Genomic DNA, 56,357 nt, shown 5'->3' with positions numbered 1-56,357 from the left:
AATGTGCAGCGTGAAGTCGAGGATGTCGGCGTTTTCAGCGGCAATCGTCTCGGCGATCTCGCGCGTGGCAATGCGGCCGGAGGCGCAGGCCGGCGTGCCGGGGCAAGCGGCAATGCGCGTGCGCGGGTCGGTGGGGGCGGTGACGAAGCCGAGGGCGGTGGCGGTGTGTTGGAGGGGTTGGTTGGCTGCCGGTGGCTGACCGAGGAAGAGCAGGGCGCGGCCGGGGGCTAGGCGGATTTCGGTTGTGTTGAGGGAGAGGGCGTGTTGGGCGAGAGCGATTAGCTTGTCGGCCGGCATGCTGCCGTAGGGGAGGGCGATGCCGAGGGCGGTGGCGTGGCTTACATTGAAGAAGCCAATTGGCCGGCGAGAGTGCTCTACGGCGCCCCCCTCTGTCCTGCCGGACATCTCCCCCTCCAGGGGGGAGATTGCGCTTGGAGAGCCGCGTTCGCCAACTGTCGATGCTGCAAGAGGGGAGCCTGCGGTGAAGCTGCCAATCTCCCCCCTGGAGGGGGAGATGTCCGGCAGGACAGAGGGGGGCGCCGTAGAATGCCAGCCTGCGAGAGAAGCCAATTGTCTCTCCGACAGATCCCTTGCGTGGGCCTCACGGCCTTTTTCGGCAATCATTCTTAGAGCCGCGACGGCGATGTCGCGAGCCGCACCTTCATCAGCAAACGCTAGCGGCTTCGCATTCTGCCCGTCACCCGCGACAGACACCTGCCATTGGATTCTCGCACCACTGCGCGTTGCAGCAAGCCGAACATCGGCCGTCACCGAATCCAGCCCAAGTTGCCCACCGCCATCGACAATCACCGAAACCTTCGGCCCCAACCGTTGCGCAAGCCCAGCTTCTTCGATTGCAGCCCTGATCCGTTCAGCCAGTGGCCGGGGATCGGCAATCTCTTGCGGATCGATGCCAGCCAGCGGGCCGGTCTCGACTGGCACGCCGGTGCGCACCGCGATATCAAGCGCATCGACCTCCGCCGCCAGCAGCATCGCGCTGTCCGTCGTCAGCCCACGTATCTGCAGACTGCCGCGCGCGGTGACTTCCATGATGCCATTGCCATGCCGCAAGGCGGATTCGGCTAACCCGATCAAAAGCTTCGGCGACAATCCTCCAGAAGTCGGGCCTCCAGAAGTCGGACCTCCAGAAGACGGGCCTCCAGCAACCGGATTGAGCCGCACCAAAAGCCCGTCGCCGGTCTGCATCGGCGCCGACAAGGCCGGGCAGGCGCCGCGGCGTGAGAAGGCGTTCATGCCGCCACCCCAAGCGCTTCTGCTTCGGCAATCAGGGCGGTGAGATCGTCATCGACGGAGTTGCGCAGGGGATGCCAGAGGCCACGCCGGCGCGCCGACAGGAAGCGCTGGGCGATGACCTTGGCAGCGGCGGGGTTCTCGCGCAGGATGAAGGCGCGGACCATGGGATCGCCGAGATAGGCATCGTGCACTGCCTCGATCAGCGTGCCCGAAATGGCGTGCGTGGTTTCGGCGAAGCCGACCAGGCGGTCGACGGTTTCGGCAAATTCGGAGGCGCCACGCGGGCCGTGGCGCATCTGTCCCGATATGAAGCGAGGATTGACGGCACGGGCGCGCACCACCCGCGATACGGCCTCACTGAGCGAACGCGGCTTGGGCTTTTGCGGGTCCGTGGTGTCGAGCACGATGACGTCGGCATTCCTGCCGAGCGCCGCAAGGGCTGCGGAAAAGCCGCCGATGAAGGCGACGTCGGCGGAGCCTTCGAGGATGTCGCGGCCGGGGTCGTCGCCGGTGTGGACGAGAAGATCGGCCTCGGCGATGCGGGTTTCGAAGGCGCCGGGCACCGAGATGCCTTCGCCTTCTGCGCCGCCATAGGCGTGCGATGTGGCGTCGAGATAGGCGCGGCCGATTTCTTCGCGCGCCGCCCAGTTGCCGGAGGACAAGATATCCTCGACGCCGGCGCCGTACGTGCCGGGCGAGGTGCCGAAGATGCGCGGGCTGATCTTGCCGTCAGCGCGGGTTTTGGCCGCGAGCGGGTTTTCCGAATCCTCCTCGTCGCGGGCGGCAACCGCGTTGGCGGCGGCATCGATCAGCGCGATCTGGGTCGGGAACATATCGCGGAACAGGCCTGATATGCGCCAGGTGACATCGACGCGTGGCCTTCCGAGCGGCGCCGGCGGCAATACCTCGATGCCGGTGATGCGGCCGGTCGCCGAATCCCATTGCGGCCGGCAGCCCATCAGAGCCAGGCCTTGCGCGATTTCCTCGCCGCCGGTGCGCAGCGAAGCCGAGCCCCAGAGATCGATGACCAGCGAGCGCGGCCAGTCGCCGTGCGATTGCATGTAGCCGCGCACGACTTCCTCCGCCGCTGCCTTGCCCAGATCATAGGCGGTCGGCGTCGGCATGGTGCGCGGGTCCGAGGTGAACAGATTGCGGCCGGTGGGCAAGACGTCCGAGCGGCCACGCGCGGGCGCCCCGGCTGGACCGGCCTTGACGTGGCGGCCATCAAGCGCGGCGAGCAGCGCCGCTTTCTCGGCGTCAGCGCTTTGTCGCCGCATGGCGTCGGGCTCATCCTCAGGGGCGCGGCCATAGATATGCAGCCCATCCTTGATGGCAAAATCCTTGAGGTCGCAGAGCCAGGCGTCGATGCGGCGCAACGCTTCGTCGGGTGCGTCGGTCGTGGCGACGCCGGCTTCGGAGGCGAAACCGGTCTTTTGCGCGGTGTCGACGATCAGCTTCGCCAGACGATCTCGGCGGCGGCGGTCGAGCCCGTCGGCCTGGGCGTATTCATCGACCAGCCGCTCGAGCTTGTGTTGGTTTTCGTCGAGCCCGGCGCCGGTCAGCGGCGGTGGCAGATGACCAAGGGTGACGGCGGCGATGCGGCGCTTGGCTTGCGCCGCTTCGCCTGGGTTGGAGACGATGAAGGGATAGACGACGGGCAAGGCGCCGGTGACGATCTCGGGAAAGCAGTTCTCCGAAAGCGCAACGGTCTTGCCCGGCAGCCATTCCAGCGTGCCATGCGCGCCGACATGGACCAGCGCGTGGACGCCGAGCGACTTTCGCAGCCACAGGCCGAAGGCGATCAGCGCATGGCGCGGGGGCAGCGTCGGATCGTGGTAGTCGGCGCGGCGGTCGGCGGAGCGGCCGCGATCCGGGGCGAGGGCGATGGTGACGTTGCCGAAGGTGGTGGCGCGGAAGGGGAAACTTCGGCGCGAGGCGCCCCCCTCTGTCCTGCCGGACATCTCCCCCTCAAGGGGGGAGATTGGCAGTTTTGACGCTCCGCCCTCTCCTGCAACACTGGAGGTTGGCGAAACCGGTAATGACAGCGCAATCTCCCCCCTTGAGGGGGAGATGTCCGGCCGGACAGAGGGGGGCGCCTCGCGCAGACCCGTCTCATCTTCCACCTTCCCCCAAGCGGCTTCGACCGCAGCGATTGCCGCAGTCGGCAACTCCGTCGAGAAGGCAATGTAGTTATCTAAGGCCAATCCAGTATCGCTGGCTTCCAGCAAATCCAGCAACCCACGCGGCGTCTCCGGAATTCCCTCAACACCATAATCCTGTCCCTTCAGGTCATGCAGAATGGCCAGCACGCTGGACGGCACGTCGAGGCCGACGGCATAGCCGGTGCGGCCGGGGGCGCTGGGATAATCCGGCATCAGGATCGCCAGCTTGCGCTCGGCGCGGGGCGTCTCCTGCAGGCGGATAAAGGCCGCGACGCGGTCAGCCACTTGCGCCACGCGATCCGGTTCCGGCCGGTTGGCGAAAGCGCGGTGGCCAAGTGCTGGATCGATCTCGCTCTCGCCCTTGAAGGAAATGGCGCCGGCCAGGATGCGGCCGTCGAGCTCGGGCAGCACGACATGCATGGCAAGGTCGGCGGGCGCCAGGCCGCGCTGGTTGCTCTCCCAGATGTCGCGGCGGGTGGTGGCGACGATGACCTGGAAGACCGGCACGCCGGCGCGGTCGAACAAGGTCTCATTGCCCGGTTCGGCACCGGACGCGAAAGCGGTAGCGGTGACGATGGCGGCGGGTTTCAGTGAGGCGAGTGCTGTTTCCACGAAGGCCAGGGATGCCGGGTCCTTGAGGGTGGAGACGAAGATGGGGACCGGGTTGATGCCGCGCTGTCGCAGAGCTTCAAAAAGTGCGTCGATTGGCGCGACATCGGCGGCCAGCAGCATCGAGCGGTAGAACAGGATAGGCACGACCTTTCCCTCCCCCTCGAGGGGAGGGTGGCCCGCAGGGCCGGGTGGGGTCGGTACGACCGGACGCGGCGTTTCTTTGAGTCGGCGCGCCTCGGAGAGGACCCCACCCCCGGCCTGCGGCCGGACCCTCCCCTCGAGGGGGAGGGGGACGACGCCGCGGCCGGGTTCGTAGTAGCCAGCTTTGGGCACGGCGACCGGTTCGATGAAAGGCGCATCCTGTCCCGCCAGCCGTGCCAGCCTCCGCACCAGCGCGCTCATATTCGCCGGGCCGCCCTCGCGGAAATAGTCGAGCAGGCCGTCCAACTGCTCGCGCGGCAGCGTCGAGGCTTCGATCAGGCGCAGGTCCTCGTCGCGGCATTCGCCGGGCAGCAGCGCCAGTTTTATGCCGCGTTCGCGGGCAGTCGAGGCGAGCTGGTCGCAGCCGTAGCGCCACCAGTCGTAGCCGCCGAGGATGCGCACCAGGATGATCTTGGCGTGGCGGGCGACGCTGTCGACCCAGAGGTCGACGGACATCGGATGGCGCAGGTCACGCAGTGCGGCCAGCCGCATCGAGGGCAGGCGGCCGGCATCGGCCTTCCAGGCTGCCGCCAGTCCGGCGAGGTCGCTGTCGGTGAAGGACAGGGCCACGATATCCGCCGGCGTCTGCCGCAGATCGACCGGCTCGGCGAGGTCGTCGAGCGAGGCGGATGTCGTGGTGAGGATGTGCATCGCGACCCGTGTCCGAAATCAGCCGGCGAGTATACGCTCGATCGCCGGGCGGTTCAGCCCCTTCAGGCCGATGACGACGAGGCGCGAACGGCGGTCGTCCTGCGCGGTCCAGGCGCGGTCATAGTAATGATTGACGCGCGGCCCGACGGCCTGCAGCAAGAGCCGCATCGGCTTGCCGCCGACCTCGACGAAGCCTTTTACGCGCAGCACGTTCTCTTCTTCGGCGACGGTGGCGACGCGCTTCGCCAGTTCATCGGGATTGGCGATCGAGGCAATGTCGACAATGAAGGTGTCGAAGTCGTCATGCTCATGGTCGAACGCGCCGTCATGGTGGGACTTGCGGTTTTCGATGTCGTCCTCGACGGCCAGACCGAGCCCGAGCAGCACCGAGGGATCGACCTTGCCATGCGACGTCGGCACGATCTTCACCGCGCGGGCGGAGTGTTCGCCAATGATGGCGTTGGCGCGGGCGGTACCGGCGGCGTCCATCAGGTCGCTTTTCGACAGGATGATCAGGTCGGCACAGGCGATCTGGTCCTCGAACACTTCTTCCACCGGATCGTCATGGTCGAGCGTCTCGTCCCCGGCGCGCTGCGCCTGCAGGGCGTCCATGTCGTTGGCGACGCGGCCCTCGGCCAATGCCGGCCCGTCGACCACGGCGATGACGCCGTCGACTGTGACGCGGCTCTTCACGCTCGGCCATTGAAAGGCCTGGACCAGCGGCTTGGGCAGCGCCAGGCCCGATGTCTCGATCAGGATGTGGTCGACCCTCGGCGTCAGCGCGAGAATACGGTCGAGCGCCGGGACGAAATCGTCGGCGACGGTGCAGCAGATGCAGCCATTGGCCAGTTCGACGATATTTTCCTCCGGACAGGTGTCGATGCCGCAGCCCTTCAGGATCTCGCCGTCAATGCCGATGTCGCCGAATTCGTTGACGATGATGGCAATGCGCTTGCCGCCGGCGTTTTCCAGGAGATGGCGGACCAGCGTCGTCTTGCCGGCGCCGAGGAAGCCGGTGACGACGGTGCAGGGAACGCGGGAGAGGTTCGCAGGCGAATCTGGGGCAGTCATGGTCAGTCCTTCAGCATGTCGAGGGGAGGGATGCGGGCAACGAGGCCGCGCTTCAGGCTATCGGGACGGCCACGCCAGGGAATGAGACCGTCGGTCGAGGTGGCGAAAAGCTTGGCTCCGGTGACGAGGTCGGCGCCGCTGGTCTCGGTCAGGTCGCCAAAGACATAGCTCCAGCAGCCGTCGCGCAGGATGGCGGCGCTGAGGCGCCGCTTGCAATTGCCAAGGCATTCGACGCTGCGGATGCGGATGTCGTCGCCAGATGCGGCGCGGCGCGTATCCTCCGCCAGCAATTCGCCGGCGCGGGGATGGGCGTCGGAGCCGGTCTCATTGCGGCAGGAGGCGCAGACAATGATGGTGACGCCGGCCAAGGCATCATCATGGCCGGACGAAATATCCGCTGTGCCAGCCGAAAAACTGCTGTCGTGGTCCAAAGATCGGGCTCCTTGCCCGGAAACCCGCCGGGCGATCGGATTCTAAAGTCGCAGACGGCAGGTCTCCTGGCTCGCGGGTCATCGCCTTGGGTAGCCGCCTTCCCGGGAACTCCCAGTGGCTTTCGGCCTTGGCTCTTCGCTTACAGTTGCGGGGACAGCCGCGGATTTGGGATTTTGCCCCGCACCGCATTCCCTCTTAGCTCTTGCCGTTGCGGGCAAGAGACCATCTGAACCGGATTTAGGCTTTTGCGAGCGGCGGTGTCAACGCGAGCTTACGACATGGCGATGTCGGCCAGCGCCGGACCCAAATCGCCGGCCGGGGTCACTTCCATGCGTTCGAGCCCGAGCCAGCCCTGCATCTGCTTCAATTCCTCGAACAGTTCTGCAGCGGTTTCAGGTGACGCCTTGGGCTCGGCGTAGGCCGCATGGACCCGCAGCACGCTGGCCGGACGATCTGCCTTGAGGTCGACGCGTGCCACGATCCTGTCGCCGAGCAGGAACGGCAGGACATAGTAGCCGTATTGCCGCTTGTCGGCCGGCGTGTAGATCTCGATGCGGTAGTGGAAGTCGAACAGCCGCTCTGTGCGCGAGCGTTCGAAGACGACAGGATCGAACGGCGCCAGCAGGGCGCGGGCCTCGACTTTGCGCGGCAGGCGGGCATCCCGGTGAAGATAGGCCGGCTTGTCCCAGCCTTCGACGCGCATCGGCAGCAATTCGCCGGTTTCAACCAGTTCCTCCAACCGGCCTTTCATATCGGCCGGCGACAGGCGGAAATAATCGCGCAAATCGCCTGAAGTCGCCACGCCGTGGGCGCGGGCGGAAATGCGCAGCAATTCGCGGTGCGCGTCCTCAGGCGTGGGCACTGGGAGGTCGAGGACCGCCTGCGGCAGCACGCGCTCGGGCAGATCATAGAAGCGCTCGAACCCGCGACGGTGCGCCGTGGTGATGCGTCCGGCCCAGAACAGCCATTCGAAGGCATGCTTGGCGTGGCTCCAGCCCCACCAGCCGCCCGAGCCTTTCTGGCCTTCGAGCGCGGAAGCGGCAATCGGGCCGCGCTCGGCGACCTGGCGGTAAATCTCTTCGATATAGGCGGCGTGCTCGCGGCCCCATTTGGCGAGGCCCAGATACATTTCGTCGCCGCGCTCGGCGCGCTGCATGCGCCAGCGCATCAGCGGGTAGGTCTCGACCGGCAGGAAGGACGCCTCGTGCGCCCAGTATTCGAAAACCGTGCGCTTACGCGTCACGGCCGCGTTGTCGAGCAGCGAGAACGGGTAGGGACCAAGGCGCGAATAGAGCGGCATATAATGAGCGCGCACCACCGCGCTGACGGAATCGATCTGCAGCAGGCCGGTGCGGGAGAGGGTGCGGGCAAAATGCCGGCGGTCGGGCGTGCCGGTCGGGCGGGGATCGAGAAACCCCTGGGCGGCAAGCGCGATGCGACGGGCCGTGGGGAGCGAGATCTTTTCCTTCATGCAGGCATCACTTTGAAGTGTTTGACCGAGGGTCGAATGGCTGATTCCAACCCATGCTAGCAGGGTTTTGGCTGCATCCATGTCAGGAGAGAAAAGTGGAGTAAAAAGCGAAGGAAATCAAACAGGAGCGGATCGGACCAGTTTGCCGCGATATGCCGTCCAGGTCGGTGTTTTGAACAAGGTTTGACTTGCTTCGCTGGAAGTGCTGCGCTAACCCTCGCCGCGTTGCAGCATAGGCCCTTAAAACGGTTCAGCGGTTAAACTGTCACGCTTCCGCATTAGGGTCCGGTGCTGTAATCAAAGTGGATTGCGCCAACGGAAAGCCGAGCATGAACGCACTCTTGAGCTCATACCTGCCCATCGTCCTGTTCATAGGCGTGGCGCTGGTTGTCGGCCTGGCGCTGCTGGCCGCGCCCTTCCTGGTGGCCTACCGCAATCCCGATCCCGAAAAGCTTTCCGCCTACGAGTGCGGTTTCAACTCGTTCGACGACGCCCGCATGAAGTTCGACATCCGTTTCTACCTGGTGTCGATCCTGTTCATCATCTTCGACCTGGAAGTGGCCTTCCTGTTTCCGTGGGCGGTGTCGTTTTCGAAGATCGGCATGCTCGGTTTCTGGTCGATGATGGTGTTTTTGGCGGTGCTGACCATCGGCTTTGCCTATGAATGGAAAAAAGGAGCGCTGGAATGGGATTGAACGACAGTTCAGGCACCCTCGTCGCGCCGAAGCCCAAGGGTATTATCGATCCCAACACCGGCAGGCCGGTGGGGGAGGACGATCCCTTCTTCCTCGAGATCAACAACGAGTTGGCCGACAAGGGCTTTTTGGTCACTTCGACCGAGGCGCTCATCACCTGGGCGCGCAGCGGGTCGCTGATGTTCATGACCTTCGGCCTCGCCTGTTGCGCGGTCGAAATGATCCACACCTCGATGCCGCGCTATGATTCGGAGCGGTTCGGTGTCGCGCCGCGCGCGTCCCCGCGCCAGTCCGACATCATGATCGTCGCCGGCACGCTGACCAACAAGATGGCGCCGGCGCTGCGCAAGGTCTACGACCAGATGCCGGAACCGCGCTACGTCATCTCGATGGGCTCCTGCGCCAATGGCGGCGGCTACTACCACTACTCCTATTCGGTGGTGCGCGGCTGCGACCGCATCGTGCCCGTCGATATCTATGTGCCCGGCTGCCCGCCGAGCGCCGAAGCGCTGCTCTACGGCATTCTTCTCTTGCAGAAGAAGATCCGCCGCACCGGCACGATCGAACGGTAAATCCATGACCGCATCCCTGAGCGAACTGTCGAACTATCTCGGCGAGAAGCTGATCGGCCGCGTGAACGAGGCTGATATCGCCTATGGCGAACTCACCATCCATGTCGAGCCGCGCGATCTGGTCGAGGTGATGACCTTCCTGCGCGACGATGCGCGCTGCCAGTTCATCTCGATCATCGACGTCTGCGGCGCCGACTATCCGTCGCGGGCCAAGCGTTTCGACGTCGTCTATCATCTGTTGTCGCCGAAGCAGAATGTGCGCATCCGCGTCAAGGTGCAGGCCGACGAGGAAACCATGGTGCCGTCGATCACCGGCGTGTTCCCCGGCGCCGACTGGTTCGAGCGCGAGACCTATGATCTCTACGGCGTGCTGTTCTCGGGCCATCCCGATCTGCGCCGCCTGTTGACAGACTATGGTTTCGAAGGCCATCCGCTGCGCAAGGATTTCCCGCTGACCGGCTTCGTCGAGGTGCGCTACGACGATGAGGCCAAGCGCGTTATCTATGAGCCGGTCGAGCTCAAGCAGGAATTCCGCAATTTCGATTTTTTGTCCCCGTGGGAAGGTACGGATTACGTCCTGCCGGGTGACGAGAAGGCAAAGCAGTAAATGGCTGAAACCTCCGTCCGCAACTTCAACATCAATTTCGGCCCGCAACACCCTGCGGCGCACGGCGTTTTGCGCCTTGTGCTGGAGCTGGACGGCGAAGTCGTCGATCGCGTCGATCCGCATATCGGGCTCTTGCATCGCGGCACCGAAAAGCTGATCGAGGCCAAAACCTACCTGCAGGCGATTCCCTATCTCGACCGGCTCGACTATTGCGCGCCGATGAACCAGGAGCACGCCTTCGCGCTCGCCGCCGAGCGCCTGCTCGGCATCGAAGTGCCGAAGCGCGGCCAGCTGATCCGCGTTCTCTACTGCGAAATCGGCCGCATCATGTCGCACATCCTCAATGTGACGACGCAGGCGATGGACGTCGGCGCGCTGACGCCGCCGCTATGGGGCTTCGTCGAGCGCGAAAAGCTGATGGTGTTCTATGAGCGCGCCTCCGGTTCGCGCATGCATGCCGCCTATTTCCGTCCCGGCGGCGTCCACCAGGACCTGCCGCAGAAACTGGTCGAGGACATCGGCAAGTGGATCGACCCGTTCCTGAAGTCGATCGACGACCTCGATCAGCTGCTGACCGGCAACCGCATCTTCAAGCAGCGCAATGTCGACATCGGCATCGTCTCGCTGGCCGATGCCTGGGCCTGGGGTTTTTCGGGCGTGATGGTGCGCGGTTCGGGTGCTGCCTGGGACCTGCGCAAGTCGCAACCCTATGAATGCTATTCGGAAATGGATTTCGACATTCCGATCGGCAAGAACGGCGACTGCTTCGACCGGTACCTCGTGCGCATGGAAGAAATGCGCCAGTCTGCGAAGATCATGCGCCAGTGCGTCGATCTCCTGCTCGGCAAGGAAAGCACCGGGCCGGTGTCGAACCTCGACGGCAAGGTGGTGCCGCCCAAGCGCCAGGCGATGAAGCGCTCGATGGAAGCGCTGATCCATCACTTCAAGCTCTACACCGAGGGTTATCGCGTGCCGGCCGGCGAGGTTTACGCCGCGGTCGAGGCGCCGAAGGGCGAATTCGGCGTCTATCTCGTTTCCGACGGCTCCAACAAGCCCTACCGCTGCAAGCTGCGCGCGCCGGGTTTCGCGCATCTGCAGGCGATGGATTTCCTCTGCCGCGGCCACATGCTGGCCGACGTCACCGCCGTTCTCGGCTCCCTCGACATCGTGTTTGGTGAGGTCGATCGCTAAATGTCAGTCCGCCGTCTCGCAGAAGCCAGCGTCCAGCCAGCATCCTTCGCCTTCAACCGGGCGAACGCGGCTGCGGCGAAGCAATGGATCAAGAAGTACCCGAAGGGCCGTGAGCAGTCGGCCATCATTCCCTTGCTGATGATAGCGCAGGAGCAGGAAGGCTGGGTGACGAAGGCGGCCATCGAGACGATTTCCGACATGCTCGGCATGCCGCGTATCCGCGGGCTCGAAGTCGCGACCTTCTACACGCAGTACCAGTTGAATCCGGTCGGCACGCGTGCGCATATCCAGGTCTGCGGCACCACGCCCTGCATGCTGCGCGGTTCGGAAGCGCTGATGGATGTGTGCCGCTCCAAAATCCATCACGACCAGTTCCACGCCAACGACAAGGGCACCTTGTCCTGGGAAGAGGTCGAATGCCTTGGCGCCTGCGTCAACGCGCCGATGGTCATGATCTTCAAGGACACGTTCGAGGATCTGACGCCGGAACGCCTGGCTGAAATCATTGATCTCTATGACGCCGGCAAGGGTGCTTCGGTGGAACCGGGGCCGCAGAACGGCCGCACCGGCTCCGAGCCGGCCTCCGGCCTCACCACGCTGAAGAGCGAAAAGGCGATCCTCAAGTCGACCCGCGAAAGGGAGGCCAGGGAGGCCGCCAAGGCCGCCAGGGCGGCGCCCGACGCGATCATCGCGGCGCCTGTGCCGGGGCCGGCCGCGGCCCCTGTCGCACCGTCCAACACCAGCAAGCCGAAGACCGACGCCCCTGAAACCAGCCCGGCATTGAAGACGCCTTCAAAAACCAAGGTCGCGCCGGCGGTTGAAAAGGCGGCGAGCGTTGCCGCGCCGCTGCATTCGGCCGCCAACGCCAACAAGGCGGACTCCAAGGTCGAGCAGGTTTCCAAGCAGCGCAGCGGTCCGATAACCAAGGCCGAGCCGGCATCCGCCTTCAAGGCGCCGGAGGTCAAGGTGCCGGCGGCCAAGCCGGCCAAACCGTCGCTCGGGGACAAAAACCGTCCGGCCGGAATCGATAAACCGGCACAGGTCGACGACCTCAAGCTGATCTCCGGCGTCGGCCCCAAGATCGAGGGCATCCTGCATACGCTCGGCATTTTCACCTTCGCGCAGGTCGCGTCGTGGAAGAAGGCCGAACGCGAGTGGGTGGATGGCTATCTCTCTTTCCAGGGCCGCATCGATCGCGACGACTGGGTCAAGCAGGCCAAGGCGCTCGCCAAGGGTGGCGTCGCCGAATACATCCGCGTCTTCGGCAAGAAGCCGGTCTGAGGGACGAAAAATGCTTCAGGACAAAGACCGCATCTTCACCAATATTTACGGCCTGTTCGACAAGTCGCTGGCCGGCGCGATGGCGCGCGGCGCCTGGGACAACACGCCCGGCATCGTTGCCAAGGGGCGCGAATGGATCGTCAACGAGATGAAGGCGTCGGGCCTGCGCGGCCGCGGCGGCGCCGGCTTCCCGACCGGTCTCAAATGGTCGTTCATGCCCAAGCAGAGCGATGGCCGGCCGAGCTATCTCGTCATCAACGCCGACGAATCCGAGCCCGGCACCTGCAAGGACCGCGACATTCTGCGCAACGACCCGCACACGCTGGTCGAGGGCGCGCTGCTTGCCGGCTTCGCCATGGGCGCGATTGCCGCCTACATCTATGTGCGCGGCGAGTTCATCCGCGAGCGCGAGGCGCTCCAGCGCGCGATCGAGGAAGCCTATGAGGCCAAGCTGATCGGCAAGAACAACACCTCCGGCTATGATTTCGACATCTACATGCACCACGGCGCCGGCGCCTATATCTGCGGCGAGGAGACTGCACTCCTCGAAAGCCTCGAAGGCAAGAAGGGCCAGCCGCGGCTGAAGCCGCCATTCCCGGCCAATGTCGGCCTCTATGGCTGCCCGACCACGGTCAACAATGTCGAATCGATCGCGGTTGCGCCGACCATCCTGCGCCGAGGAGCGGCCTGGTTCTCGTCCTTCGGCCGGCCCAACAATGTCGGCACCAAGCTGTTTTGCATCTCCGGCCACGTCAACAATCCGTGCACGGTCGAAGAGGCGATGTCGATTCCGTTCCGCGAGCTCATCGAGACGCATTGCGGCGGCATTCGCGGCGGCTGGGACAATCTTTTGGCGGTCATACCGGGCGGCGCCTCGGTGCCGCTGGTGCCGGCCGAGCAGATCATCGACACGCCGATGGATTTCGACGCGCTGCGCGACCTCAAATCCGGCCTTGGAACCGCGGCTGTCATCGTCATGGACAAGTCGACCGATGTCGTGAAGGCGATCGCGCGGCTTTCCTACTTCTACAAGCACGAGAGCTGCGGCCAGTGCACGCCATGCCGCGAAGGCACCGGCTGGATGTGGCGGGTGATGGAACGGCTGGTGCGCGGCGAGGCGCAGAAGCGCGAGATCGATATGCTGCTCGACGTCACCAAGCAGATCGAAGGCCATACGATCTGCGCGCTTGGCGACGCGGCGGCCTGGCCGATCCAGGGCCTGATGCGGCATTTTCGCGGCGAAGTGGAGCGGCGCATCGACGAGTTTTCGCGCAATGCGCACCGGGCCGAGCCTGTGATGGTGGCGGCGGAATAGAAGAAAGTTTACGCGGGCGAAAGTCCGCAGCGAAGGGCGGGGCGAACGAAGAAACGACCAGGAGAACTCTATGGCGCCGTATTCGAACCCGCTGATGCCCAATTTGGACCAGATCGAGAAGATGAACCAGGACTTGACCAGGATGATGCCGAAGGAGATGGCCAGCGCCGTCAACCTTTTCGTGCATCCTGTGGCGGGTGCGGCGGCGATGTCGGCGCTTGGCCTCGGGCTCGCCAATCATGCTTTCGGCGTCTGGCTGGGCGCGCTTTCAGGCGCGGCAGAAGCCTCGCAGCGGCTGCTGCAGCCGATCGTCGATGATTTCGAGGCGCGCGTCGCGCAGTTCGACGATCCGAACTCTTCCTCCACGAAGGCGCGGGCGACGGCGAAAAGCATGATCGCCGAGGCGCAGTCCTTCGCCCGGGAGGTCACCGATATTGCCGCCAAGGAAGCCGCCACTGCCGTGCCGGCCGCCAACGCCGCTCCGGCGACAAGCGGCGCCGGCGATGCGCTGATGCCCGAGGATTTCAGGCAGCCCAACGCCATGGAGAAACCGGCCAAACCGGCGGATCTCAAGGCCATCTCGGGCATCGGGCCGAAGCTGGAAAAGGTTCTCAACGGCCTCGGTATCTGGACCTATGCCCAGATCGCGGCATGGACGCCGCAAGAGGTTGCCTGGGTCGAGGATTATCTGTCGCTCGGCGGCCGTATCGGCCGCGACGATTGGACAGCCCAAGCGGCGGCGCTCGCCGTCAAGTGAATGAAATGCCTGACGTGGTCTCGACCGCGTCCGGACAAAGAGATTGCGGGAACTCCGCAGGGGTTTGAGGCGAATGGCAAAGCTCAAGGTCGACGGGAAAGAGATCACTGTACCCGACCACTACACGCTGCTGCAGGCGGCGGAAGACGCTGGCGCGGAAGTGCCGCGCTTCTGCTTCCATGAGCGGCTCTCGATCGCCGGCAATTGCCGCATGTGCCTGATCGAGGTGAAGGGCGGGCCGCCCAAGCCGCAGGCCTCCTGCGCCATGAACGTGCGCGACCTGCGTCCCGGGCCGAATGGCGAGGCGCCGGAAATCTTCACCAACACGCCGATGGTCAAGAAGGCCAGGGAAGGCGTGATGGAGTTCCTGCTGATCAACCATCCGCTGGATTGCCCGATCTGCGACCAGGGCGGCGAATGCGACCTGCAGGACCAGGCGATGGCCTTCGGCGTCGATTCCTCGCGCTATCACGAGAACAAGCGCGCGGTCGAAGACAAATACATCGGGCCGCTGGTGAAGACGGTGATGAACCGCTGCATCCACTGCACGCGCTGCGTCCGCTTCACCACCGAAGTCGCCGGCATTTCCGAACTGGGCCTGATCGGCCGCGGCGAGGATGCCGAGATCACCACCTATCTCGAACAGGCGATGACGTCGGAGCTGCAGGGCAATGTCATCGACCTTTGCCCGGTCGGCGCGCTGACCTCGAAGCCATTCGCCTTCCAGGCGCGGCCGTGGGAGCTGACCAAGACCGAATCCATCGATGTGATGGATGCGGTCGGCTCGGCGATCCGTGTCGATAGCCGGGGCCGCGAAGTGATGCGCATCCTGCCGCGCGTCAACGAGGCGGTGAACGAGGAGTGGATCTCCGACAAGACCCGATTTATCTGGGACGGCCTGCGCACGCAGCGTCTCGACCGCCCCTATGTGCGCAAGGACGGCAGGTTGGTTGCCGCCAGCTGGGCCGAGGCCTTCGCCGCGATCAAGGACGCGGTATCGAAGACGGCGCCCGAAAAGATCGGCGCTATCGCGGGCGATCTCGCCGCCGTCGAGGAAACCTATGCGCTCAAGCTGCTGATGGCTTCGCTCGGCTCGAAGAATACCGATTGCCGCCAGGACGGCGCCGCACTCGACCCGGCGCTCGGCCGGGCGAGCTACATCTTCAACCCGACCATCGAAGGAATCGAGCAGGCCGATGCGGTGCTGATCATCGGCGCCAATCCGCGCTATGAAGCCTCGGTGCTCAACGCCCGTATCCGCAAGCGCTGGCGGATCGGCAATCTGCCGGTCGGCGTCATCGGCGATGTTGGCGATACCCGCTACGACTACGAACAGCTGGGCGCCGGACCGGATTCGCTGAAGGATTTGGCCGACGGCAACGGCAAGTTCTTCCAGACGCTGAAGAAGGCGACACGCCCTCTGATCATCGTTGGCCAGGGCGCGCTGGCGCGTGCCGACGGCGCGGCCGTGCTCGGACAGGCGGCCAAGCTCGCCGCCGCCGTAAACGCTGCCCGCGCTGACTGGAACGGCTTTGCCGTGCTGCACAACGCGGCCGGCCGCGTCGGCGGTCTCGATCTCGGTTTCGTGCCGGGCGAGGGCGGCAGAAACGTTGCCGGCATGCTGGGCGAAATGGAGCTCCTGTTCCTGCTCGGCGCCGACGAGATCGACATGGCCAAGACCGGCGGCGCTTTCGTCGTCTATATCGGCACGCATGGCGACCAGGGCGCGCACCGCGCCAATGTCATCCTGCCGGCGGCCGCCTACACGGAAAAGTCGGCCACCTACGTCAACACCGAAGGCCGCGTGCAGCAGACCAACCGCGCCGGCTTCGCGCCGGGCGAGGCGCGCGAGGACTGGGCGATCCTGCGGGCGCTGTCGGATGTGCTGGGCAAGAAACTGCCGTTCGATTCGCTGCCGCAGCTGCGCGCCAAGCTCTATGGCGAATACCCGCATCTGGCCCGTATCGACCAGGTCGCGGCGGGCAATGCCGAGGACATCACCGGGGTGGCGAAGCTCGGCGGGCGGCTGAACAAGGGCACCTTCACCTCGCCGGTGACGGATTTCTACCTGACCAACCCGATCGCGCGGGCATCGGCCGTGATGGCGGAATGCTCGGCACTGGCCAAGAGCGGCTTCAAGCAGGCGGCGGAATAAGCATGGACACTTTCTTCTCCTTCTACGTGCTGCCGGCGCTGATCATTCTGCTGAAATCGGTCGTGCTGATCGTTATCCTGCTGATTTTCGTTGCCTACATCCTCTACGCCGACCGCAAGATCTGGGCGGCGGTGCAACTGCGCCGTGGCCCGAACGTCGTCGGCCCCTGGGGCACGCTGCAAGCTTTCGCCGATCTGCTGAAATTCGTCTTCAAGGAGCCGGTCATCCCGTCCGGCGCCAACAAGGGCGTGTTCCTGCTGGCGCCGCTGGTCTCGGCCGTGCTGGCGATCTCGGCCTGGGCGGTCATTCCGGTCAATCAGGGCTGGGCGATCGCCAACGTCAATGTCGGCATCCTCTATGTCTTCGCCATCTCCTCGCTTGAGGTCTATGGCGTGATCATGGGCGGCTGGGCCTCCAACTCGAAATATCCGTTCCTCGGCGCGCTGCGTTCGGCCGCTCAGATGGTGTCCTACGAGGTCTCGATCGGCTTCGTCATCGTCACCGTTCTGCTCACCGCCGGCTCGCTCAACCTCACCGATATCGTGCTGTCGCAGCATGATGGAATTGGTACGCGGCTTGGCCTGCCCAACACCTTCCTCGACTGGAACTGGCTGGCGCTGTTCCCGATGTTCATCATCTTCTTCATCTCGGCGCTGGCCGAGACGAACCGGCCGCCTTTCGATCTGGTGGAAGCCGAATCGGAACTGGTCGCCGGCCACATGGTCGAATATTCGTCGACGCCGTTCCTGCTGTTCTTCCTCGGCGAGTATGTCGCCATCGTGCTGATGTGCGCGCTGGCCACCATCCTGTTCCTCGGCGGCTGGCTGCCTCCGTTCGACTTCGCGCCGTTCACCTGGGTGCCGGGCGTCATCTGGTTCGTGCTGAAAGTCTGCTTCGTGTTCTTCGGCATCTCCATGGTGAAGGCCTTCGTGCCGCGCTACCGCTACGACCAGTTGATGCGGCTTGGCTGGAAAGTGTTCCTGCCGATCTCGTTGTTCATGGTGGTCGCCACCGCGGCCTTCCTCAAGATCACGGGGTTTGCGTGATGTCCGCTCTTTCCCAAGCCGCCAAATCGCTGCTGCTGCAGGATTTCGTCAGCGCCTTCTTCCTGTCGATGCGCCAGTTCTTCGCGCCGAAGGAGACGATCAATTATCCGCACGAGAAGGGGCCGACCAGTCCGCGCTTCCGCGGCGAGCATGCGCTGCGCCGCTATCCCAATGGCGAGGAACGCTGCATCGCCTGCAAATTGTGCGAGGCGATCTGCCCGGCGCAGGCCATCACCATCGAGGCCGGCCCGCGCCGCAATGACGGCACGCGCCGCACGGTTCGCTACGACATCGACATGGTGAAGTGCATCTATTGCGGCTTCTGCCAGGAAGCCTGCCCGGTCGACGCCATCGTCGAGGGGCCGAATTTCGAATTCGCGACGGAGACGCGCGAGGAACTCTACTACGACAAGGACAAGCTGTTGGCGAATGGCGACCGGTGGGAGCGCGAACTGGCGCGCAACATCTCGCTGGACTCGCCCTACCGCTGATATTTGACGCATGGGCGGGGCAGGGGCCTCGTCCAGAGGATGATCCCGAAAAGTTGCGGACTTTTCGGACCAGATCATGCTCCGGAATACAGAGTGGCCCATGTTTCTTTCGATCGGGCCTTTCAACCCGATCGGAACATGGGCTAGGACAACGCGGCTTTGGAACCGGAGGCGGAACCAGGCCAGAGACAACAAACAGGACGAGCGTCCTGTTCGTACAGGAACCCGGGGGATCCCCAATGTTGAGTGGACTAGAGGCGGCCTTTTTCTACCTCTTCGCCTTTGTCGCGGTGGCTTCGGCGTTCATGGTCATTTCGTCGCGCAACCCCGTGCATTCGGTGCTGTTCCTGATCCTGACCTTTTTCAACGCCGCCGGCCTGTTCATGCTGACCGGGGCCGAGTTCCTGGCGATGATCCTGCTCGTCGTCTATGTCGGCGCGGTGATGGTGCTGTTCCTGTTCGTGGTCATGATGCTCGACGTCGATTTCGCCGAGATGAAGGAAGGCGCACTGCAATATGCGCCGATAGGCGCGCTGGTCGGGCTGATCCTGGCGGCGGAGCTGATCGTCGTTCTCGGCGGCTACACTTTCGCGCCGCAGCTCGCTTCGACGGTCTCCAAACCCATTCCGGATCTCGCCACGCGGACCAATACCGCCGCGCTCGGCGACATCCTCTATACCGACTACCTCTACTACTTCCAGATTTCGGGCCTCGTGCTGCTGGTCGCCATGATCGGCGCCATCGTGCTGACCCTGCGCCATAAGCCAGGCGTCAAGCGGCAGTCGATCGCGGCCCAGGTCGGCCGCACGCCGGCGACCGGCATGGAAATCCGCAAGGTCAAGACAGGCGAGGGACTCTGAGATGGTTGTCGGCATCGCACATTATCTGACCGTATCGGCTGTTCTGTTCACGCTCGGCGTGTTCGGCATCTTCCTGAACCGCAAGAACGTCATCGTCATCCTGATGTCGGTCGAACTGATCCTGCTGGCGGTCAACATCAATTTCGTCGCCTTTTCGGCGGCACTGGGCGATCTGGTCGGCCAGGTGTTCGCGCTGTTCGTGCTGACGGTCGCGGCGGCCGAGGCCGCCATCGGACTTGCCATTCTCGTCGTCTTCTTCCGCAACCGCGGCTCGATCGCGGTCGAAGACGTGAACATGATGAAGGGTTGACGGAACCACCATGTATCAGGCCATCGTCTTCCTTCCCCTGCTCGGCTTCCTGATCGTCGGCCTGTTCGGCACGTCGCTCGGCGCCAAGGCGTCCGAATACATCACCTCCGGTTTCCTGGTGATCGCGGCCGTGCTGTCGTGGGTCGCTTTCTTCACCGTCGGTTTCGGCCATGGCGAGGTGTTCACCGTGCCGGTGATGCGCTGGATCCAGTCAGGCGGGCTGGAAGCGGCCTGGGCGCTCAGGATCGACACGCTGACGGTGGTGATGCTGGTGGTGGTCAACACCGTGTCGGCGCTGGTTCACATCTATTCGATCGGCTACATGCACCACGATCCGAACCGGCCGCGCTTCTTCGCCTATCTGTCGCTGTTCACCTTCGCCATGCTGATGCTGGTGACATCAGACAATCTGGTGCAGATGTTCTTCGGCTGGGAAGGGGTGGGCCTCGCCTCTTATCTGCTGATCGGCTTCTGGTACAAGAAGCCGTCGGCCAATGCCGCGGCAATCAAGGCCTTCGTCGTCAACCGCGTCGGCGATTTCGGCTTCGCGCTCGGCATTTTCGGCCTGTTCGTGCTGTTCGGTTCGGTCAATCTCGGCACCATCTTTGCCAATGCGGCGACGTTCATTCCGGCCGAAGGCGCCCCGCACGGCGCCGCGGTGCTGACCTTCCTCGGCTATGCGCTGGACAAGCAGGCGGCCATGACGATCGTTTGCCTGCTCCTGTTCATGGGCGCCATGGGCAAGTCGGCGCAAGTGCCGCTGCACACCTGGCTGCCGGATGCCATGGAAGGCCCGACACCGGTTTCCGCGCTGATCCATGCCGCCACCATGGTGACGGCCGGCGTGTTCATGCTGGCACGGCTGTCTCCGCTGTTCGAACTGTCGCATTCGGCGCTGACTGTGGTGACCTTCATCGGTGCCTTCACGGCCTTCTTCGCGGCCACCGTCGGTCTCGTCCAGAACGACATCAAGCGCGTCATCGCCTACTCGACCTGCTCGCAGCTCGGCTACATGTTCGTGGCACTCGGCGTCGGCGCCTATGGCGCGGCGATCTTCCACCTGTTCACGCATGCCTTCTTCAAGGCGCTGCTGTTCCTCGGCTCGGGCTCGGTCATCCATGCCGTGTCCGACGAGCAGGACATGCGCAAGATGGGCGGCCTCAGGAAACTGATCCCGACCACCTACTGGATGATGGTGATCGGCACGCTGGCGCTGACCGGCGTCGGCATTCCGGTGACGGTCATCGGCACCGCCGGCTTCTTCTCCAAGGACGCCATCATCGAGAGCGCCTTTGCCGGCCACAATTCGGTTGCCGGCATGGCCTTCGTGCTTTTGGTCATCGCCGCCTGCTTCACCTCCTTCTACTCCTGGCGGCTGATCTTCATGACCTTCCACGGCAAGCCGCGGGCGAGCCATGAGGTGATGCACCATGTCCATGAATCGCCGCCGGTGATGCTGGTGCCGCTGTTCATCTTGGCCGCGGGCGCGCTGTTTGCCGGCGTCATCTTCCACGGTGCCTTCATCGGCGAGGGCTATGCCGAGTTCTGGAAGGCATCGCTGTTCACACTGCCTGACAATCACATCCTGCACGACATCCACGAATTGCCGCTGTGGGTCGAACTGTCGCCCTTCATCGCCATGCTGATCGGCTTCGCGCTGGCCTGGAAATTCTACATCCGCTCGCCGGAAATGCCGGTCAACCTCGCCGCGCAGCATCGCGGGCTCTACGCCTTCCTGCTCAACAAGTGGTATTTCGACGAGCTCTACGACTTCCTGTTCGTGCGGCCCGCCAAGCGCCTCGGCCATTTCCTGTGGAAGACCGGCGACGGCACCATCATCGACGGCCTTGGCCCGGATGGCATTGCGGCGCGCGTCGTCGATGTCACCGACCGCGTCGTCAAGCTGCAGACCGGCTATCTCTACCACTACGCCTTCGCCATGCTGATCGGCGTTGCCGCACTCGTCACCTGGATGATGCTCTGATGACCGCCTGGCCAATCCTCTCGCTGGTCACCTTCCTGCCGCTGGTTGGTGTGCTGCTTATCCTGTTCATCAATGACGACAGCGAAAATGCACGCCGCAACATCCGCGCCATCGCGCTGTTGACGACGACTTTCACGTTCATCATCTCGCTGTTCATCTGGACCGGATTTGACAATTCGCAGTCCGGCTTCCAGTTCGTCGAGAAGGTCGCCTGGCTCGACTCCGGCATTTCCTACCATATGGGCGTCGACGGCATCTCGATGCTGTTCGTCATCTTGACGACGTTCCTGATGCCGCTCTGCATCCTGGCGTCGTGGGAATCGATCGAGAAGCGCGTGAAGGCCTACATGATCGCCTTCCTGCTGCTCGAAACGCTGATGATCGGCGTGTTCTGCGCGCTGGACATCGTGCTGTTCTACGTCTTCTTCGAAGCCGGCCTGATCCCGATGTTCATCATTATCGGCGTCTGGGGCGGCAAGCGGCGCGTCTACGCCTCGTTCAAGTTCTTCCTCTACACGCTCGCCGGCTCGGTGCTGATGCTGCTCGCCATCATGGCGATGCTCTTCCAGTCCGGCACAACCGACATCCCGACGCTGCTGACCCACAACTTCCCGGCCAGCATGCAGACCTGGCTATGGCTTGCCTTCTTCGCCTCCTTCGCGGTGAAGATGCCAATGTGGCCGGTGCACACCTGGCTGCCCGACGCGCACGTCGAGGCGCCGACGGCGGGCTCCGTCATCCTGGCCGGCATCCTGTTGAAGATGGGCGGGTACGGCTTCCTGCGCTTCTCCTTGCCGATGTTCCCGCTGGCGTCGGAAATGTTCGCGCCGCTGGTCTTCGCGCTGTCGGTCGTCGCCATCATCTACACCTCCCTGGTGGCGCTGATGCAGGAAGACATGAAGAAGCTGATCGCCTATTCGTCGGTTGCTCATATGGGCTTCGTCACCATGGGCATCTTCGCCATGAACCAGGAAGGCGTGCAGGGCGCGATCTTCCAGATGCTCAGCCACGGCCTCGTCTCCGGTGCGCTGTTCCTGTGCGTCGGCGTCATCTACGACCGCATGCACACACGTGAGATCGCGGCCTATGGCGGCCTGGTCAACAACATGCCGAAATACGCCACGGTGTTCCTGATCTTCACCATGGCCAATGTCGGCCTGCCCGGTACCAGCGGCTTCGTCGGCGAGTTCCTGACCATGCTCGGCGTGTTCCGGGTCAACACCTGGGTGGCGTTCTTCGCCGCCACCGGCGTCATCCTGTCGGCCGCCTACGCGCTCTGGCTCTACCGCCGGGTGATCTTCGGTGCGCTGACCAAGGACAGCCTGAAGGGCCTGCTCGACCTGTCGCTGCGCGAGAAGGTGATCATCTACCCGCTGGTCGTTCTAGTCATCTTCTTCGGCGTCTATCCCGCCCCGGTCTTCGACGCGACGGCCGAATCGGTCAAGTCGCTCGTCACCAATGTCACTGCATCCATCGGCGCCGCGCAGACCGCGGCGGCGAACTGACCAGAGGTTTTGCGAACCATGACGCCGGACCTTCTCTCCAGCCTGTCGCTCTCGACGCCAGAGCTGATCCTTGCCGTCGGCGCGCTGGCGCTGCTGATGGTCGGAGCCTATTCGCGCGCCAACACGGCCAACACGGTAACCGGCCTTGCGGTGGCCGTGCTGGCGATCGCAGGCGCCTGGCTGATCTTCCGGACCGGGCAGGGCAGCGCTTACGGCAATGCCTTCATCCAGGATTCCTTCGCCCGCTTCATGAAGGTGCTGGCGCTGGTCGGCTCGGCGGTGACGCTGGTGATGTCGATGCGCTTTGCCAAGGCTGAACGCTTCGACAAGTTCGAATATCCGGTGCTGATCCTGCTGTGCACGCTCGGCATGATGTTGATGATCTCCGCCAATAGCATGATCGGGCTCTATCTCGGCCTCGAACTGCAATCGCTGGCGATCTACGTGCTGTGCGCGATCAACCGCGACAATCTGCGTTCGACTGAGGCTGGCCTCAAATATTTCGTCCTCGGCGCGCTGTCGTCGGGCATGCTGCTCTATGGCATCAGCCTGGTCTATGGCTACACCGGCAACACCGGCTTCCAGGAAATCGCTTCTGCGCTCGGCAGCGGCGAGCGCCAGCTTGGCCTCGTTTTCGGCCTCGTCTTCGTGCTGGCCGGCCTGGCCTTCAAGATCTCGGCGGTGCCGTTCCACATGTGGACGCCAGACGTCTATGAGGGCGCGCCGACGCCGGTGACGGCCTTTTTGGCGGCGGCGCCCAAGATGGCGGCGATGGCGCTGATGGTTCGCGTCACCATGGGCGCGTTCAAGCCGATCGCCGCAGACTGGCAGCAGATCATCGTCTTCATCTCGATCGCCTCGATGGCGCTTGGTGCTTTCGCCGCCATCGGCCAGACCAACATCAAGCGGCTTATGGCCTATTCCTCGATCGGCCATATGGGCTACGCGCTGGTCGGCCTTGCCGCCAACAGCCAGGCCGGCGTGCGCGGCGTTGCCATCTACATGCTGATCTATCTGGTGATGACGCTCGGCACCTTCGCCTTCATCCTCGCCATGCGGCGCAAGGAAGGCAATGTCGAGCAGATCAGCGACCTGGCCGGCCTGTCGTCGACCAATCCGATCATGGCGACGATCCTGACCATCCTGATGTTCTCCCTGGCCGGCATTCCGCCGCTCGCCGGCTTCTGGGGGAAATGGTACGTCTTCCTCGCCGCCATCAACGCCAATCTCTATGCGCTGGCGATCATCGGCGTGCTGGCCTCGGTGGTGGGCGCCTATTACTACCTGCGCATCATCAAGATCATGTGGTTCGACGAACCGGTTGGCGGCTTCGTGCCGATGGCGACGGAATTGCGTGTCGTGCTCGGCGTCTCCGGCGCCTTCGTGCTGTTCTACGTGCTGATCGGCGGGCCGATCGGCACCTATGCCGAAGCCGCCGCCAAGACGTTTTTCTAGTCGGCATGGCATTTCGGCTGGCTCCAACCTCGGCGTCGGAAGGGTTCCGGCTCGAGGCGCATGAGAGCGTCGGCTCCACCAATGGGCTGGCACTGGACCACGCAAGGGCAGGCGACCCCGGCAGATTGTGGGTCGTTTCCAAGAAGCAGGAAAGCGGGCGTGGCCGGCGCGGCCGCGTCTGGGCGACCCCCGAAGGCAACCTCGCGGCGACGCTGCTCGTCATCACCAAGGCGGAGCTTCGCCTTGCCGCGACGCTGGGCTTCGTCGCCGGACTGGCGCTGGCCGATGCGCTCGACGCCGTGGTGCCGAAGGGCCGGATCGCCATCGGCCTCGACGGCGGCAGCGAAGGAAAGAACCGTTTCGAACTGAAATGGCCGAACGACGTGCTCGCCTCCGGCGCCAAGCTGGCCGGCATCCTGCTGGAATCGGCAATCCTGGAAGGCGGCCGTTTCGCGGTGGCGGTCGGCATCGGCGTCAATGTGGTGGCATACCCCGAGGATTTGCCCTATCCCGCAACATCACTCAGCGCGCTGGGCGCGGCATGCGATGCGGAAACACTGTTCCTGGCGCTGTCGGATGCATGGAGCGAGAATGCCCGATTGTGGGACGAGGGGCGCGGACTTGCCGCCGTCAGGCGACGCTGGCTTGATCGTGCTGCGGGGCTCGGCGGCGAAGTTGCTGTCAGAATTGACGGTAATGTGGTGCGTGGGGTGTTTGAGACCATTGACGAGGACTGCCGTTTCGTGATCCGCGACGATGAAGGTTCGGTTCGGACGATCGCCGCCGGCGATGTGCATTTCGGCGCGGTCGCTTCGGCCAGGGCATAGAGCCGTTCATGAACGGTTCTAACTGTTTGTTTTTGCGCAACTCCGGTGGGAAAACCGTTACAAACTTTTCCCGGAATTGCTTTTTGGGCTTGGCCTGAGGGCCAGGAAGGGAAAAATCATGGCGAAAGCGGAAACCGCCGAACTCGTCTTCGTGCCGCTCGGCGGCGTCGGTGAGATCGGCATGAACTTCGCTCTTTACGGCTACGGGCCGCCCAATGCGCGCGAATGGATCGTCATCGATGTCGGGGTGACCTTCCCCGATGCCAGCCTGCCGGGCGTCGACCTTGTGCTGCCCGACACGCGATTCATCGAGGAGAACCTCGCCAATCTGCGCGGCATCATCATCACGCATGCGCATGAAGACCATTATGGCGCGCTGCTCGACACATGGCCGAAGCTGAAGGCGCCGGTCTGGATGACGCCGTTCAGCGCCGGCCTGCTGGAGGCCAAGCGGCAAGGCGAGCAGGGCGCGCCGAAAATACCGGTGACGATCTACCGGGCGGGCGAGAAATTCACCGTCGGCCCGTTCGAGATCGAAGCCATTCCGGTCGCGCACTCGATTCCCGAGCCGATGTCGCTGGCGATCACCTCGCCGGCAGGCACCGTCATCCATACCGGTGACTGGAAGATCGATCCGGAGCCGACGATCGGGCCGAAGACCGACGAGGCGCGTTTCCGCGCCTATGGCGACAAGGGCGTTTTGGCGCTGATCTGCGATTCGACCAATGCGCTGCGCGAAGGTGAGTCGCCTTCGGAAGTGGCTGTGGGCGAGGGCCTCAAGGGCGTCATCCAGGCTGCCAAGGGCCGTGTCGCCGTCACCACATTCTCCTCCAATGTCGGACGCATCGTCTCGATCGCCAAAGCGGCGCGCGATGCCGGACGCCAGTGCCTGGTGCTTGGCCGTTCGCTGAAGCGGGTCATCGATGTGGCCGGCGAACTCGGCTACATGGACGGTCTGCCGGAGTTCATCGCCGAGGAGGATTTTGGTTTCATCCCGCGCGAGAACCTGGTCATCATCTGCACCGGCAGCCAGGGCGAGCCACTGGCCGCACTGGCCAAGCTGTCGCGCGAAGAGATGAAGTCGGTGTCACTGACGGCAGGCGACACGGTGGTGTTTTCCTCGCGTACCATTCCCGGCAACGAGAAGGCGATCCTCGAGATCAAGAACCGCCTCATCGACCTCGGCGTCAAGATCATCGAGGACGGCGATGCACTGGTGCATGTCTCCGGCCATCCGCGGCGCAGCGAATTGCGCAAGATGTATGAATGGGTGCGCCCGCAGATCGGCGTTCCCGTGCATGGCGAGGCGGCACATCTGGTGGCGCAGGGCTCGCTGATGTCGACATCGGGCATCGGCCAGGTGGCGCAGGTGCGCGACGGCGACATGCTCAGGCTTGCTCCCGGCCCAGCCACCATCATGGATCAGGTGCCGTTCGGCCGTATCTACAAGGATGGCAGACTGATCGGCACCGATCAGGCGATGGGCATCCGCGACCGGCGCAAGCTGTCCTTTGCCGGCCATGTGGCGGTCAATGTCGTCCTGGACGACAAATATGAGCTTGCCGGCGACCCCGACCTGGTCGCCATCGGCGTCGCCGAGGCCGATGGCCGTGGCGAGTCGCTGGAAGATCTGATGATCGATGCGGCAATCGGCGCGGTGGACTCCATCCCCCGTCAGCGCCGAAAAGATCTCGACCTGGTTCAGGAAGCAGTGCGGCGCGCCGTGCGCGGCGCCGCCAACGAAGCCTGGGGCAAGAAGCCGCTCGTGACTGTATTCGTCACAAGATGACGAAAGGGAGTAGGGGAGTACGGGAGTAGGGGAGTAGGAAGAGCAAACAGCTGACATATCTGTCTTTTCCCCTACTCCCCTACTTGGGAGTGCCAATGCTCGGACGTCTGAACCATGTCGCGCTTGCCGTGCCGGACCTTACGGCTGCCGTCGCTGCCTATCGCAACACGCTGGGCGCGGAAGTGACGGCGCCGCAGGCGCTGCCGGAGCATGGGGTGACGGTGGTGTTCGTCAATGTCGGCAACACCAAGGTCGAACTTCTGGAGCCTTTGGGCGAGGGATCGCCGATCGCCGCCTTCCTGGAGAAGAATCCTTCCGGCGGCATGCACCACCTTTGCTATGAGGTCGACGACATACTGGCCGCGCGCGATCGGCTCAAGGCCGCCGGCGCCCGCGTGCTGGGCGACGGCAATCCGAAGATCGGCGCGCACGGTAAGCCGGTGCTGTTCCTGCATCCGAAGGATTTCTTCGGAACGCTGATCGAACTGGAGCAATCATGAGCTGGGTTTCGTTCACCGCCCTGTTTTTCGCGACCTGGTGGGTGGTGCTGTTCGCCGTGCTGCCGTTCAGCGTGAGGACGCAGGACGATGATCGTGACGTGACGCTGGGCACGGTTCCGAGCGCGCCGCGCGGTCCCCACATGCTGCGCGCCGTGATCCGCACCACCATCGCCACCGCGATCCTGATGGGCATTTTCTATGGCCTGACGCATGGGCTTGGATACAGCCTCAACGACATCCCGCACATCGTGCCGGAATTCAGCCAAACCTTAGCCAAATAGCCGGCCCCGGCCCAAGAAGATTTGTCCGGCAAAGACGTTTTCATCCTTCGGAACAGCTTGGTTCCAGACAGGGATGCCGTGCCGTTTTGCGGCCGGACGAGCGCTGACGCTGGGTAAGGTGGTTTGGCAACGCGTTGCGCTAAGCAGATGATTGCACAAAAAAAATGCAAGGCACGAGGCCTTGCAATTTAAACGCGTCCGATCTGTTTCCGGTTTCCGGCGGCAGCGAGTAACCGCGCCTAGATCGCATCCTCCCAAGACTTTGACCGCGTAGGAGAGCAGATTTTTTTCTACCCTCTCGGTTATCGAGGTACATTAGCCTAAGGCGAATGAAAATGTCACGAAGAATTTTGCCTTGAAACGGGCATTCTCGTGCTGCACTGCACAATAGTGTGGCAGGCGTTGCTTGGCGAACGATCATCAAGACGCGCGCGGTGACCGGGAGGCCTTGCAGCGCCGTGGGTCTTCTGGGCGGGCGAAGGACGGTGCGACGCTTCTGATCCCGGCTATCCCGTGCTTTCTGAAATCGATTGCCGCTTTTCGGGCCGAAGCGTCCGGGTTCCCATTCCGCCTTGAAATGGCTATGAAGCCGGGTCAAGCAAGCCAAAGTCGCGCCGATTCTGGCGCGGCCCTCCTCACTCACGGACCTGTCCATGCGTTTGTCGCGCTATTTCCTGCCGATCCTCAAAGAAAACCCGCGCGAGGCCGAGATCGTCTCGCACCGGCTGATGCTGCGTGCCGGCATGATCCGCCAGCAGGGACAGGGCAGTTTCTCGTGGCTGCCGCTCGGCAAGCGGGTGCTGGACAAGGTCTGCCGCATCATTCGCGAGGAGCAGAACCGCGCCGGGGCGCTGGAAATCCTGATGCCGACCATCCAGTCGGCCGATCTGTGGCGCGAAAGCGGCCGCTATGACGACTACGGCAAGGAGATGCTGCGCATCAAGGACCGGCAGGACCGCGACATGCTCTACGGCCCGACCAATGAGGAAGTGGTCACCGAGATCGTCCGCGCCTATGTGAAATCCTACAAGGACCTGCCGCTCAATCTCTACCACATCCAGTGGAAGTTCCGCGACGAAGTGCGGCCGCGCTTCGGCGTCATGCGTTCGCGCGAGTTCCTGATGAAGGACGCCTATTCCTTCGACCTCGACTTCGAGGGCGCCAGGGCGGCCTACAACAGGATGTTCGTGTCCTATCTCCGGACTTTTACGCGCATGGGGCTGCAGGCGATACCGATGCGGGCCGACACCGGGCCGATCGGCGGCGATCTCAGCCATGAATTCATCATCCTGGCCGACACCGGCGAGAGCCAGGTCTATTGCCACCGCGACTATCTTTCGCTCGATGTGCCCGGAGAGAAGACCGACTTCGCCAATGCCGCCGAGATCGGCGATATCGTCAAGACCTGGACGACACCCTACGCGGCCACCGACGAGATGCACGACGAGGCGGCGTGGGAGAAGATCGGCGAGAGCGACAAGGTTTCGGCGCGCGGCATCGAGGTCGGCCACATCTTCCATTTCGGCGACAAATACTCCAAGCCGATGGGCGCCAAGGTGACCGGGCCCGACGGCAAGGATCATTTCGTCTCCGGCGGCTCCTACGGCATCGGTCCGTCGCGGCTGGTCGCGGCGATCATCGAAGCCAGCCATGACGACAACGGCATCATCTGGCCGGAGGCGGTGGCTCCGTTCGACATCGGGCTGATCAACATGAAAGCGGGCGACGCCGAGTGCGACCGCGTCTGCGACGAGCTGCATGCCGCTTTCGTCGCCGCCGGCAAGGACGTGCTCTACGACGACACCGACCAGAGGCCCGGCGGCAAGTTCGCCACCGCCGACCTGATCGGCCTGCCCTGGCAAGTGATCGTCGGGCCGCGTGGTGTCGCAGCCGGCGAGATCGAGATCAAAAATCGCAAGACCGGCGAGCGCGAGACGCTGCCGATCGCAGACGTGAAGAAGCGCTTCGGTGTCGCCGCATGAACGAGGCGGTGGCGGCAAGACCGGTCGGCGCCGGACCCTTTTCCATCTTCGAGCGCATGGTCGCCTGGCGCTATCTGCGTTCGCGGCGCAAGGAGACGGTGATCTCGGTGATCGCCTCGATCTCGTTCCTCGGCATCATGCTGGGCGTCGCCACGCTGATCGTGGTCATGGCGGTGATGAACGGTTTCAGGGCGGAGCTTTTGACGCGCATCCTCGGCGTCAACGGCCACCTGATCGTGCAGCCGCTCGATTCGCCACTGGAGGACTACGCGCAGGTCGCCAGCCGCATCAACGGTGTGTCAGGCGTCAAATACGCCATCCCGCTGATTGATGGCCAGGTGCTTGCGCAAGGCAATGTCGGCGGCGGAACCGGAGCGCTGGTGCGCGGCATACGCGGCGAGGATCTGAGCAAGATCGCCATCGTTGCCAGCAACATCAAGCAGGGCTCGATCGCCGATTTCGACTCTGGCGACGGCGTTGCCATCGGCAAGCGCATGGCGGAGAATCTCGGCCTGACGCTTGGCGATACCATCACCTTGATTTCGCCCGACGGCGACGTGACGCCGATCGGCACCACGCCGCGCATGAAGGGTTACAAGATCGCGGCGATCTTCGAAGTCGGCATGTCCGAATATGACACCTCCATCGTCTACATGCCGTTTTCCGAAGCGCAGCTCTATTTCAACATGGACGGGCGGGCGCAGACGATCGAGATCTATGTCGACAATCCAGACGATGTCGATGCGCTGAAACCGAAGGTGGAGGAGGCGGCGCAGCGGCCGATCGACATGGTCGACTGGCGCCAGCGCAACGAGACCTTCTTCTCCGCCCTGCAGGTCGAGCGCAACGTCATGTTCATGATCCTGACGCTGATCGTGCTGGTGGCGGCGCTGAACATCATCTCCGGCCTGATCATGCTGGTGAAGGACAAGGGCCACGACATCGCCATCCTGCGCACCATGGGGGCGTCGCGCGGCGCCATCCTGCGTATCTTCCTGATGACGGGTGCGGCGATCGGCGTGACCGGCACGCTTGCCGGTGTGCTGCTCGGCGTGCTGATCTGCACCAACATCGAGTCCATCCGCCAGTTCTTCTCATGGATGACCGGCAAGGTGCTGTTCAATCCGGAGCTCTATTTCCTCAGCCAGTTGCCGGCGAAGATGGATCCGCGCGAGACGACCTATGTCGTCCTGATGGCGCTCGGCCTGTCCTTCCTGGCAACCGTGTTTCCGGCATGGCGCGCCGCGCGCCTCGATCCGGTCGAAGCCTTGAGGTACGAATAGTGGCCGAGGTCATTATCGAGCTGAAGAGCGTCGAGCGGCACTATGTCCAGGGGCCGCGCAAGCTCACCATCCTGAACGGTGCCGATTTCTCGCTGAAGCGCGGCGAGATGGTGGCGCTGGTGGCGCCGTCGGGCACCGGCAAGTCGACCCTGCTGCACACTGCCGGCTTGCTGGAGCGTCCCGACGCCGGCGACGTCATCCTGGCCGGCCGTGCCTGCGGGCGGCTCTCCGATGACGAGCGCACGGCGATCCGCCGCAACGATGTCGGCTTCGTCTACCAGTTCCATCATCTGCTGCCGGAATTCTCGGCGCTGGAAAACATCATGATGCCGCAGCTCATCAAGGGGCTCAGCCGCAAGGACGCGGCCGAGCGCGCGGCGCAGCTGCTCGATTACATGCAGATCGGCAAGCGCGCGTCGCACCGGCCGTCCGAACTCTCCGGCGGCGAACAGCAGCGCGTCGCCATCGCGCGTGCGGTCGCCAATGCGCCGCTGGTGCTGCTGGCCGACGAGCCGACCGGCAATCTCGACCCGGTCACCGCGTCTTATGTGTTCGAGGCGCTGGCGGCGCTGGTCAAGCAATCGGGCCTCGCGGCGCTGATCGCCACCCACAATCACGAATTGGCATCGCGCATGGACCGGCGCGTCACCCTGGCCGACGGCAAAGTGGTGCCGCTTTAGTCTCTGATGTCGTCATCCTAGGGCGAAGCTCCGCGGAGCGGAGCGTAGACCCTAGGATCCATGCCGTTACTTTCGAGACAAATGCAGGGGTCGAGGATATGCGACCTCTATCAGAGGCGATAATTCTGCACCGTAGCATCGCCCCTGGTCACGGCATGGATCCTAGGGTCTGCGCGCGTCGCTCCGCTCCTTGCTCCGCCCTAGGAGGACGATGCGATGGCTAATCGCAAAGGCTTCGGTCAGCCCACGTAGCACCGTCGCTCGCCCCTCAACCCTTTCTTAACCCTGCCGATTTGATCGCCCGAAAATTCCGGAGGCGGCCGCATCGTGCCCGTTGACTTTGAAACAAAATTAGAACAAAATGCGAACATATCAACAACAGGAGAGAGTTATGACCGATCTGGTTCAGGATGTCATCTCACTGGTTTGCATGAGCACGTTCCTTGTTTCCATGGCGATCTGGATCGGAGCCATGTGATTTGGCGGCGTTCGCCGCCGCTGTTCCTACGCGGTGGAAGGCCGTTCCGCCGTTAAGCTTTTCTTGCCGCCGTAACGTTAGGGTACCCCGGCAAGACAGGGAGCAACGTCCAGGTGTCGCCCATAGTCACGGCCATTCTGGTGGCCAGCAATCTCGGGCTGATCTTTCTGTTGATGACCGTGCCGCTTGGTCTGCGCACGGTGCGGCTGACCCGTCTGGTGGCGATGGACCGCCAGCGCCTCTGGCAGGCGCTGTGGCCGCTCGGCAGCGATGCCGGCTGGTCCGGTGAGATCCTTTCCGCCGAGGCGCCGGACGGCGAGGGCGTGGCCCGCATCACGCTGTCGTGGGAAGGTCGCGACGGCAAGCCGATCGAACGCAGGTCGCGGTTTGAAGACGTCGTCGAAGGTATCAGCTTCTCGATGCGTGTCATCGAGGACACCGCGCTCGATGCTTCGTTCTGGAAGGACTTTTCCGAAACCGCCGAACTCGTTTCCGAGGGCAACGGCACGCGGGTGACGCTCAGCCAGACGGATCGCTATCGCGGCGTCGCCTTCCTGGTGTTCCGCTATTTCGCCCTGCGCCGCGAACTCTCCAAGCTGCAGCGCTGGGCGCGGACCGGGCAGTATCGCAAGGGCGGTTGGTTCGAGCATCCGCTCAGCCAGGTTGGCTTTGCCGGGCTTTCGGCGCTGATCCTGTGGCCATTCTTCGGCCTTCACTTCGGCGGCCTGGCACTGGCCGCGATCCTCACATCGGTGGTCGCCCTGCATGAGCTTGGCCATATGGCGGCGTTCCGGCTTATGGGCCACAACCGGGCACGGATGATCTTCATTCCGCTGCTCGGCGGCATCGCCATTGGCGGGCGGCCCTATGACAGCCGTTTCGAGGTGGCTTTCGTGGCGCTGATGGGCGCCGGCTTCTCCGCATTCCTGGTGCCGGTTGTGATCGCTGCCAGCACCTTTGCCGGCGCGGAAGGCCACCGGCTGGCGGCGGCCCTGCTGGCGACCCTGGCGGGCTTCGCCGCACTGTTCAACATCGCCAATCTGGTGCCGGTGTGGAAGTTCGACGGCGGTCAGGTGCTGCGCCAGATCTGTCCGGGACCGGTCGCACTGGCGCTGGCTTCCTTCTTCCTGCTCTCGGCTTTCCTGGCTGTCGGTTGGCAGGCCGGCTTTTCCTCCAATTTCCTGCTCGCGACGGGAGCGGTGTTTTCGATCCTCAGCCTGCTGACGATGAGCAGCGGGGTCAAGCCGCGTTACGAGCTGAAGCCGATCCGCACCATCGACCGCCTCGCCATGGCCGCGGCGTTGCTGGCGGTGTTCGCCATCCATGGCTATGGCGTGTTGTGGGCCTCCGCCCAACTGATTTGAGCCGTACCGGATCCGGAAGGATCAGCCCGCCTTGCGCTCGGCTTCGACAGGCAAGACCGTGGCGGGACCGAACACATCCTCGAAGGCGGATTTCAACGCGAGATCAAGGTCGGCCATTCCCAGGGGAAGGCCGAGATCGACGAGGCTGGTGACGCCGTGGTCCTGCACGCCGCAAGGCACGATGCCGCTGAAATGGTCGAGATCGGGCTCGACATTGATGGCGATGCCATGAAAACTCACCCAGCGCCGCAGCCGGATGCCTATGGCCGCGATCTTGTCCTCGGCCGGCGAGCCGTCCGGCAGGGCAGGGCGATCCGGCCGCACGACCCAGACGCCGACCCGGTCCTCGCGGCGTTCGCCCTGCACGTTGAAGGCGGCGAGCGTGCCGATGATCCACTGTTCGAGCGCCGCGACGAAGGCGCGGACGTCCTCACGCCGCCGCTTCAGATCAAGCATGACATAGGCGACCCGCTGGCCCGGCCCATGATAGGTGTATTCGCCGCCGCGGCCGGCCGCAAATACCGGGAAGCGGCTGGCGTCGATCAGATCCTCGCCGCGAGCGCTGGTGCCGGCCGTGTAGAGCGGCGGGTGTTCGACCAGCCAGACCATTTCGCCGGCAGCGCCGCTGCGGATCGCCTCGGCGCGCGCCTCCATGAAGGCAAGTGCTTCGCGATAGGCGGTAAGGCCGGGCTCGATCAGCCATTCGACCGGTGCTGAACCGGGGAGCGGCAGGAACGACGTGGCGATCTGGCTGCGTTCGGGCATGGCGTATCGTCTTTTCGCTTATGCATGTCGCGTCCCAAAACCGCCTCGCACCTTTGGGTGACATCAACTTGCCTTCCATATGGCGATATCAGGCGCAAACGTCCAGTTCCGGCGCTGCGTTCGGACCCTGTGGAGCATTATGCCAATCGCCTGACATTATTGCTTGCCGTGCACTTGTTTCGCCGGAAACGATTTGCTACACGCCGCGAGCCGGTCGGTTCCGGCTCTACCACGTGCGGTCGTGGCGGAATTGGTAGACGCGCAGCGTTGAGGTCGCTGTGGGGCAACCCGTGGAAGTTCGAGTCTTCTCGACCGCACCATTTTCCTTCCCAGATCCCGATTGTGCAAGCTCCGCCCGCTGCGGGCCGGGCGCATTTCGTTTGATATTCCCGCGCTTTACGCCACTTTCTTTTTGAGCGTCGGATTCTCCCAAAACCGGTTTCCCCTTTGGGTCCGATGCTCTAGACCTGATTTGCACCTTTTCCGGGATTCTTGTGGCGGGAGGCGCTGGTGGAAGGCGAGCACGAACGGACGATTGGCGCCAGGGCCGCCGAGGAGCACCACGCCGACATCTATGGCGAGGACGGCGCCGTGCTTTCGTCCTTCCTGGCGCGGATTGGCGCGGCGATCGCCGACCGCGACACGCTGACCCTCAAGCATGAAGTCGACGACCTGCACCAGTCGGAACTCGGCGACCTGCTCGAGGCGCTGCATCCCGAACAGCGCCACGCGCTGGTCGAGCTCCTGGGCGCCGATTTCGACTTCTCCTCGCTGACCGAGGTCGACGAGGCGATCCGTATGGAGATCGTCGACAGTCTGCCCAATGCGCAGATCGCGCAGGCGGTACAGGAGCTCGATTCCGACGACGCCGTCTACATTCTCGAAGACCTCGAGAAGGAGGATCAGGACGAGATCCTGTCGCAGCTGCCGTTCACCGAGCGGATCAGGCTGCGCCGCTCGCTCGACTATCCCGAAGAGACGGCCGGCCGCCGCATGCAGACCGAGTTCGTCGCGGTGCCGCCGTTCTGGACGATCGGCCAGACCATCGACTACATGCGCGACGACCAGAATCTGCCCGAGCGCTTCAGCCAGATCTTCGTCATCGATCCGAGCTTCAAGCTGCTCGGCGCCATCGACCTCGACCAGATCCTGCGCACCAAGCGTTCGGTCAAGGTCGAGGAAGTGATGCACGAGACGCGGCACGCCATTCCGGCCACCATGGACCAGGAAGAGGCTGCACGGGAATTCGAGCAGTACGATCTTTTGTCGGCCGCTGTCGTCGACGAGAACGAACGGCTGGTTGGCGTTCTGACCATCGACGATGTTGTCGACGTCATACAGCAGGAGGCCGAAGAAGACTTGATGCGCATGGGCGGCGTCGGCGACGAGGAGCTTTCCGACAGCATCTTTTCGACCTCGCGCTCACGCGTTCCGTGGTTGCTGATCAACCTTCTGACCGCGTTCCTGGCGGCGTCGGTGATCAGCCTTTTCGACCGCACGATCGAACATATCGTCGCACTGGCGGTGCTGATGCCGATCGTCGCCGGCATGGGCGGCAATGCCGGCTCGCAAACCATGACCGTCACCGTGCGGGCGTTGGCGACCAGGGATCTCGACATCTACAATGCCGGCCGCATCATTCGCCGCGAGATGGGTGTCGGCTTCATCAACGGCATCGTCTTCGCCATCCTGATCGGCATCGTTGCGGCAGCCTGGTTCCGTGACCCCAATCTGGGCGGCATCATCGCGGCGGCGATGATCATCAACATGTTCGTGGCCGCTCTGGCCGGCATCCTGATCCCGCTGCTGCTCGATCGTTTCAAGATCGATCCGGCGGTCGCTTCGGCAGTTTTTGTCACCACGGTTACCGACGTCGTCGGCTTCTTTGCATTTCTCGGCATTGCCACGTGGTGGTTCGGTGTGCCCTGAAGGCATGCCTTTTGGCTTAATTGACTTTTACGTAAATGCCGTGCGAGGCTTGCGCGGGGCGCCATGTCGATTCCGGCATGGCATGGGTTTTGGTTCGGGACATAAGGGCGACGCCGGCATGGCGATCGCCCCTTGGTTTCGGCGTGCGGGAGTGGCAATGCGAGAATATTATTCGATCACCGAGTTGACCCGCGAGTTCGACGTGTCGACGCGGACGCTGCGCTTTTACGAGGACGAAGGGCTGGTGCAGCCGGTGCGGCGTGGCCGCACGCGGCTGTTTCGCCCCTCCGACCGGCACCTCATCCGTCAGATCATGCGCGGCAAGAGGCTTGGCTTCTCGATCAACGAAATCCGCGAGATCATCCAGATGTACAAGGAGCCGCCCGGCGAAGTCGGCCAGCTCAACCTGATGATCAAGCGCATCGAGGAAAAGCGCGAGGATCTCCGGCAGAAGCGCCGCGATCTCGAGGAGACGCTGGCTGAACTCGACCAGGCCGAGGAATCTTGTGTGGAGCGGCTGGTTGAGCTTGGCGTGAATACCTGAGCGGACTGGATTCTGTCGCGCGTTAGCGTTCGGAATTAGCGGAGACGTCTATTCCTTCGTCATCCTAGGGTCTCCGCGACGGAGCTGCGCTCCTGCTTCGCCCTAGGATGACGAGGTTCGCAAGACTTAGGCTAATCGCCGAAGTGTGCACCTGTCAAACCTCTCCGCGATGGAAACCAGGGGCGCCAGCTCAGATCCAGCGGCGCACGCGTTTGGCGTAGTCGCGGTACTTCTTGCCGAATTTTGCCGCCAGCACCTTTTCCTCGCCTTCGATCGCCATTTTCTGCGTGGCATAGGCGGCGATGAACGCGAGTGGCAGGAACCACACGATGCCCGAGACAAAGGCGACCCCGATCAACAGCAGGGTGTTGGCCAGATACATCGGATTGCGGGTGATGCCGAAGGGACCCGTGGTGACCAGGTGATCGGGCACAGCGTTCGGGTTCAGCGTGGTCTTGGCGCGGACCATGGTGCGGATCGCGGTGACCCAGAGCGCGGCGACGGCAAACAGCGCCACCCAGCCGGTGGCGAAAAGAATATCGCCCAGGAGGTCACCGATCCAGGGCAGGGGATAGAGCAGGCCCAGCGCGATGCTGATGGCGATGGCGGCGGTGTAGATCAGCGGCGGCCACGGTATGAGCCCCGGCTTCGGCTGGTTCTCGGTCATTTGACCCCTTCCTCCATCAACTTGCTGTCGGTCTTGGCGGTACACATGCCGGCGAGATCGGACAGATGCGTCTTCCATTCCGCAGTCTGGTCGTTGTTGTAGAGCCGATCAAGCGTTGCCTCGCCCTCGAGCGTATCGAGCATGCAGACACAGTAGCTCGTACAGAACTCGGTGTCGCGCGACTGCTCGCAGGACAGCTGGCAGGTTTTGAGGAAATTCACCTGCGGGGTTTCGACCTGTGCCGGCATGATCTGCGAGAACAGCCACATGCAGCCGATCAGCAATGGCTGGTGGATCAGGTAGAACGCCAGGCTGTGCCGGCCGATAAAGACCAGCGGGTTGGCCCAGCGACCGGGCGCCAATTCGGCAAGCCGGGCAAGTACGCCTGAACCGGCGGCAAGTTTCGTCACCGCGATGCCCGCAAGCACGGCGCCGAACCATGGAAACAGCGGAACGTAGTCGTTGGAGCGTGGATTGTTCGCCGACAGGCCGACCCACCACAGCCATGGGTGATCGAACGCCTCGAGGCGCAGATAGACAGGCGCCGCGATGACGAGCGCGGCGACGACAAGCGTCAGCAGTGCCGGCAGCCGCAGAAAGGCGAGGCCGAGCAGGCTGGCCAGCGCGATCTCGTGCAAGATGCCGAAGAAGATGAATCCATCCGGCGTGGCGATACGGGTGACGACCGATATCGCGATCGCGGCTCCCGCGACCATGGCGAACCGCTTCCAGAAGCCGTTCCAGCGGATTTGTCGGCCATGGGCGAGGTACAGACTGACGCCGACCAGGAACAGGAAGGTCGAAGCGATGCAACGCGCGTAGATCTTCCACCAGCCGAAGGCGGTCAGGCCGGGATCGGTGTAGCCGAAGAACTCCAGATCCCAGGTGAAATGGTAGCTCGCCATGGCGATCAGCGCGATGCCGCGCACGATGTCGATAGCGACGATGCGCTTTGGTCGATCCGGAACGGGTGCGGTCGGCGTTTGGATGCTCATGGTCTCGCATTCTGATTCAGCCCCGCTGGAGGACTATCACGGTTGCCCGGCACAAAAGAAGACCGGCAACTCTGCCGACAACCCGGATCAGCCGCGGCATTGGGCCAGTGCAGGGAAGCCTTTGGCCGGCTTCGCTTTTGCCGGATGCGCGTCGGTTTCCTCTTATTGGCGCTGGGATCGCCACGTCAGATTTGACCCGGTGAATCTGCTTCGGGGAAAGCAATGTCCACCCATGTGCGCCATCCAATCTGGCTGCCGGCTCTCAAGGCCGCGGACGCGCGCACCTTCGCGTCGCTCTATGCGGTCGAATCCTTCGCCCGCGCCACGGTGTCGAGCGTCATCCCGATCCAGGCCTACGAGATCCTGCACAACGAGCAGATCGTGTCGATGCTCTACACAGTCGTGGCGATGCTCGGGCTGTCGGTGACATTGTTCATGCCGATGCTGATCCGCCGTTTTGCCCGGCGCTGGGTCTACACGGCAGGCGCCTGCCTGCTGGCCGTCGGCTCGCTGTTCTTCGTCACCGACACGCTTGCCGGGCAACTGGCCGGCATGCTGTGCCGGGTGATGGGCGCCAGCGCGCTGTCGATCACGCTCAACCTCTACATCATGGACCACATCCGCAAGACCGACTTCATGCAGGCCGAATCGCTGCGCATGGCGTGGTCGATGCTGGCCTGGACCGGTGGGCCGACGCTCGGCATCTTCCTCTACACGCGCTTCGGCATCTATGCCGCGCATGGTACGGTCGCGGTGTTCGCGTTTGGCCTGCTGGCGCTGTTCTGGACCTACCGCCTCGGCGACAACCAGTCTATCCGTCCGGGCAAGACGCGCCCCGTCAATCCGCTCGCCAATATCGGCCGCTTCGTGGCGCAGCCCAGGCTCAGGCTGGCTTGGCTGATCGCCTTTGGGCGCTCCTGCTTCTGGACGACGTTCTTCGTCTATGGGCCGCTGTTCATGGTCATCACAGGTGAGGGCAAGCTGGCCGGCGGCCTGCTGGTTTCGGCCGGCAACGCGCTGTTGTTCATGGCGATTTTCTGGGGCAAGGCAGGAAAGCGCTTTGGTGGCCGCGGGACCATGACATTCGCCTATTTCGCCATGTCGGCCGCGCTTTTGGCGGCGGGCTTCGTCGGCGAAACCGTGCCGCTGCTTACCGGCGCCTTCCTGCTCTGCGGTGCCTTCTTCACCATTGCGCTCGACGCCCTCGGCTCGACCGCCTTCATGCGCTCGGTGCGCTCCTATGAAAGATCTCAGATGGCAGCGGTCTACCGCACCTATCTCGACTTTTCCGAGTTGACGCCGCCGCTGGTCTATTCAGTGGCGCTGGCCTTCTTCGGCCTGGGCTCGGTGTTCGTCACGCTCGGTCTGCTGGCGGCGGTCTGCGGCTTTGTGACGTGGCGCTATCTGCCAAAATCACTTTGACCTTCATGGCGCATTCGCAATGGTCACCGGCGGAATTTGGTTTGCCGGAAGCGAGGATTCTGCCTATAGTCACCGGTGTCGCCGGTTCCATTTTGGAGCCAAGAGGGAATGCGGTGAGGGCGAATTTCGCCCAATGCCGTGGCTGCCCCCGCAACTGTGTGCGGTAGTCCTCTCCATAAACCACTGAGGATTTTTTCTTCGGGAAGGTGGGGAAGGACGCTGATCCGTGAGCCAGGAGACCTGCCGGCGACAGGAAACTGACTTCGATGCCCTCGGGTGGAGGGCGAAAGGACAAGACATGACTACCGCTTCCGTCTCCCTCGGCACCTCCGTCTCCTCGCAGTCGCGCTTCATGCAGCTCGCTCTTGCCGCGCTGCTCGGCGTTTTCGTGATGGGCTTTGTCGGCTTCTCGCATATCGATGCGGTCCACAATGCGGCTCACGACTATCGCCATTCGATGGCGTTTCCCTGCCACTGACGAGGGGCTGACATCATGAACCTGTTTCGCAACGTCGTGTTCATCGCGGCGATCGCAGGGCTCGTGGCCGGCGTCGTCCTCGCCTGCCTGCAAGCCTATGCCACCGTGCCGCTGATCCTGAAGGCGGAAGTCTACGAACAGGCGGGCGGCGGGCATCACCATGACCATGCCGCTCCGGCCGCAACGGATAGCAATGCCATGAGCACAACTGCACCGGCGGGAGATGCCATGAGCTCTGCTGCCCCGGCGGCGGAAGCCGCTCCGGCAGACGAAGGCTGGGCGCCGGCAGATGGTTTCGAGCGTTTCGCCTTCAGCGTGCTTGCCAACATCGTCACCGGCATCGGCTTCGCCTTGATCCTGGTCGCGGTCTCCGAATTCGCCGGCGGCATCGGTGGCTGGCGCCAGGGCGTGTTCTGGGGCCTGGCCGGCTTCGCCGTGTTCACGCTGGCGCCTGGCCTCGGCCTGCCGCCGGAACTGCCGGCCATGCCGGCCGCCGATCTCACCCAGCGCCAGATCTGGTGGTGGGCGACGGTGGCGGCAACCGCTGCCGGTCTCGGCCTGATCGCGTTTCGCAAGTCGCTGCCGCTGGCGATCCTTGCCGTCCTTTTGATCGTCGTGCCGCATGTTGTCGGTGCACCGCAGCCCGACAGTTACGAAACGGCGATTCCGGAAGGGCTGCATCACCAGTTCGTGGTGGCGGTGACCGTGACCAATCTGGTGTTCTGGCTGGTGCTCGGCGCGGTCGTCGGTGTGGTGCGTGGCCGCTTCACCGGCACCGCGACCAGCCTGCGCGACAGCTTTGCCTGATCGCAAGACACTGACCTTCCTCATCGGCGGTGCGCGCTCCGGCAAGAGCGCGCACGCCGAAATTTTGGCGACCGCCTTGCCGCCGCCCTGGACCTATATCGCCACGGCGCAAGCCTATGATGACGAGATGCATGAACGCATCGCGTTGCACCGATCGCGGCGCGGCGAAGGCTGGACGACCATCGACGCACTGCTCGATCTCGCCGGTACGCTTGCCGCCTTGCCGGAGGATCGGCCGGTGCTTGTCGACTGCCTGACGCTGTGGCTGACCAACCACATGCTGGCCGAACACGATTTCGAGCTGGAATGCCGGCGATTGACGGAGGTGCTGTCGCGGCCGCGCGGGCCCTGGTTCGTGGTGTCCAATGAGGTCGGACAAGGCATCGTGCCGGACAATGCACTGGCGCGCCGGTTTCGCGATGCCGCCGGCCGGCTCAACCAGCAGGTCGCCGCCGTCGCCGATACGGTGCTGCTGATGGTGGCGGGGCTGCCGCTCAAGGTGAAATGACATGACCGACATCGACGATAAGGACGAAGAGCGCCATCGCGCCAAGATGGCCAAGCGCAAGGCTGTGCAGGATGCCGAGGTGGCGAGCAAGACGGTCGAGAAGGGATTGCTGATCGTCAACACCGGTCCCGGCAAGGGCAAGACCACGGCTGCCTTCGGCCTGGCGCTGCGGATGCTCGGCTACGGCAAGCGCGTCGGCGTTGTCCAGTTCATCAAGGGCAAGTGGCACACCGGCGAGAAGGACGCCTTCGCCGCCTTCGGCGACCGCGTCGTCTGGCACGCGATGGGCGAGGGGTTCACCTGGGAAACGCAGGACCTGAAGCGCGACATCGCCGCCGCCGAAGCCGCCTGGGCCAAGGTGCTCGAACTGATGGCCGATCCGTCGATCAGCCTGCTGGTGCTCGACGAACTGAACATTGCGCTGCGCTACGACTATCTCGATCTCGACAAAGTGGTTGCGGCGTTGAAGGCGCGGCGTGAGGGCCTGCATGTCGTGGTCACCGGCCGCAACGCCAAGCCGGCGCTGGTTGAGGCCGCCGACCTCGTCACCGAAATGGGCGTGACCAAGCACCATTTTTCCGCAGGCGTGAAAGCGCAGCAGGGGATCGAGTTCTGAGCGTTTCTTACCCTCCCCACAAGGGGAGGGTGAAGTAGATCACGCCACGATGACCATGACCGCGACCAACCCAAACAGCGCGATCAGCAGATAGTCGGCGACGCGATAGAGTTTCAGCGCTCGCCTTATGTCGACGCTGTCGGCCTCGCGCCGCCCACCTTCGCCCATGAAGACGTCGTCCACGAGCACGCCGCCGTAGCTGCGCGGCCCGGCGAGCGCCAGGCCGAGCGCACCGGCCATCGCCGCTTCCGGCCAGCCGGCATTGGGTGAGCGGTGTTTTTTCGCGTCGCGCCACACCGCATGCCAGGCATTTTTCGCATCAGCGCCTTTGACGAAGAACGCCGCCAGCACGATCAGCAGCGCCGTCAGCCGCGACGCCGGCAGATTGATCCAGTCGTCGAAGCGCGCCGCCGCCCAGCCGAAGGCCTCGTGGCGCGGGGTGCGGTGGCCGATCATCGAATCGGCGGTGTTGGCGGCCTTGTAGGCGGCGCCGCCGGCCAGGCCGCCGACGCCGGTCCAGAAGGCGGGGGCGACGATGCCGTCGGAGAAATTCTCAGCCAGGCTCTCGATCGCGGCGCGGCAGACGCCGGCCCTGTCGAGCGTTTCAGGGTCGCGGCCGACGATTCGCGAAACGGCAAGGCGGGCCAGAGCGAGGCCACCGGTGTCGAGCGCGTCCGCCACAGCCTCGACATGCTCATAGAGGCTCTTCTGCGACAGAAGCGACGTTGCCAGAAGGGCAGTGATGACCAGGCCCATGGGAACGAACCAGAACAGGATCTGCACGCCCAGGCCAATTATCGCCGGCACCAGCACGATGACCAGCAGCGCCTGGACACCACGCTTGCGACGCAGCGCGTCGGGATCAGTGGCGCGGTTGAGCCTGCGGTCGAGAAAGGATATCAGCCTGCCGAACCACGTCACCGGATGGCCGATGGCGCGAAACAGCCAATCGGGGTAACCGAGGGCGAATTCGACGGCCAATGACAGGAAAGCGATCAGGACTGACATGAAGCTTCTTAATGGGGCGGTTGTGGACCATGGTGGAAGTCTTGGCCGCGCGAGGGCGCTTTTCCCCAACGCCCTGCTGCCATTCGTCGACCTCTCGACCGGTATCAATCCGCACTCCTACCCGCTTTTCGACCTGCCCGCCACCTCGCTGTCGCGGTTGCCGGAAGCCGCGCGCACGCGTGAGCTGACAGAGATCGCTGCCAGTGCCTATGGGGCGCCGTCGCCAGCCAATATCGTGGCGGCACCGGGCACGCAGATCCTGTTGCCGCGCGTCGCCTCGCTGATTACCCCCGGAAGGGCGCTGGTGCTGGGTCCGACCTACGCCGAACATGCCCGCGCAGCAGTGATCGCCGGGCACGCGGTGACCGAGGTCGGCGATTTCGCTGACCTGGCGGACGCCGACCTTGCCATCATGGTCAATCCGAACAATCCAGATGGACGTGTCATCGCGCGCGACCGGTTGCTGGCTCTGGCTGCCGGATTGCGCGCCAAGGGCGGGCTGCTGGTTGTCGACGAGGCGTTCATGGATGTTGGGCCGCGCGAGCATAGCCTCTGCGGCGATGTCGGCCAGGGCGGCGTCGTCGTGCTGCGCTCGTTCGGCAAGTTCTTTGGTCTGGCCGGCCTGCGGCTCGGTTTTGCGCTTTCCGATCCTGTGACGGTCGAACGGCTGGAAACACAATTCGGGCCATGGGCCGTCGCCGGCCCGGCGCTGGAATACGGCATTCGCGCGCTTGCCGATATCGGCTGGCAGGACGCGATGCGGGCGGCGCTGGCTGATGAATCGGCGCGGCTCGATGCGCTGTTCGGCCGCTTCGGTATTCCCGTTATGGGTGGCACCACGCTGTTCCGTTTTCTTCGCCTACCGCATGCTGCCGATTTGTTTGCCGCGCTCGGCGGGCGCGGCATTCTGCTTCGCCATTTTGCCGATCGGCCTGACGTTCTGCGCGCCGGCCTGCCGGGGAGTGAGGAGGAATGGCAGCGGCTCGAGACCGTTCTTGCCGAATGGGCGTCGCGGCGCGAGCTTCAATCGAAGGGTTCGAAACAATGATCCATGTCTGCTCGCTGGCAAAGATCGAGGAAACGGTGGCCAGGAGCGGCGCCGACCGCATGCTGTCGCTGCTTGCCGCCGGAACGGCGGTGGTCCGGCCGGCCTCGATATCGAAAGAAAATCATCTGCATCTGGTCATGCATGACATCGCGGCGGCGCAGGACGGCATGACCATGCCCGGCGAGGAGCATGTCCGCAACCTGCTCGATTTCGCGCGCCGCTGGGACCGGGCAAGGCCGATGCTCGTGCATTGCTATGCCGGCATCAGCCGCTCGACGGCTTCGGCCTATATCATCGCGGCCGCATTGGCGCCGAAACGCGACGAGGCCGAATTGGCGCGGACGCTGCGGGCGCTGTCGCCCTCGGCAACACCCAATCCGCGACTGATCGCGGTGGCCGATGCGCTGCTTGATCGCAACGGCCGCATGATCGAGGCGATCGAATCGATCGGCCGCGGTGCGGATGCCTTTGAAGGCACGCCCTTCGCGCTGAGGATCGACAGCTAGCTGCCCCCATGTCGTTGTTCGATTATCGGGTGCCTTCATTCGCCCAATCTTCATGCCCGTGCCGTATCCGGACAATGAACACGTCGTCGTCGGCTTCGATCCGGTAGACGACAAGATGGGCTTTGAAGGGATGGATACGCATCGGTGGCGCCAATTCAAGCCGCTCCCGCGCTATTCGGGGACTGGCAGCGATCAGGTCAAAGATCGTGAACAACTCGTCATGATACTGTCTGGCCTGCACAGCGCCCGAACAGGCGCACCCCTTGCTCGGCAATACCGACGATGTCCTCTTCCGCAGCTAAAGAAAGGCGAAATCCCACTACCCATTGCCGGATGGCTTTTCAGCGCGTTTAACCGCCTCCGTGAAAAGCGCGTCCCTGGATCGATTGCCGATGCCACTCTTCAAGCCATCGTCGACAAAGCGCTGCATGGCGGCAATCTTGTCATTGCGCTCCTGATCCCGACGGATCAAATCGCGCACATAGTCGCTCGCGTTGGCGTAACGGCCCGTTTCGGTTTGCGCCTCCACCCAATCTTTCATCGGGTCGGGCAATGATACGTTCATCGTTGCCATACTGGCCTCCATATCTCGTCCAGTATGGTCCGTTTTGGCAAAGTTTGTCAAAATCTCTTGTGCGGAAATCTCTTGTCCAAAAGCGCGATTGTCAGATACGCCCTCCGTCGCCTGGTTTGTTCAAGAGGACAGCGCTTGCCTTTCGATGCCAGACCACTGGTTTGGAGGCTACGTCAACCAGTCCGCGAGCTTCGCCTTGCGCACATCCCGCAGCAGGCTGATGAAGCCGTCGGCCTGATATTCCGCCGTCAGCCGGCCCTTCTCCGCCGTCGCGATGCTGGCATCGCCGACGACGCCGTTCGGGTTGAGATCGCTGGCGATCCAGGCGAAGGCATGGGTGCCGGTGTGGCGCAGGAGCGAAAGTTCGTTTTCGGCTTTGGCGACATTGGAAACGAAATTGTCGGCCTTGGCCATGTCGACGAGGTCCGGCCGGAAATGCAGCATCAGCGAGGTCTCGACATCGCCGCCATGGATGCCGTGGCGGTCCTCCAGTTCGGTGTACATGCCGGCCGGGCGGCCGAACCGTTGCCAGCTGGTCTTTACCGCCAGCATCTTTCCGCGCACGCGCAATTCGCGCGTGACGATGCCCATGATCTCCTCGTTGCCGCCATGCGAATTGACCACGACCAGCTTGCGCACGCCAGCGCGCGCGATCGACAGGCCAAGCTCGGTCCAGGCTTCGATCAGCGTCGTTGCCGGCAAAGTGAGGGTGCCCGGCGCGTGCAGATGTTCGTTCGACTTGCCCACCGCCTGAACCGGCAGGATGCGGATGTCGAGATCGTCGGGCAGACGCGAAATGACCGTGTCGAGCATGCCGTTCATGATCGAGGTGTCGGTCGAGACAGGCAGATGCGGGCCATGCTGCTCGATCGCCGCCACCGGCAGCACGGCGATCGTCGCCTCCGGATCGATCGAGGCGTATTCGGTGGTCCGGTAGTCGCCCCACCACACGCGTTTCTTCGCAACAGTCATGTCATGCCTCTTCGATGAACGGCCAGACCTAGCGCGGCGGAGGTTGTCTGTCGATCACCCGGCCGCGATAGCCTCGACCTCGACCTTGAATTCGGGTCGGGCAAAGCCGGAGACGATCATCAGCGTCGAGGCCGGCGCGGGGCTGGAAAACAGCCGGTCGCGGACATCCATATAGGGCCGCAGATGCGCGCGGTCGGTGACATAGGCGTTGATACGGATGATGTCGCGTAGGCCCAGCCCGGCTTCGCCGAGGATCGCTTCGATGTTGCGGAAGCAGAGTTCGGCCTGCGCGCCGGCCTCTTCGGGAATCTGGTCGTCCGCGGTTATGGCAACCTGACCCGAGCACAGCACCAGCCGCTTTCCAGGCGGTACCTCGACGCCGTGGCTGTAGCGGGCAAAGGGCGGCTTGATCGACTTCGGGGTGAGGAATCTGAACATGGCAATCTCCTGGGTGCCGCCAGCCTAAAGCCGGACCCATTACACCTTCAAGATGGCGGTGCATGTTGCCCGGGCGATTGTGGACAGCCGTTCAAAAAATAGGCACGATGCCTTTCGTACAGCATGACCCGTCCGCGCTTGGCATGGCAACGTCTTTCAAGCGGGCGGCCCCGGCGCCAGACGCCGGTGGCATGTGTCTTGCTTCTTGAATCTTTGGTGTCGAGCCTGGCGCGTGGCGCGCCGGAGCAAACAGAGGGTGGTGTGGATGTACGGAAAACAGAAGATCTCGGTGGCGGCGGTGGCCCTGCTTGCAGCCAGCACGCTGGGTGCTGCTGCGAATGAGAAAGTCACCTTCGGCACCAACTGGTTGGCCCAGCCGGAGCATGGTGGATATTATCAGTCCGTGGCGGACGGCACCTACGCCGCCTGCGGCCTCGACGTCACCATCATGCAGGGCGGTCCGCAGGTCAGCGGCCGACCGCTGCTGCTGGCCGGCAAGATCGATTTCTACATGGGCGGCAATCTGCTGTCGGCTTTCGATGCCGTCCAGCAAGGCATTCCCATGCGCGTGGTGGCGGCGGACTTCCAGAAGGACCCGCAGGTCATCATGTCCCACCCCGGCGAAGGGCTCGACAAATGGGAGGACCTGAAGAACGCCGACCAGTACATATTGGGCGACGAGGGCGTGCAGACCTTCTTCCAGTGGATGGTCATCGAACTCGGCTTCGACGCTTCCAAGCGCGCGCCCTACACCTACAACACCGCTCCCTTCCTCGCCAACAAGAAGTCGATCCAGCAGGGCTACGTCACCTCGGAGCCGTTCGCGGTCAAGAAGGAAGGCGGCTTCGTGCCGAACCAGTTCCTGCTCGCCGACTATGGCTGGGACACCTATTCGACGACGATCGAGGTGATGCAGGATACGATCGACAAGAAGCCGGAGGTGGTCCAGTGCTTCGTCGATGGCTCGGCCAAGGGCTGGTACAAATATCTGTACGGCGACAACAAGGCCGCCAACGACATGATCAAGAAAGACAATCCCGATATGAGCGACGAGCAGATCGCGTTCTCGATCGAGCAGATGAAGAAGTTCGGCCTTGCCGATTCCGGCGACACCGAAAAGCTCGGCATCGGCGCCATGACCGACGAGCGGATCAAGAATTTCTACGACAAGATGGTCAAGGCCAAGGTCACGCCAGCCGGCATCGACATCAAGAAGGCCTACACGCTGACCTTCATCAACAAAGGCGTCGGGCTCGAGCTGAAGAAATAGGCCGGTCCCGGTATGATAAGGGAAAAGGTGGCGCAAGCGCCGGCTGCATCGGGTGCGGCCCCGACGCTTCTGGCGCTGCGTGGCGTCGGCAAGGTTTTCTCCAACGGCGTGACGGCGCTCAACGATGTCGACCTGACCATCAGGGAAGGCGATTTCCTCAGCCTGCTCGGGCCGTCGGGTTGCGGCAAGTCGACGGCGCTGCGGCTGATCGCCGGCCTGTCGACGCCGACCTCCGGCGTGCTCGACTGGCGCGGCGGCGGCTCAGCTGACCGCTCGAACATCGGCTTCGTCTTTCAGGAGCCGACGCTGCTGCCCTGGGCCAACATCTTCGACAATGTCTGGCTGCCGCTGCGGCTGAAAGGTATTTCCCGTGCCAAGGCGGCACCTGCGGTGACGGAAATGCTGGCGCGGGTTCACCTGACCGGTTTCGAAGACGCGGTGCCGCGCGAACTGTCCGGCGGCATGAAGATGCGCGTCTCGATCGCACGCGCCATGGTGACCAAACCGCGCGTGCTGCTGATGGACGAACCGTTCGCGGCACTCGACGAGATCACCCGCTTCAAGCTCAACAATGATCTCCTGGAACTGTGGCAGGACGAACGCTTCACCGTCGTCTTCGTCACCCACAGCGTCTTTGAAAGCGTGTTCCTGTCCAACCGCGTCGTTGTCATGGCGGCGCGGCCGGGCCGGGTGTTCGACGAACTTGCCATCGAGGCCTCCTATCCGCGCGATGAGGCGTTTCGCACCTCGCCCGACTATGCGGCACTGTGCCGTCAGGCTTCCGATGTGCTGGTCAAGGCCATCAATTCAACAGCAGGCGCGCATCATGACGGCCATTGACGAGCGGGCGCTCGAACTCGACCCCGAGGAGGCGCGCCGCGTGCGCCAGGCGCGGTTCGAGCGGATCGGCCGATGGGTGCTGCCGCTGGCGATCATGATCCTGGCGATCTGGCTGTGGGATCGCATCTGCGTCTGGAATGAGATTCCGCAATACATCCTGCCACGCCCGGGCGTGGTTCTGTGGACACTCTACAACGATGCCGGCTTGCTGTTTTCCTCGCTGCTGGTGACCTTGCGCATCACCTTCCTCAGCCTGGCTCTGGCGGTCATCGGCGGGGTCGGGCTGGCGGTGCTGTTCGCACAATCGAAATGGGTGGAGATGTCGTTCTTCCCCTTCGCCATCGTGCTGCAGGTGACGCCGATCGTGGCGATCTTTCCGCTGATCAACATCTATGTGAACGACCAGACGACCAAGCTTCTGCTGTGCGCCTGGATCGTCGCCTTCTTTCCGATCCTGTCCAACACCACGCTTGGCCTCAACTCCGTCGACCGCAATCTGCGCGACATGTTCAAGCTCAACGGCGCGACGCGCTGGCAGCAACTGCGCTATCTCAGGCTGCCGGCCGCGATGCCCTATTTCCTCGGTGGGCTGAAGATCGCCGGAGGCCTGTCGCTGATCGGCGCGGTGGTGGCGGAGTTCGTCGCCGGCACCACCGGCCAGTCGTCCGGCCTTGCCTCGCGCATCATCGAGGCCGGCTACCGGCTCAACGCGCCGCGGCTGTTCGCGGCGCTGTTCCTGATCTCGCTGACCGGCATTTTGATCTTCCTCGTGCTGTCGCTGATTTCGCATCTCATTTTGCGGCGCTGGCACGAAAGCGCGCTGAAGCAGGAGCGCTAGGATGACTGAAAGGTTGGCGCGAAGCGCCCCCCTCTGTCCTGCCGGACATCTCCCCCTCAAGGGGGGAGATTGGCTGTTGTCACGACCTTCGCCAATCTCCAACGTTGAAAAAAAAGATCCGGCGCGGACGCTGCCAATCTCCCCCCTTGAGGGGGAGATGTCCGGCAGGACAGAGGGGGGCAACGCTTGATACCAACCTTCGGCTCTTACCATCTCGCCAATGTTCGCCTTCATCGCTCACTGGCACCAGGCCTTTCCGCGCCCTTCGATGCTGACGGCTTCGGGCTTGCCGACATCGCTGTGGCCGACGGGAAGATTTCCAGCATCACCGCGCATGGCCGATCCGCCGATGCGATTGACCTCGCCGGCCGTATAATCCTCCCATGCTTCGTCGACTGCCACACGCATATCGACAAAGGCCATATCTGGCCGCGGAAACCAAATCCCGATGGCACCTTCATGGGCGCGCTGAATGCCGCCGGAGCCGATCGCGTGGCACGCTGGAGCGCCGAGGATTTGGCGCGGCGGATGGATTTTTCACTGCGCTGCGCCTACGCCCATGGCACCCGGGCGCTGCGCACCCACATCGACAGCGTCGCGCCGCAGGAGGAGATCTCCTGGCCAGTGTTCGAGACGATGCGCGAGGCATGGTGCGGCCGTATCGAATTGCAGGGCGCCTGTTTGCTCGGCATCGAAGGCGTGCGCGACAAAAAGTGGTTCGACAGACTGGCAAAAAGGGTTGCCGCGGCAAAGGGCGTGCTCGGTGTCGTCACCTATATGGTGCCGGACCTCGAAGAACTGCTCGACCATGTCTTCGCGCAAGCGATCAAGCATGGCCTCGATCTCGATTTCCATGCCGACGAGACCGATGATATCTCCGCCATATCGTTGAAGAAGATCGCCGAGGCCGCTCTCTGGAACGGTTTCGAAGGAAAGATCCTCGTCGGCCATTGCTGCTCGCTCGCGCGCCAGCCGGACCTCGATGTGCTCGATACGCTGGACAAAGTGGCGAAGGCCGGGCTCGCCGTCGTCTCGCTGCCGATGTGCAATCTCTATCTGCAGGACCGGCGCGGCGACCAAACCACGCCGCGCTGGCGCGGTGTGACGCTGCTGCACGAGATGAAGGCGAGGGGCATTCCGGTGGCAGTCGCTTCCGACAACACGCGTGATCCCTTCTACGCCTATGGCGATCTCGACATGCTGGAGGTCTACCGCATGGCGACGCGCATCCTGCATTTGGACCATCCGGTCGCCGACTGGCCGCAAGCGGTCACCGCGACGCCGGCCAAGGTGATGCGGCTTGATGGCTTCGGCACGCTTGCCGCCGGCGGCGATGCCGATTTCATCCTGTTCAAAGGCCGAAGCTGGACGGAATTGCTCTCGCGACCCGAATCGGATCGCATCGTGGTGCGCGGCGGCAAGGCGATCGACCGGCAATTGCCCGACTATGCCGAACTCGACGAACTGATGGTGGGATAATGGACGTTTCGGCGCTCAAACGCGATCTCGAAGGCCTGAAGGTCGACGACAATCCGGCCATCGTCCAGCAGAAGAGCCGCGATTTCTACTGGTACAGCCCGGTGTTGAAGCAGCAGTTGGACCATGTCACCGGCGACCTGATCGTGACGCCGAAGAACGAGGCCGAACTGATCCGCGTGCTTGCCGCCTGTCACCGCCATGGCGTGCCGGTGACGCCGCGCGGCAGCGGCACCGGCAATTACGGCCAGGCGATGCCGCTCTCCGGCGGCGTCGTGCTCAACCTTGCCGAGATGAACGAGATCAAGTCGATCGCGCCAGGTCGCGTGGTGACCGGGCCGGGGGCCATCCTGGCCGATATCGACAAGGCAACGCGGGCGCATTCCGGGCAGGAACTGCGGCTGTCGCCGTCCACCTACAACACCGCTTCGATCGGCGGCTTCATCGCCGGCGGTTCGGGCGGCGTCGGTTCGATCAATTTCGGCGGCCTGCGCGATTTCGGCAATGTGCTGCGCCTGCGTGTGGTGACGATGGAGGCCGAACCGAAAGCGCTCGAACTCACCGGCGAGGATCTGCACAAGGTCACCCACGCCTATGGCACCAACGGCATCATATCGGAGGTCGAGATGCCGCTGACCGCGGCCTATGAATGGATCGATGTCATCGTTGGCTTCGACGCTTTCATGGATGTCGCCCGGTATGGCAATGCGCTGGCATGTCAGGACGGTATCCTGACCAAGCTGATCACGCCGATAGCCGCACCCGTGCCGCAACTCTATTTCAAGCGGCACCAGAAGTTCCTCCGGGAAGGGCAAAGCATCTGCGTCGTCATGGTGGCGCGGCACGGGCTGGACGCTTTCCTTGCCTTCACCCGCCGTGCCGGTGGCGAGGTGATCTACAATGCGGCCACGGCGACGCCGGACGAGAAAAAGGGCCTGCCGCCGGCCTATGAATTGGCCTGGAACCACACCACGCTGAGGGCGCTGCGCGTCGATCCTTCGATTACCTATCTGCAGTCGCTCTATCCCTTTCCCAACCAGCTGGCGCTGGTCGAGAAGATGGATGCGATGTTTCCCGGCGAGGTGTTCTCGCATCTGGAGTTCGTACGGCTGGACGGCAACATCACCTGCTTCGGCCTGCCGCTGGTCAAGTTCACCACCGAGGCGCGGCTCGACGAGATCGTGCGTCTGCATGAAGCGAATGGCTGCCCGATCTTCAACCCGCATCGCTACACGCTGGAAGAGGGCGGCATGAAGCAGACCGACGCGGTGCAGCTTGCCTTCAAGCGCGAAACCGATCCGCAAGGCCTGCTCAACCCCGGCAAGATGATCGCCTGGGAGAACCCGGACTATGACTACCGGTCGGGCCGGACATTCCTTTTCAAGGGGCTGCAGAGGGCAAGCTGATGACCAGCGTGTGGCGCTGCACCCCCCTCTGGCCTGCCGGCCATCTCCCCCTCAAGGGGGGAGATCAGACTGCCGCGCTGCTTTCGCTAACCATCAACGTCGCAGATAGGCAGCAACGCGGAAACCGCCAATCTTCCCCCTTGAGGGGGAGATGCCCGGCAGGGCAGAGGGGGGTGCCTCGCGCTGACCTGCAGGATGTCCTCCGATGAACATCCTCGTCCTTTACGCCCATCCGGTCGAGACCAGCTTCAATGCCGGCCTGCACCGCATGATCGTAGAGCGGCTGACAGCGGCGGGCCATGCGGTGGACGACTGCGATCTCTACGCGGAGGATTTCGATCCGCGGATGACGCGCCAGGAAAGACTGGACTACCACAGCCAACGCGGCGCCGCTGACGCTGCCGCGCCTTATGTCGAACGCCTGCTGCGCGCCGATGCGCTGGTGCTTTCCTATCCGGTCTGGAACTATGGCTTTCCAGCGATCCTGAAAGGCTTTTTCGATCGCGTCTTCCTGCCCGGCGTGTCGTTCAAACTGGTCGATGGCAAGGCGCAGCCGTCTCTGCACAACATACGCAAGGTTGCAGCGGTGACCACCTATGGCGGCAGCCGGTTCCGCGCCATGCTGATGGGCGATCCGCCACGCAAGCTGATCAAGCGCATGCTGCGCGCCACCGTAAAACCGGGCGCGCCGGTGAGCTATCTCGCGTACTACGCGATGAACCTGTCTACCGACCAAACGCGCAAGGCCTTCATGACCAAGGTCGCGGCCAGCATGGATGCCTTCTGATGCGCGCGCTGGTGGTTTACTGCCATCCGGTGCCCGAGAGCTTTTGCGCGGCCATCCGCGACACCGCCGTGGACGTGCTGACGCGACGAGGCTGGGAGGTGCGGCTGCTCGACCTCTATGCGGAGAAATTCGACCCGGTGATGGGCTGCGATGAGCGGCGCTCCTACAATGACCAGGCGCCGCAGGACCCGGCACTGAAGCCGCACTTCGAACTGCTCAACTGGGCCGAGGCGATCCTGTTCGTCTATCCGACATGGTGGTACGGGCTGCCAGCGATGCTGAAGGGCTGGCTCGACCGGGTGTGGGCGACGGACGTCGCCTTCAAGCTGCCGGCCGGCAAGGGACGGATCAAGTCGCTGATGACGCATGTGACCAAGGTCGGCGTCATCACAACCTGCGGCGCGCCGACCTGGTGGAGCGTCGTCGTCGGCCAGCCGGGACGCAAGACCCTGCTGCGCGGCATGCGGGCGCTGTGCGCGACGCGCTGCCGGACGTTTTTCCTGGCGCACTATCTGATGGATGCCTCGACGCCGGCAACGCGGGCGGCGTTTCTGGCGAAGGTGCGGGCGAAGTTGGAGCGGTTTTGAGGGAATTGGCGTCCTTCTCCCCGCTCCACGGGGAGAAGATGCCTGCAGGCAGATGAGGGGCAGCACGAACATTGCAGAGGTTGGCGCCGCCCCTCATCCGGCCCTTCGGGCCACCTTCTCCCCGTAAACGGGGCGAAGGAAGAGGGGTGCTACATCCTTGTCCGTTCTGACTTCGGATCATACATCGGCTTCAGCGACGCTTCCGCCGCAAAGCGCTCGCCGGCGATCTCGATCTCGTAGGTTGAGGCCAGCACATCCGCCTCGCTCTCGCCCTTGCAAGGCACATAGCCCAGCCCAACGGCGCCGCCGAGATGATGGCCGTAATTGCCTGAAGTGATCGGGCCGACGATCTTGCCGTCGCGCAGGATCGCCTCGTTGTGGAAGAGCAGGGGCTCTGGATCCTTCAGACGGAACTGAACGAGCCGGCGTGACAGGCCGGCTTCCTTCTTGCGCAGCACGGCTTCGCGGCCGATGAAGTCGCCCTTGGCGGTCTTCACCGCGAAGCCAAGGCCGGCTTCCAGCACATTGTCTTCATCGGTGATGTCGTGGCCGAAATGCCTGAAGGCCTTTTCGATGCGGCAGGAATCCAGCGTGTGCAGGCCGCAGAGTTTCAGGCCGACATCCGCACCTGCCTCCTCGATCGCCTCGAAGACATGAGCCGCCTGGTCGGTCGAGACATAGAGTTCCCAGCCGAGTTCGCCGACATAGGTGACGCGATGCGCGCGGGCCAGGCCCATGCCGATCTCGATCTCCTGGAACGTGCCGAACGGATTTTTATCATTGGAAAAATCGTTGGGGCTGACCTTCTGGATCAGCTTTCTCGCGTCCGGGCCCATCAGGCAGAGCACGCTTTCGGCCGCCGTCACGTCGGTGATGACGACGAACTCGTCGGCGACGTGCTTGCGCAACCAAGCCAGGTCGCGCTGCAGCGTGGCGCCGGGGACGACGAGGAAGAAAGCCGTTTCCGACAGCCGCGAGACCGTCAGGTCGCTCTCGATGCCGCCGCGCTGGTTGAGCATCTGGGTGTAGACGATCTTGCCCGGGGCGACGTCCATGTCGTTGGCGCATAGTCTTTGCAGGAAGTGCCGAGCGTCGCGGCCCTCGACACGGATCTTGCCGAACGAGGTCATGTCGAACAGGCCGACGCCATTCCTGACCGCGAGGTGTTCTTCGCGCTGGTTGTCGAACCAGTTCTGGCGCTTCCAGGAATAGCGGTATTCGCGCTCCTGGCCCTCGCGTGCGAACCAATTGGCGCGCTCCCAACCGGCGACTTCGCCGAAAACGGCGCCGCGCGCCTTCAGATGCTCGTGCAGCGGCGAACGCCTGACATTCCTCGAGGTCGCCATCTGGCGGTAGGGGAAATGGTCGGCATAGAGCAGGCCGAGCGTTTCGGAGACGCGCTCCTTGAGGTAGCGGCGGTTCTTCTGGAACGGCTGTGCGCGGCGGATGTCGACTTCCCACAGGTCGAAGGGGGCTTCGCCATCGTTGATCCACTGCGCCAGCGCCATGCCGGCGCCTCCGGATGAGACGATGCCGATCGAATTGTAGCCGGTCGCCATCCAGTAGCCGGCCAGTTCCGGCGCCTCGCCGAGATAGTAGCGGTCGTCGGGCGTAAAACTCTCAGGACCATTGAAGAAGGTGTGGATGCCGGCGGTCGCCAGCATCGGCATGCGGTTGACGCCCATTTCGAGGATCGGCTCGAAATGCTCCATGTCCTCAGGCAGTTGGTCGAAGCAGAAATCCTCGCTTATGCCGTCCATGCCCCACGGCTTGGCCACCGGCTCGAAGGCGCCCAGCATCATCTTGCCGGCGTCTTCCTTGTAGTAGGCGCACTCATCGGGCACGCGCAGCACCGGCAGACGGGTGAGGCCGGGGATCGGTTCGGTGACGAGGTAAAAATGCTCGCAGGCGTGCAGCGGTATGGTGACGCCGTTCTGCGCTCCCAGTTCGCGGGCCCACATGCCGGCGCAGTTGACGACGATGTCGGCCTCGATCGTGCCTTGCTCTTCGCCTTGCGCCCAGGACACGCCGGTGACGCGGCCGGCCTTGCTGTGGACCTTGGTGACCTTGACATTCTCGACGATGGTGGCGCCGCGCTGGCGCGCGCCCTTGGCCAGGGCCATGGCGATATTGGCGGGGTCGCACTGGCCGTCGAGCGGCAGATGCACGGCGCCGACGACATCGGAAACATTGAGATGCGGGTACATCTCGCTGACTTCCCTGGGCGAAATCTCGCGGACATCGACATCGAAGGCACGCGCCAGCGATGCTTGCCTGTAGATCTCGTGCTTGCGCTCCTCGGTCAGCGCCACGGTGATCGAACCGACCTGGCGCATGCCGGTGCCGACCTCGGTCTCGGCTTCCAGCTTGACGTAGAGGTCGGCGGAATATTTCGCCAGCCGCGTCATGTTCTGCGAGCCGCGCAGCTGGCCGATCAGGCCGGCGGCATGCCATGTCGTGCCCGACGTCAGCTGTTTGCGTTCGAGAAGCACGATATCGGTCCAGCCAAGCTTGGCCAGGTGATAGGCGACCGAACAGCCGGAAACGCCGCCGCCGATGATGACCGCCCTTGCTTTGGCGGGAACTGCCTTGGCGGTCATGCTGCCTCGCGACG

The 56,357-nt window shown here is 63.6% G+C and carries 53 protein-coding genes, 1 tRNA gene, 1 pseudogene and 2 riboswitches (2 of these 57 running past the window's edge); of the genes and pseudogenes, 40 read left to right on the top strand and 15 right to left on the bottom strand.

What is annotated here, in order from left to right; translation table 11 throughout:
* The 5 genes from cobG to NP503_RS22390 form a co-directional block, all read right to left on the bottom strand.
* Positions 1-1,254, bottom strand: partial view of a precorrin-3B synthase gene (gene cobG / locus NP503_RS22410; RefSeq protein WP_127271904.1) — the 5' portion only. It extends 276 nt beyond the left edge of the window; only the first 1,254 of its 1,530 coding nucleotides appear in the window; its start codon is at positions 1,252-1,254; its stop codon lies off the left edge, out of view.
* On the bottom strand, positions 1,251-4,880 hold the full coding sequence (cobN, locus tag NP503_RS22405; protein WP_127373086.1) for a cobaltochelatase subunit CobN: 3,630 nt from the start codon (positions 4,878-4,880) through the stop codon (positions 1,251-1,253). The genes cobG and cobN overlap by 4 nt, the downstream gene beginning before the upstream one ends.
* An 18-nt stretch (positions 4,881-4,898) precedes the next feature.
* A complete protein-coding gene (gene cobW / locus NP503_RS22400; protein WP_127271613.1) occupies positions 4,899-5,951 on the bottom strand; it encodes a cobalamin biosynthesis protein CobW in 1,053 nt (350 codons plus the stop codon).
* A gap of 2 nt (positions 5,952-5,953) precedes the next feature.
* Positions 5,954-6,382 carry a DUF1636 family protein gene (locus NP503_RS22395; RefSeq protein ID WP_127272623.1) on the bottom strand — a complete coding sequence of 143 codons (429 nt, stop codon included), beginning with the start codon at positions 6,380-6,382 and terminating at the stop codon, positions 5,954-5,956.
* A gap of 38 nt (positions 6,383-6,420) precedes the next feature.
* A riboswitch (cobalamin riboswitch) is annotated at positions 6,421-6,625 on the bottom strand.
* 29 nt (positions 6,626-6,654) lie between these two features.
* Positions 6,655-7,854, bottom strand: coding sequence for a winged helix-turn-helix domain-containing protein (locus NP503_RS22390; protein WP_127268492.1), 1,200 nt, complete (start codon positions 7,852-7,854; stop codon positions 6,655-6,657).
* 329 nt (positions 7,855-8,183) lie between these two features.
* On the opposite strand from NP503_RS22390, the gene NP503_RS22385 reads away from it, so the two are divergent.
* The 23 genes from NP503_RS22385 to NP503_RS22275 all read left to right on the top strand — a co-directional run bounded on the left by NP503_RS22385 (position 8,184) and on the right by NP503_RS22275 (position 33,262).
* Positions 8,184-8,549, top strand: a complete 366-nt coding sequence (locus NP503_RS22385; RefSeq protein ID WP_010910112.1) for an NADH-quinone oxidoreductase subunit A — start codon at positions 8,184-8,186, stop codon at positions 8,547-8,549.
* Positions 8,540-9,121, top strand: a complete 582-nt coding sequence (locus NP503_RS22380) for an NADH-quinone oxidoreductase subunit B family protein (RefSeq protein ID WP_013531090.1) — start codon at positions 8,540-8,542, stop codon at positions 9,119-9,121. The genes NP503_RS22385 and NP503_RS22380 overlap by 10 nt, the downstream gene beginning before the upstream one ends.
* A gap of 4 nt (positions 9,122-9,125) precedes the next feature.
* A complete protein-coding gene (locus NP503_RS22375; RefSeq protein WP_127268493.1) occupies positions 9,126-9,728 on the top strand; it encodes an NADH-quinone oxidoreductase subunit C in 603 nt (200 codons plus the stop codon).
* Positions 9,729-10,919: an NADH-quinone oxidoreductase subunit D gene (locus NP503_RS22370; protein WP_127260745.1), complete on the top strand. Its 1,191-nt coding sequence runs from the start codon at positions 9,729-9,731 to the stop codon at positions 10,917-10,919.
* Positions 10,920-12,200 (top strand): NADH-quinone oxidoreductase subunit E, encoded by a 1,281-nt coding sequence (locus tag NP503_RS22365; protein WP_127268494.1) that lies wholly within the window; start codon positions 10,920-10,922, stop codon positions 12,198-12,200.
* A 10-nt stretch (positions 12,201-12,210) separates the two neighbouring features.
* Positions 12,211-13,515 (top strand): NADH-quinone oxidoreductase subunit NuoF, encoded by a 1,305-nt coding sequence (nuoF, locus tag NP503_RS22360; RefSeq protein WP_127268495.1) that lies wholly within the window; start codon positions 12,211-12,213, stop codon positions 13,513-13,515.
* Between the two features lie 70 nt (positions 13,516-13,585).
* On the top strand, positions 13,586-14,272 hold the full coding sequence (locus NP503_RS22355; protein ID WP_127272579.1) for an NADH-ubiquinone dehydrogenase: 687 nt from the start codon (positions 13,586-13,588) through the stop codon (positions 14,270-14,272).
* 73 nt (positions 14,273-14,345) lie between these two features.
* Positions 14,346-16,427, top strand: coding sequence for an NADH-quinone oxidoreductase subunit NuoG (nuoG, locus tag NP503_RS22350; protein WP_127272580.1), 2,082 nt, complete (start codon positions 14,346-14,348; stop codon positions 16,425-16,427).
* A 2-nt stretch (positions 16,428-16,429) separates the two neighbouring features.
* A complete protein-coding gene (gene nuoH / locus NP503_RS22345) occupies positions 16,430-17,473 on the top strand; it encodes an NADH-quinone oxidoreductase subunit NuoH (protein ID WP_027034808.1) in 1,044 nt (347 codons plus the stop codon).
* On the top strand, positions 17,473-17,964 hold the full coding sequence (gene nuoI, locus NP503_RS22340; protein WP_023812382.1) for an NADH-quinone oxidoreductase subunit NuoI: 492 nt from the start codon (positions 17,473-17,475) through the stop codon (positions 17,962-17,964). Before nuoH ends, nuoI begins: the two co-directional genes overlap by 1 nt.
* A 239-nt stretch (positions 17,965-18,203) precedes the next feature.
* Complete coding sequence (locus tag NP503_RS22335; protein WP_127267204.1) at positions 18,204-18,824, top strand: NADH-quinone oxidoreductase subunit J; 621 nt, start codon at positions 18,204-18,206, stop codon at positions 18,822-18,824.
* A gap of 1 nt (position 18,825) precedes the next feature.
* Complete coding sequence (gene nuoK / locus NP503_RS22330) at positions 18,826-19,134, top strand: NADH-quinone oxidoreductase subunit NuoK (protein ID WP_010910101.1); 309 nt, start codon at positions 18,826-18,828, stop codon at positions 19,132-19,134.
* Positions 19,135-19,144: 10 nt separating this feature from the next.
* Positions 19,145-21,118, top strand: coding sequence for an NADH-quinone oxidoreductase subunit L (gene nuoL, locus NP503_RS22325; RefSeq protein WP_127267203.1), 1,974 nt, complete (start codon positions 19,145-19,147; stop codon positions 21,116-21,118).
* Entirely contained in the window at positions 21,118-22,623 is a 1,506-nt protein-coding gene (locus tag NP503_RS22320; protein WP_127267202.1) for an NADH-quinone oxidoreductase subunit M, read from the top strand. The genes nuoL and NP503_RS22320 overlap by 1 nt, the downstream gene beginning before the upstream one ends.
* An 18-nt stretch (positions 22,624-22,641) precedes the next feature.
* On the top strand, positions 22,642-24,078 hold the full coding sequence (gene nuoN / locus NP503_RS22315) for an NADH-quinone oxidoreductase subunit NuoN (RefSeq protein ID WP_127267201.1): 1,437 nt from the start codon (positions 22,642-22,644) through the stop codon (positions 24,076-24,078).
* A 5-nt stretch (positions 24,079-24,083) separates the two neighbouring features.
* Positions 24,084-24,905, top strand: a complete 822-nt coding sequence (locus NP503_RS22310) for a biotin--[acetyl-CoA-carboxylase] ligase (protein ID WP_127272307.1) — start codon at positions 24,084-24,086, stop codon at positions 24,903-24,905.
* 118 nt (positions 24,906-25,023) lie between these two features.
* Complete coding sequence (locus NP503_RS22305) at positions 25,024-26,694, top strand: ribonuclease J (protein WP_127267199.1); 1,671 nt, start codon at positions 25,024-25,026, stop codon at positions 26,692-26,694.
* A gap of 95 nt (positions 26,695-26,789) precedes the next feature.
* Positions 26,790-27,194 (top strand): methylmalonyl-CoA epimerase, encoded by a 405-nt coding sequence (gene mce / locus NP503_RS22300; RefSeq protein WP_127267198.1) that lies wholly within the window; start codon positions 26,790-26,792, stop codon positions 27,192-27,194.
* Positions 27,191-27,475, top strand: coding sequence for a DUF1467 family protein (locus NP503_RS22295; protein ID WP_127267197.1), 285 nt, complete (start codon positions 27,191-27,193; stop codon positions 27,473-27,475). Before mce ends, NP503_RS22295 begins: the two co-directional genes overlap by 4 nt.
* 653 nt (positions 27,476-28,128) lie before the next feature.
* Complete coding sequence (gene proS / locus NP503_RS22290) at positions 28,129-29,457, top strand: proline--tRNA ligase (RefSeq protein ID WP_127272306.1); 1,329 nt, start codon at positions 28,129-28,131, stop codon at positions 29,455-29,457.
* A complete protein-coding gene (locus tag NP503_RS22285) occupies positions 29,454-30,740 on the top strand; it encodes a lipoprotein-releasing ABC transporter permease subunit (protein WP_127272305.1) in 1,287 nt (428 codons plus the stop codon). The genes proS and NP503_RS22285 overlap by 4 nt, the downstream gene beginning before the upstream one ends.
* Complete coding sequence (locus NP503_RS22280) at positions 30,737-31,420, top strand: ABC transporter ATP-binding protein (protein ID WP_174800360.1); 684 nt, start codon at positions 30,737-30,739, stop codon at positions 31,418-31,420. The genes NP503_RS22285 and NP503_RS22280 overlap by 4 nt, the downstream gene beginning before the upstream one ends.
* Before the next feature lie 591 nt (positions 31,421-32,011).
* Complete coding sequence (locus tag NP503_RS22275; protein WP_127268002.1) at positions 32,012-33,262, top strand: site-2 protease family protein; 1,251 nt, start codon at positions 32,012-32,014, stop codon at positions 33,260-33,262.
* 21 nt (positions 33,263-33,283) lie between these two features.
* On the opposite strand, the gene lipB is transcribed toward NP503_RS22275, so the two are convergent.
* Positions 33,284-34,027, bottom strand: a complete 744-nt coding sequence (gene lipB, locus NP503_RS22270) for a lipoyl(octanoyl) transferase LipB (protein WP_127268001.1) — start codon at positions 34,025-34,027, stop codon at positions 33,284-33,286.
* Positions 34,028-34,262: 235 nt separating this feature from the next.
* Here lipB and NP503_RS22265 point away from each other — a divergent pair.
* The 3 genes from NP503_RS22265 to NP503_RS22255 all read left to right on the top strand — a co-directional run bounded on the left by NP503_RS22265 (position 34,263) and on the right by NP503_RS22255 (position 36,500).
* Positions 34,263-34,347 (top strand) — tRNA-Leu (locus NP503_RS22265).
* A 190-nt stretch (positions 34,348-34,537) separates the two neighbouring features.
* The gene (gene mgtE, locus NP503_RS22260; protein WP_127268000.1) at positions 34,538-35,956 is read left to right on the top strand and encodes a magnesium transporter; all 1,419 of its coding nucleotides are present in this window, start codon (positions 34,538-34,540) and stop codon (positions 35,954-35,956) included.
* Positions 35,957-36,113: 157 nt separating this feature from the next.
* A complete protein-coding gene (locus NP503_RS22255) occupies positions 36,114-36,500 on the top strand; it encodes a MerR family DNA-binding transcriptional regulator (RefSeq protein WP_023685221.1) in 387 nt (128 codons plus the stop codon).
* Positions 36,501-36,690: 190 nt separating this feature from the next.
* On the opposite strand, the gene NP503_RS22250 is transcribed toward NP503_RS22255, so the two are convergent.
* The gene (locus NP503_RS22250; protein ID WP_127267999.1) at positions 36,691-37,167 is read right to left on the bottom strand and encodes an isoprenylcysteine carboxylmethyltransferase family protein; all 477 of its coding nucleotides are present in this window, start codon (positions 37,165-37,167) and stop codon (positions 36,691-36,693) included.
* Positions 37,164-38,162 (bottom strand): heparan-alpha-glucosaminide N-acetyltransferase, encoded by a 999-nt coding sequence (locus NP503_RS22245; RefSeq protein ID WP_127267998.1) that lies wholly within the window; start codon positions 38,160-38,162, stop codon positions 37,164-37,166. Before NP503_RS22245 ends, NP503_RS22250 begins: the two co-directional genes overlap by 4 nt.
* A 222-nt stretch (positions 38,163-38,384) precedes the next feature.
* Between NP503_RS22245 and NP503_RS22240 the strand changes: the two genes are divergently transcribed.
* From NP503_RS22240 to cobO, 5 genes are all read left to right on the top strand, one after another.
* On the top strand, positions 38,385-39,584 hold the full coding sequence (locus tag NP503_RS22240) for an MFS transporter (RefSeq protein WP_127267997.1): 1,200 nt from the start codon (positions 38,385-38,387) through the stop codon (positions 39,582-39,584).
* Between the two features lie 65 nt (positions 39,585-39,649).
* Positions 39,650-39,847: riboswitch (cobalamin riboswitch) on the top strand.
* Between the two features lie 35 nt (positions 39,848-39,882).
* Positions 39,883-40,062: a CbtB domain-containing protein gene (locus NP503_RS22235; protein ID WP_127267996.1), complete on the top strand. Its 180-nt coding sequence runs from the start codon at positions 39,883-39,885 to the stop codon at positions 40,060-40,062.
* A 15-nt stretch (positions 40,063-40,077) separates the two neighbouring features.
* A complete protein-coding gene (locus tag NP503_RS22230) occupies positions 40,078-40,869 on the top strand; it encodes a CbtA family protein (RefSeq protein WP_127272673.1) in 792 nt (263 codons plus the stop codon).
* The gene (gene cobU, locus NP503_RS22225; protein WP_127273674.1) at positions 40,862-41,377 is read left to right on the top strand and encodes a bifunctional adenosylcobinamide kinase/adenosylcobinamide-phosphate guanylyltransferase; all 516 of its coding nucleotides are present in this window, start codon (positions 40,862-40,864) and stop codon (positions 41,375-41,377) included. Before NP503_RS22230 ends, cobU begins: the two co-directional genes overlap by 8 nt.
* Before the next feature lies 1 nt (position 41,378).
* Positions 41,379-41,993: a cob(I)yrinic acid a,c-diamide adenosyltransferase gene (cobO, locus tag NP503_RS22220; RefSeq protein ID WP_109667906.1), complete on the top strand. Its 615-nt coding sequence runs from the start codon at positions 41,379-41,381 to the stop codon at positions 41,991-41,993.
* A 39-nt stretch (positions 41,994-42,032) separates the two neighbouring features.
* Here cobO and cbiB read toward each other — a convergent pair whose 3' ends face one another.
* On the bottom strand, positions 42,033-43,001 hold the full coding sequence (cbiB, locus tag NP503_RS22215; protein WP_127271548.1) for an adenosylcobinamide-phosphate synthase CbiB: 969 nt from the start codon (positions 42,999-43,001) through the stop codon (positions 42,033-42,035).
* Here cbiB and cobD point away from each other — a divergent pair.
* Both cobD and NP503_RS22205 read left to right on the top strand, forming a co-directional pair.
* Positions 43,000-44,049 (top strand): threonine-phosphate decarboxylase CobD, encoded by a 1,050-nt coding sequence (cobD, locus tag NP503_RS22210; protein WP_127272558.1) that lies wholly within the window; start codon positions 43,000-43,002, stop codon positions 44,047-44,049. The genes cbiB and cobD overlap by 2 nt on opposite strands.
* Positions 44,046-44,555 carry a tyrosine phosphatase family protein gene (locus NP503_RS22205; protein ID WP_127272559.1) on the top strand — a complete coding sequence of 170 codons (510 nt, stop codon included), beginning with the start codon at positions 44,046-44,048 and terminating at the stop codon, positions 44,553-44,555. The genes cobD and NP503_RS22205 overlap by 4 nt, the downstream gene beginning before the upstream one ends.
* Before the next feature lie 22 nt (positions 44,556-44,577).
* Here the strand turns inward: NP503_RS22205 and NP503_RS22200 are convergent.
* From NP503_RS22200 to NP503_RS22185, 4 genes and pseudogenes are all read right to left on the bottom strand, one after another.
* Positions 44,578-44,875 (bottom strand): annotated as a pseudogene (locus tag NP503_RS22200) (type II toxin-antitoxin system RelE/ParE family toxin).
* Positions 44,875-45,129, bottom strand: coding sequence for a type II toxin-antitoxin system ParD family antitoxin (locus NP503_RS22195; protein WP_127271993.1), 255 nt, complete (start codon positions 45,127-45,129; stop codon positions 44,875-44,877). The pseudogene NP503_RS22200 and the gene NP503_RS22195 overlap by 1 nt, the downstream one beginning before the upstream one ends.
* A 168-nt stretch (positions 45,130-45,297) precedes the next feature.
* The gene (locus tag NP503_RS22190; RefSeq protein WP_127272560.1) at positions 45,298-46,101 is read right to left on the bottom strand and encodes a creatininase family protein; all 804 of its coding nucleotides are present in this window, start codon (positions 46,099-46,101) and stop codon (positions 45,298-45,300) included.
* A gap of 54 nt (positions 46,102-46,155) precedes the next feature.
* Positions 46,156-46,539 carry a RidA family protein gene (locus NP503_RS22185; protein ID WP_127271694.1) on the bottom strand — a complete coding sequence of 128 codons (384 nt, stop codon included), beginning with the start codon at positions 46,537-46,539 and terminating at the stop codon, positions 46,156-46,158.
* Between the two features lie 265 nt (positions 46,540-46,804).
* Here NP503_RS22185 and NP503_RS22180 point away from each other — a divergent pair, with 265 nt between their 5' ends.
* From NP503_RS22180 to NP503_RS22150, 7 genes are all read left to right on the top strand, one after another.
* Positions 46,805-47,809: an ABC transporter substrate-binding protein gene (locus tag NP503_RS22180; protein WP_127272561.1), complete on the top strand. Its 1,005-nt coding sequence runs from the start codon at positions 46,805-46,807 to the stop codon at positions 47,807-47,809.
* Positions 47,810-47,821: 12 nt separating this feature from the next.
* Complete coding sequence (locus tag NP503_RS22175; RefSeq protein WP_127272562.1) at positions 47,822-48,649, top strand: ABC transporter ATP-binding protein; 828 nt, start codon at positions 47,822-47,824, stop codon at positions 48,647-48,649.
* Positions 48,636-49,487 carry an ABC transporter permease gene (locus NP503_RS22170; protein WP_127268481.1) on the top strand — a complete coding sequence of 284 codons (852 nt, stop codon included), beginning with the start codon at positions 48,636-48,638 and terminating at the stop codon, positions 49,485-49,487. The genes NP503_RS22175 and NP503_RS22170 overlap by 14 nt, the downstream gene beginning before the upstream one ends.
* A gap of 186 nt (positions 49,488-49,673) precedes the next feature.
* Positions 49,674-50,966 carry a cytosine deaminase gene (locus tag NP503_RS22165; RefSeq protein WP_127268480.1) on the top strand — a complete coding sequence of 431 codons (1,293 nt, stop codon included), beginning with the start codon at positions 49,674-49,676 and terminating at the stop codon, positions 50,964-50,966.
* The gene (locus tag NP503_RS22160) at positions 50,966-52,369 is read left to right on the top strand and encodes an FAD-binding oxidoreductase (RefSeq protein WP_127268479.1); all 1,404 of its coding nucleotides are present in this window, start codon (positions 50,966-50,968) and stop codon (positions 52,367-52,369) included. The genes NP503_RS22165 and NP503_RS22160 overlap by 1 nt, the downstream gene beginning before the upstream one ends.
* Before the next feature lie 205 nt (positions 52,370-52,574).
* On the top strand, positions 52,575-53,156 hold the full coding sequence (locus NP503_RS22155) for an NAD(P)H-dependent oxidoreductase (RefSeq protein ID WP_127268478.1): 582 nt from the start codon (positions 52,575-52,577) through the stop codon (positions 53,154-53,156).
* Complete coding sequence (locus NP503_RS22150) at positions 53,156-53,743, top strand: NAD(P)H-dependent oxidoreductase (RefSeq protein WP_127268477.1); 588 nt, start codon at positions 53,156-53,158, stop codon at positions 53,741-53,743. Before NP503_RS22155 ends, NP503_RS22150 begins: the two co-directional genes overlap by 1 nt.
* A 149-nt stretch (positions 53,744-53,892) precedes the next feature.
* Here the strand turns inward: NP503_RS22150 and NP503_RS22145 are convergent, their stop codons facing one another.
* On the bottom strand, positions 53,893-56,343 hold the full coding sequence (locus tag NP503_RS22145) for an FAD-dependent oxidoreductase (protein WP_127271776.1): 2,451 nt from the start codon (positions 56,341-56,343) through the stop codon (positions 53,893-53,895).
* Positions 56,340-56,357 carry the end of a pyridoxal phosphate-dependent aminotransferase gene (locus tag NP503_RS22140; RefSeq protein WP_027034771.1) on the bottom strand. 1,164 nt of this gene lie beyond the right edge of the window, so only the last 18 of its 1,182 coding nucleotides appear in the window; its start codon lies off the right edge, out of view; the stop codon is at positions 56,340-56,342. Before NP503_RS22140 ends, NP503_RS22145 begins: the two co-directional genes overlap by 4 nt.

Origin of the sequence: Mesorhizobium sp. SEMIA396 (assembly GCF_024518615.1) — a bacterium.
Lineage (GTDB): Bacteria > Pseudomonadota > Alphaproteobacteria > Rhizobiales > Rhizobiaceae > Mesorhizobium.
This window is presented reverse-complemented; position numbering and strand designations above follow the sequence as displayed.

Excerpts from the sequence above, each read along its gene's own strand:
- cobO (WP_109667906.1), top strand. The coding sequence starts at position 41,379 with ATGACCGACATCGACGATAAGGACGAAGAGCGCCATCGCGCCAAGATG.
- NP503_RS22365 (WP_127268494.1), top strand. The coding sequence starts at position 10,920 with ATGTCAGTCCGCCGTCTCGCAGAAGCCAGCGTCCAGCCAGCATCCTTC.
- NP503_RS22155 (WP_127268478.1), top strand. The coding sequence starts at position 52,575 with ATGAACATCCTCGTCCTTTACGCCCATCCGGTCGAGACCAGCTTCAAT.
- cobW (WP_127271613.1), bottom strand. The coding sequence starts at position 5,951 with ATGACTGCCCCAGATTCGCCTGCGAACCTCTCCCGCGTTCCCTGCACC.
- NP503_RS22170 (WP_127268481.1), top strand. The coding sequence starts at position 48,636 with ATGACGGCCATTGACGAGCGGGCGCTCGAACTCGACCCCGAGGAGGCG.
- proS (WP_127272306.1), top strand. The coding sequence starts at position 28,129 with ATGCGTTTGTCGCGCTATTTCCTGCCGATCCTCAAAGAAAACCCGCGC.
- NP503_RS22310 (WP_127272307.1), top strand. The coding sequence starts at position 24,084 with ATGGCATTTCGGCTGGCTCCAACCTCGGCGTCGGAAGGGTTCCGGCTC.
- NP503_RS22205 (WP_127272559.1), top strand. The coding sequence starts at position 44,046 with ATGATCCATGTCTGCTCGCTGGCAAAGATCGAGGAAACGGTGGCCAGG.
- NP503_RS22145 (WP_127271776.1), bottom strand. The coding sequence starts at position 56,343 with ATGACCGCCAAGGCAGTTCCCGCCAAAGCAAGGGCGGTCATCATCGGC.
- NP503_RS22255 (WP_023685221.1), top strand. The coding sequence starts at position 36,114 with ATGCGAGAATATTATTCGATCACCGAGTTGACCCGCGAGTTCGACGTG.
- NP503_RS22250 (WP_127267999.1), bottom strand. The coding sequence starts at position 37,167 with ATGACCGAGAACCAGCCGAAGCCGGGGCTCATACCGTGGCCGCCGCTG.
- nuoG (WP_127272580.1), top strand. The coding sequence starts at position 14,346 with ATGGCAAAGCTCAAGGTCGACGGGAAAGAGATCACTGTACCCGACCAC.
- NP503_RS22190 (WP_127272560.1), bottom strand. The coding sequence starts at position 46,101 with ATGACTGTTGCGAAGAAACGCGTGTGGTGGGGCGACTACCGGACCACC.
- NP503_RS22335 (WP_127267204.1), top strand. The coding sequence starts at position 18,204 with ATGTTGAGTGGACTAGAGGCGGCCTTTTTCTACCTCTTCGCCTTTGTC.
- nuoF (WP_127268495.1), top strand. The coding sequence starts at position 12,211 with ATGCTTCAGGACAAAGACCGCATCTTCACCAATATTTACGGCCTGTTC.
- cobN (WP_127373086.1), bottom strand. The coding sequence starts at position 4,880 with ATGCACATCCTCACCACGACATCCGCCTCGCTCGACGACCTCGCCGAG.
- mce (WP_127267198.1), top strand. The coding sequence starts at position 26,790 with ATGCTCGGACGTCTGAACCATGTCGCGCTTGCCGTGCCGGACCTTACG.
- NP503_RS22305 (WP_127267199.1), top strand. The coding sequence starts at position 25,024 with ATGGCGAAAGCGGAAACCGCCGAACTCGTCTTCGTGCCGCTCGGCGGC.
- NP503_RS22295 (WP_127267197.1), top strand. The coding sequence starts at position 27,191 with ATGAGCTGGGTTTCGTTCACCGCCCTGTTTTTCGCGACCTGGTGGGTG.
- NP503_RS22185 (WP_127271694.1), bottom strand. The coding sequence starts at position 46,539 with ATGTTCAGATTCCTCACCCCGAAGTCGATCAAGCCGCCCTTTGCCCGC.
- nuoL (WP_127267203.1), top strand. The coding sequence starts at position 19,145 with ATGTATCAGGCCATCGTCTTCCTTCCCCTGCTCGGCTTCCTGATCGTC.
- nuoN (WP_127267201.1), top strand. The coding sequence starts at position 22,642 with ATGACGCCGGACCTTCTCTCCAGCCTGTCGCTCTCGACGCCAGAGCTG.
- NP503_RS22180 (WP_127272561.1), top strand. The coding sequence starts at position 46,805 with ATGTACGGAAAACAGAAGATCTCGGTGGCGGCGGTGGCCCTGCTTGCA.
- NP503_RS22245 (WP_127267998.1), bottom strand. The coding sequence starts at position 38,162 with ATGAGCATCCAAACGCCGACCGCACCCGTTCCGGATCGACCAAAGCGC.
- NP503_RS22385 (WP_010910112.1), top strand. The coding sequence starts at position 8,184 with ATGAACGCACTCTTGAGCTCATACCTGCCCATCGTCCTGTTCATAGGC.
- lipB (WP_127268001.1), bottom strand. The coding sequence starts at position 34,027 with ATGCCCGAACGCAGCCAGATCGCCACGTCGTTCCTGCCGCTCCCCGGT.
- NP503_RS22285 (WP_127272305.1), top strand. The coding sequence starts at position 29,454 with ATGAACGAGGCGGTGGCGGCAAGACCGGTCGGCGCCGGACCCTTTTCC.
- NP503_RS22230 (WP_127272673.1), top strand. The coding sequence starts at position 40,078 with ATGAACCTGTTTCGCAACGTCGTGTTCATCGCGGCGATCGCAGGGCTC.
- NP503_RS22150 (WP_127268477.1), top strand. The coding sequence starts at position 53,156 with ATGCGCGCGCTGGTGGTTTACTGCCATCCGGTGCCCGAGAGCTTTTGC.
- NP503_RS22175 (WP_127272562.1), top strand. The coding sequence starts at position 47,822 with ATGATAAGGGAAAAGGTGGCGCAAGCGCCGGCTGCATCGGGTGCGGCC.
- NP503_RS22380 (WP_013531090.1), top strand. The coding sequence starts at position 8,540 with ATGGGATTGAACGACAGTTCAGGCACCCTCGTCGCGCCGAAGCCCAAG.
- nuoI (WP_023812382.1), top strand. The coding sequence starts at position 17,473 with ATGTCCGCTCTTTCCCAAGCCGCCAAATCGCTGCTGCTGCAGGATTTC.
- NP503_RS22160 (WP_127268479.1), top strand. The coding sequence starts at position 50,966 with ATGGACGTTTCGGCGCTCAAACGCGATCTCGAAGGCCTGAAGGTCGAC.
- NP503_RS22195 (WP_127271993.1), bottom strand. The coding sequence starts at position 45,129 with ATGGCAACGATGAACGTATCATTGCCCGACCCGATGAAAGATTGGGTG.
- nuoH (WP_027034808.1), top strand. The coding sequence starts at position 16,430 with ATGGACACTTTCTTCTCCTTCTACGTGCTGCCGGCGCTGATCATTCTG.
- NP503_RS22375 (WP_127268493.1), top strand. The coding sequence starts at position 9,126 with ATGACCGCATCCCTGAGCGAACTGTCGAACTATCTCGGCGAGAAGCTG.
- NP503_RS22355 (WP_127272579.1), top strand. The coding sequence starts at position 13,586 with ATGGCGCCGTATTCGAACCCGCTGATGCCCAATTTGGACCAGATCGAG.
- NP503_RS22235 (WP_127267996.1), top strand. The coding sequence starts at position 39,883 with ATGACTACCGCTTCCGTCTCCCTCGGCACCTCCGTCTCCTCGCAGTCG.
- NP503_RS22370 (WP_127260745.1), top strand. The coding sequence starts at position 9,729 with ATGGCTGAAACCTCCGTCCGCAACTTCAACATCAATTTCGGCCCGCAA.
- cobD (WP_127272558.1), top strand. The coding sequence starts at position 43,000 with ATGAAGCTTCTTAATGGGGCGGTTGTGGACCATGGTGGAAGTCTTGGC.
- NP503_RS22240 (WP_127267997.1), top strand. The coding sequence starts at position 38,385 with ATGTCCACCCATGTGCGCCATCCAATCTGGCTGCCGGCTCTCAAGGCC.
- cbiB (WP_127271548.1), bottom strand. The coding sequence starts at position 43,001 with ATGTCAGTCCTGATCGCTTTCCTGTCATTGGCCGTCGAATTCGCCCTC.
- NP503_RS22320 (WP_127267202.1), top strand. The coding sequence starts at position 21,118 with ATGACCGCCTGGCCAATCCTCTCGCTGGTCACCTTCCTGCCGCTGGTT.
- NP503_RS22390 (WP_127268492.1), bottom strand. The coding sequence starts at position 7,854 with ATGAAGGAAAAGATCTCGCTCCCCACGGCCCGTCGCATCGCGCTTGCC.
- nuoK (WP_010910101.1), top strand. The coding sequence starts at position 18,826 with ATGGTTGTCGGCATCGCACATTATCTGACCGTATCGGCTGTTCTGTTC.